Genomic DNA, 57671 nt, shown 5'->3' with positions numbered 1-57671 from the left:
ACATTGCACGGCCACGAACGGCGGCACCCGAACCTCCACCGAATGCCCCGGCGCACTCCCCGCCAACGCCCGCACAGTCCCCTTCACCGCCGCCCCCAACTCCCGCCGCCCCGGCTCCGGCAACGTCGAATCCCGCAACCACTCCCCCACGTCCAACACAGCCGCCCGCACCTGCGCGGGGTCAACCACATTCCGTCCAGCCATACCCGAGACGCTACCGACCTCGGACAACCAGAGCCACCAGCCAGATGTCCGAATTGCACTGTCAACAAGGCGATCGCGCAGTGCAGGGAACAATGCACGGAGGAAGCATGACCACCTACCAGATCGACGTGTCCCGAGATGACCGCTGGTGGATGATCCGAATCCCACAGCTGGACGGTGTCAACGGCAACATCGAAGGCCTCACCCAGGCACGTCGCTACGCCGACATCATCAAGGAAGCAACCGACTACATCTGCACAGTCGCCGACGTGGCTCCCTCGACTATCGAACTCGCAATCACGGCCCATGTAGGCGGTACAGATGTGACGGCCGCCGCGGAAGAAGTCTCACAAGCGCGCGCCGAGGCTGCCCGCCAGGAAGCGCACGCCATGAAGGTCGCGACGGCGACTGCTCGACGACTGGCCACTGACGGCGTACCGGTCCGCGACATCGGCGCTGTACTCGGCGTGACGTTCCAGCGAGCATCACAGCTGGCCAATTCCTGACCCGGTCCTTCCCCTGGCTCGACCACCGATCTATCGCCCCACCGCGCCGGTGGGTGGGGCGCGTCGTACATTCGTCCTATGAGTGTCAACGGTCCCCTCGAGCCGACCACGCTGCGTTTGCGCAGTGCTGACGGGCTGACTCTGGTTGCTGACAGCTTCGGCGCGGAAGACGGGCCGTTGGTCGTGATGCTGCACGGTGGCGGGCAGAACCGGTTCTCGTGGAAGCGGACGGGGCGGGCGCTTGCCGCGGCGGGGATGCGTGTTGTCACCGTCGACGCGCGTGGGCACGGTGACAGTGATTGGTCACCGCAGGCGGATTACTCCAGGTCGGTGATGATCGCCGACCTGCACACCGTGCTCGAGCAGCTCGGCGCGACGCGGGAGGCGGGCGCGGTGGTCGTGGGGGCCAGTATGGGTGGGATCACCGGACTGCTCGCCACGACGAAGCCGGGTGGCAGCGCGATCCGCGCGCTCGTCCTGGTCGACATCGTGCCCCGCTCGGAATCCGCGGGCGTGGAGCGCGTCATGGACTTCCTCGGCAGGCACCGCGACGGCTTCGACACCCTCGGCCAGGTGGCCGACGCAGTCGCCGCCTACCTGCCGCACCGCCCGCGCCCCGACAGTGCCGACGGCCTACTGCGCAGCCTTCGTCAGCGTGACGGCCGCTGGTACTGGCACTGGGACCCCGACCTGATCAGCGACGTCAACGACGACCCGGAAGCCCGCATCGTCGAGATGGAAGCCGCCGCCGAGGCGCTCACCATCCCGGTCCTGCTGATCCGCGGCGGCAAGTCCGACGTGGTCAGCGACGAGGGCGCCGCGGCATTCCTGGCGCTCACGCCGCACGCCCGCCTGGCCGAGATCAGCACCGCGGCCCACACCGCCGCGGGCGACGACAACGACGCCTTCACCGAGGCCGTCGCCGATTTCGTCGCCACGGCCTGACCCCCCCCTGATTACTGCCGTAGCCCGTCGACCCATCGAGCGGCGGTGTACCTGATCTGGACCAAGGCCACCAACTGATCCGAAGAACCTGTCGGTCCCACTCCCTAGAATTCACGGCAGTATCCATGATCGCCACATTCCGGGGGATTGCTCAGTGAACTCGACAGGCCGCAGGCGCCCGTTCGCCAGTCCAGAGCCAACGATCGTCGCGATCTCACGGATCGCGGACCGCGTACTGACTGGTGAGATCGTGCTGCCGAGATACCAGCGCGCCTTCGTCTGGTCACCACATCAGATTCTCGATCTGCTGGACTCGGTCCTGCGTAACTACCCCATCGGCAGCATGCTGCTGTGGGAGACCACCGAACAAATCGCGAGCGAACAGACCGTCGCAGGCCTGGCGGTGGACCCACCGCCTCGCGACCAATCGGTCAGATACATCCTCGACGGCCAGCAGAGACTCGCGAGCATAATCGGCGCGCTGCACGGCGGTACCGGCCTCTGGGACATCGCCTATGACCTGGCAGAGGAACGCTTCTTTCAGCGCACCCCGGACAGCCCGACCGGGCCGCACATCGTCTCCATGCGACAGGTGAGCGCGGCCGGATCCCTCTTCCGGCAGGTGGCCGACTTGTCCCCGGAATTGCGCGAACGTGCCACCGACCTATACGAACAGTTCGCCAATTACCTTGTCCCAGTAGTGACCTTGAAGCACATGTCGGCAGAGGAGTCCTCGCGCGTCTTCGTCCGGATCAACAGCATGGGCACACCGATGAACATCGTCGACGTGGCGCGCGCGGGAACATGGAGTCCGGACTTCGATCTGAAGGAAGAGATCGAATCACTCCTGCGGGTGCTCGACGCGAAGCTCTACGGCCGGGTTGACACCAAGACCATGCTGCGAACGATCGCGGTCGCCGCTGGGTTCGGGTTCTCCGCCAAGGACATCAACCGGCTGCGCGAACTCGACAAAGATCGATTGCGGGCTGCGGTAGACGATGCGGCAAAGGCGGCAGCGCGGGCAGTGGACTTCCTCAGCACACAGATCCGCACGCCGAGAGCCGACGCACTGCCCTACTACAACCAGTTCGCAGTGCTCGTCGAAGTGTTCCGGCAGCTACCGAAACCTTCATCCGGGCAGTTCGATGCTTTGCGTCGGTGGTTCTGGCTCACCGCGAGCGGTGAGTACTTCAAGGGCTGGAGTGACACCCAGATGGTTCCCGACCTGCAAGCCATCACCGCGTTCGCCAGCGGAGAAACCCAGGAATTCGAGACCGGGGCGGCGCTACCCCGCAGCGCCCTGTGGCGACGAAGCGCCTTTTCCAAGCGGAACGCGCCGAGCAAGCTTCTCGCCCTGCTCCTCGCCTACGAGGAGCCCCGGGACCTACTCACCGGGCTACGTATCGACGTAGGCCGGTCGCTATCGTGGCAGAACGACAAAGAGTTCCATCATTTCTTCCCGAAGGCGTTTCTACGGTCGCGAGGAGTAAGTGGTGCGAGGGCGAACGTCTGCGGCAACCTGGTCATGTTGACCTCCCATAGCAATATCTGGGTGACCGACCGAGCACCATCACAGTATCTGCGGGACCTGGCCGACACCGAAGGCGAGGAAGCGCTTCGTGAGCGGTTGCGCACCTGCCTGGTAGAGGAGGACGCCTACCAGGCGGCGTTGCGGGATGACTACGACACCTTTCTGCGCGTGCGATCGGAGACGTTGCACCGGCGGTTGATGGAGTTGATCGGCCAAGCGGCCGGCTCGAGCAATTCTGCCGCGAAGCGGGCGGCGCAATCCATGGCCGATGACAATGCGCTCGAGGAGGACGCGGACCCCGATTCGCTCATCGACGAACCGGTTGACCGTGATTCGGCGGACTGACGGGCGACGGCCGCTACAGCTGGCCGGAGAACGCCGCATCGAGAAGCGCGGTGCGCAGGGTCGCCACTTGTGCTGCTTGCGCTGCGCCGGCCTCGGTAGCCCGTCGAATCAACGTGAGCTGCCTTGCGATACGCCGTTGTTCGGGGAGGTCCGGAAGTGGAACCGGCGTAGCCAGCAGCCGATCGACGTTGACACGTTGACGCCGTGATCCCATGCCTGTGCCCTTGTCCTTGAGCGCATCGTGCAGCCCGGACCAACGCGCTAGGTGAGTGACGTAGTCGATGTCAGCGACCGACTCGTCAATATCGAACGTCGGGAACTCGTGCGAAACGTGAATACCTTCAAATTCGGAGGGTACAACGGCGAGCGAGCCCTCCCAACCAAAAAGCTTGCTGTAGATGAACTGGCCGGTGTGCAATCGGTTGTACCGAGGATATTTGGTTTCGCTCCCCGAGATGATCGGACGATGAAAAAGACCGCGTCCACGGTTGAAAATTCCTGCTGTGCAGTATTTCTCATCCGGTTCCACATTCACAAAGTCGCTAGTTGCGACCAGCACCTCGGAAAGCGGTAACCGGACTCCAACTGGCCGAAATAGAGACTCCATGCACAGATCGGCGATTCGCTTTGAATGTTCTCGAAGAACGCCGAAACGGGCCATCCGAGACATTGCCGCATCAAGCTTGTCCGCAACACGCCGCTGTTCCTCGACATCAGGAAGAGGCACTTTCACACTTAACAGCCGGTGCGGGCTAACCCGTTCTCTGCGAGCACCGATACCTTTTGATTCGCCCTGCAGAATCTTCCAGAACGACGGCCACGAACAGAGGTGTTCGAGATATCGAGGTTCAGCTCCTTCCTTCACTACCTCAAACGTCGGGAACTCAGCTGATGCGCAATACCCGTGAAGCTCTTCGGGCACGAAGGCGATTGCGCCCTCGAATGCCTTTAGCCTACTCATAACAAGGTTTCCTGCACGTAGGCGATTCAGAACCCTATATGAGGTTTCATTTCCGGAGATTACGTCACGAGGGAATACGCCGTTACCGAACCCCCTGACCCCTGCAATGCGGTATTCATCCTCGGCCACCACATCCACCTGTTCTAACGCAAGCGAAAGTCCAAATGCCAGCGGCCGCATCGGGTAGTTAGTCAATGCTCGCGCCAAACTCGTCCCGCAACTCCTGTAGCAGTCCCATGATCTCGCTCTCCGTCTCAAGTAGCTCGTCCGCTAGGTCTGCCGGGGACCGGTGAGTCAGACTTTCCCCGACATGTGGATTCGGGAGGCTGAGATTGAACCAGGCTTCCTCGATCGCCGAGGCCGCTACCCGCCACGAATTCCCGCCTTCCACACGCCCCTCGCGTTTCACACCACCCCACCACTCCACGCACGGTTCGAACTCCTCGACCCGCATCGCTTTCGTTTTGGAATAGCCCTTACGGCCGTCCGGCGGCGCGATCTCGTAGAACCAGACCTCTTCAGTTGGCTGCCCCTTTTCGAAGAACAGCAGGTTCGACGGGATTTGCGTGTACGGCGCGAACACACCCTGGGGTAGCCGGACGACGGTGTGCAGATTGCACTCTTGCATCAGCTTCTTCTTGATGCGGGCACCGATGCTGTTCTCGCCGTTGGCGAAAAGGCTGCCGTTCGGCAGGACGATGGCGCAGCGTCCACCCTTTTTAAGCTGGTCGATAATCGCGTACAGGAACAGCCACGATGTTTCCTGGGTCTGGTACCCCTTTGAGAATTTCTCGACTACTGAACGTTCTTCCTCGCCTCCAAAGGGCGGGTTGGTCAATACCACGTCAACCCGATCCGCAGCTGTGGCATCCCGCATCTGCAGCAGAGCGTTCTCTCGGACCAAGCGAGGCGCGCCAATTCCGTGCAGGAGCAAGTTCATACTTGCCAGCAGGTATGGCAGCGACTTCTTCTCGATGCCGCGAATGTCGTTGTGCAAGCGCCTGCGCTGGGTGTCGGTTTCCACCCGCCGCACCAGATCCTCGTACCCCTGAACCAAGAAGCCGCCGGTTCCGCATGCCGGGTCAAGGATCGACTCCCCTAGTTCGAGAAAGGACTGCTGCACCATGAAACGGTTTACCGGGCGCGGGGTATAAAATTCGCCGGAATCGCCTGCGGCGTCACGCATTTCCTTCAGAATCGACTCGTACAGAAAGGCCATCGTGTGGATGTCATCGGATGATTCGAAGTGGATCTCGTCCACGAGATTCACCAAATCTCGCAGTAACGTCCCCGATTGCATACGGTTGATGACGTCTTTGAAGATGGTCGAGAGAACGTTGCGCGGATCGTCCGCGTCGCCGTCGGCTCCCTTTAGCGCAGCCAGATGCGGGATCAGTTCGTCGTTGACGAATTCTTTCAGCTCTGCCCCACTGAAATCTGGATTCGCCGCCCAATCTTGCCACCGGTACGGCGTTTCGATAGCTAGGCGGTAGTCGGGGTCGAGCAACGCACCCACCTGTTCGACCCGCTGGTCGAATGCCTTGAGGAACAGCAGCCAGGAGAGCTGCGGGAGGCGGTCGAGATCGCCGTTGAGGCCAGCGTCCTTGCGCATGGTGTCGCGCGCCGACTTGATGACCGACGCTAGCCGTGCTCGTGATGTAGTGGCCATGACCGCCTTTTTCCTGGGGGACGCCATCTCAGCCCTTCTTGTTCTGTTCGGTTTCGCCATTGTCGGTTGCCTCGCGCCAGAATTCGCCAACCAAGTCGAACGCGGCGTCGAGTCGAGCGGGCGTTTCAGTGAGGCCCGTCGCCAATTCGGGGTAGGTATGCGCCCAGCCCGGCGGTGGTTCGGGCAGTCTCGTCGGCACTGTATGCGTTGCCCGAACGGCGAACACGTGCCGCACCGTGTCGACTACGGATTTGTCTGGGACCAAACCACTTTCGATGAGGAGTACTACGTCCACCAGATCCTTGACCCTGGTGTTCGGCCGGTCACCGTAGTCACGGGTGAAGGCGTGCAGCTTCTCGGCGAAATGCTGGCGGCGGTCGACCGCTTCGATGTCGCGAGGTGGAGTTCCCGCGAAGCTCAGCGTATTCGGCAGCGGAAGCCGCTCGGTCAGGGCGATTTCCTCACCACGCGCGACGACATCGATCCGTACAGTCGCGAAGATCCTACCCGCTAGGTTGGCCTCGACAGAGAACCGCCAGCCTCCTCGACCAGCGATGTCAGCCTTCAGGTCGATCGCCGGCGAAACCGCGAAGACAAAGCCGTCGGAGTCCTCGTCCAGCGCAAGTGCGTCGATGAGCAGGTCACGTACCGCTGGCCCGTCGAGTTCCGGTTCGTTGTCCGGGCGCGCGGCCAGGTCCATGTCTTTGGTCATCCGCGCTCGGCCGCGTAGCCGGAATTCCATGACCGCCCCACCCTTGAGTACCCAGCCTGCCGTCGGGTCGGCGGCGAGTCTGGTCGCGACTCGATCGAAGACTACGAGGCGACGCCGCCGGGCCAGATCTGTCGCGGTATCGGCTGCCTGCTGTTTGAGTCGAACCTCGAGAGCCCGACGGAGCGCGGTCGCGTCTCGATAGCGGTCAGTCAACGCACCTCCCGGAGTGCACGATCGATACCGAGCTCGGCGCGCGCGCCGAGTAGTTGTGCCCCATGCAGGAGCCGCCGCCGCGTGACCAGACCACGCTCCAGCGCGTCGGCGACGGCAGAGTCCAGCACCTCTTGGTCGTTCTGCGCGGCCGCCGCCTCGATGATCGCTCGGGCTGGCGTCGTCACACGGTAGCCGTCGCGAACCTCGATCTCATCATTGGCGAGTTCGGCCCGGTGCAGAATCACTGCTTCGTCCTTCTGACGAAAGCCAGGCGGAACGGTGAGGTGGATCTGCGAGGGGTTGGCAGTGCCGAGGTCGTGGACCGATAGGGCGGTGGTGTGGGAAACGACAGCGCGCCGCTTACTCCACAAGTACCAGCGGACCAGGTGGTCGTCCTCGCCAGCGGGAAGCGATTCGAACTCACGGAAACGGTAGATAGCACGGTCGACAACCGTCCAGTTGCCATGCGTGGCATGGTAGCGCTGGGTCTGATACGAGTATCCGGCCGCCAACGCCTGAGCCGCGGTGAAGTAGCCCCGCTGCCCGCTGGCTGTCTGCCAGAGGGCGGCCCTGGTGTCGGTACGGTCCCTCAGCACCGACCCACCCTACCAGAGACATATACCTAAAAGTCAACTTTAGTTATAAGAGTTCCGTAGACGCTGAACTAAAGTTCTATTTTAGTTACGAGGCTTCCAGGAGCCGCTTACTCAGCTCGTCAATGGCTTCATGTAGGGCCTTGGCTCCCCCAAAGTGGCCAGTCAGCTCAACCACTGAACCCATCTCGGTGAACGGGCGAACTCCCAGAGTCTCCGGTTTGAGCTGTGCGGAGCCGTGCTCGGCGAACTTCAGCAGCATCTCCTCGAGCACTGCTCGGGCCTGCGGCTGGAACGACTTCAGGAAGTCTCGGTGCTCGTGCAGGAACCGGTTCAGCCGTTCCTCCCGACTCACCAGCGGCAGCCCCCAGGCGACATTGAGCAGCAGGTCGATCGAATCGACATCCGGACTACCGAACTCTTCTGGAAGTTCCTCTGCCGCAACATCAGCAGCGCGCAGGAGCTCCATGAGCGCGCGTCGACTCCTGGCGACCGCCCACTGGGAGCGCAGCTGGTCCGGTGCCAGCTCGAGTTCGACGACACGGTCGCGTACCCACTGCTGGACGGTCACCAGCCGCATTGTCCGACCGTCCGTGTCGAGTTGATAGCGGCGCTCGCCCCACTTGTACACGTACACGCCGTTCACCACGTAACGACGACCCCGGGCCCGGATGAGGTCCACCGCATCCGGGTCTTCTACCCGGTTATTGGCATTCGGCTCATCGAATGCATCACCCGTGCGGTCGTATGCGGGCGCAGGCTCTGCCATCTGTGCCGAATCGAGCTCACCGCCATCGATTGTTTCTTGTGCACTCCCGACCACATGCCCAAGATCATCCGCGATTTCTCGCACTACACGGAGGGGAGGACCGTCGAACCCTGGGTCGTTGAAGAGCCGCGTGGCCTCGACGAAGTCGATGATGTCGAAGGACCCCTTTCCGATCTCTGGGCACAATCGGGTGCCTCGGCCAATCGTCTGTTTGAACTCGGCCATCGAGAGAATCCGCCGGAACAGCACGATATTCCGCACGACGGGCAGGTCGATACCGGTATTGAGCAGCTTCGACGTCACCGCGATCACCGGCTCATCGGAGTCATCCTTGCGGAAGTCATCGAGTAGAGCCCGTCCATGCGAGCCATCCGCGTCGGTGATTCGCACGACATAGTCGTGGTGCGCACCTACTTCCGCCGATGCCAGGTTGAACAGCGCGTTGCGCATCCGCGCGGCGTGGTCGTTGTCCTGGCAGAAAATGATCGTCTTGCCGTGCTTGCCTTGCTCCGCAGTGCTGCGGAGATAGTCGACGATGTATTGCGCGGCAGCCTCGGTGCGCTCCTCGATGACGATGGTCCGCTCGAAGTCCTTCGGGCCATAGACCCCCTCCGGAATCTCGTACCCGTACTTGTCCCGCTGGCCCGGCTCGGTCTGATAGCCCTCCATGTCGACGTTGAAGCGGACGCGGCGCACCCGGTAGGGCGCGAGAAACCCATCCTCGATGCCGTCGGCAAGCGAGTAGGTGTAGACCGGCTCACCGAAGTAGTCGACGGTGTCAGCCTCTTTCCTACTGATCGGAGTCGCGGTCAGCCCGATCTGAGTCGCGGGCGAGAAGTGTTCGAGCACACGACGCCATTGCGAATCGTCCCGGGCACTGCCCCGATGGCATTCGTCGACGATGATCAGGTCGAAGTAGTCGCGCTCGTATCGACGGAAGAGTTCTTCTTCATTGCCCTTTTCCAGTGCCTGGTAGAGGGCGAAGTAGATCTTCCGGCCCCGAACAGGCTCACCGCTGATCTTGTGGACATCATCCTCACCGAAGACGGGCAGAAAGTACTTGTCTTTGGGATCGTCGACCAGCATCGAACGGTCCGACAAATACAGCACTCTCGCCTTACGACCCGAGACCCACTGCGATCCGTGCAGTTTGGCCACCGTTTGCAGGGCAACCATCGTCTTGCCGGTACCGGTCGCAAGCACAAGCAAGATCCGCTTCTGCCCACCGGCGATAGCCGCGAGAGTACTGGCGACCGCGACGCGCTGGTAGTAGCGAACGCGCTTGATGGTGTTGTCCGAGTTTCGCAGCGTGTGATCGTACGGTGCGGCCAGCAGCTCCCGCCCGATATCGGAATCGGCCTTCTGATCGGCCAGGTACCGGTTCCACAGCTCCTCCGGACCCGGGAAACGGTCTATTTCCCGGATTGCCGGGGCAGCACCGCTGTAGTCGATCTCGACGATCTGCCGACCGTTTGTGGCGTACGCGAAAGACAACCCGAGCTTCGCGGCGTACCGACGAGCTTGCTCGACGCCAGCATCGACATCGACGCGGTAGCGCTTGGCTTCGACAACTCCAATGGGCACATCTGGCGCGTACTCCAGAACATAGTCCGCAACCAGCGGATCGCCAGGAATGTGCCGCTTCGGTGTCGCGGTCAACCTTCCGTCGTTGATGCGGAACTGCGGGCGAATCTGCTCGTTGGCCCACCCCGCCTTGGTCAGGGCAGGTATCACCAGTACCCGGCATGTCTCGTCTTCGGTCATCCCCTGCGCAGCAGCCACAGTAGAACAGTAGGCCCGACTGCTGCAGCTGTCATTGCCGCGACTGTGGGAAAGACGCAAATCCCTTCGCTGTCAACCCTATTGACTTGAACTGAGGTCGCCGGCCACCGGTTCGCCATGCGCTCTCGACTAGCGCCGCAACCCGTCGACCCACCGGGCCGCAGCGGGCGCGAGGGCTCCCCCGGCGTTGATTGCGAGGTGCAGGAGGGCGGGTGCGGTGGCACTGCCCGCCCGGCGGCGGAGTTCGGTGAAGACGAGCCCGGCGAGGGTGGTGGCCAGGACCGTCGGGAGTACCGGATCGCCTGCGGCTCTTGCCGGTTGGATGTGCCAGAGGCCGAAGTCGACGGCGCTGATCACCGGGGCGCCGACGCTCTCGGCCAGTACCGGGTCGAGGGTGGCCCGGAAGATCGCTTCTTCGGCTAGGACAGTGCCTACGGGGATGTGCAGGGCAATCCATTCGAGAGTTGACGTTTCTGGTGCGCGGACGGCGATTTCGAGCGGGAGCCGCCGCAGCGACGGAACCGCCAGGGCGACGGCGTAGCCGGTGAACACGATCGCCGCGCTACCCAGCCCCCACCGGAACCCGCTGGCCGACAACCAGTTCGGCCGGCCTCCGAAGAGCTTCGTGTATCCCGTCGCGAAGGCGATGTTCGCCGCGGTGCGCCCGCGAAGGGGAAGATCGAGGGCGGGGAGGACCCGGTTGTTCCACAGCAGCGGAAGAATCAGCGCCGCAGCACTTTCGAGCCGTCTCACTTCACCTCACGCTCGTAGATTTCCGCCGATTCCAATGCGGCACGGATACTTTCGACAACGTCACCGTTCACCCCATCAGGCGCGGCGACGGCCAACCACCCGTCGAGCACCAAACTCCCGTACCGATGCCCGTGCCCGTCCACAACCCCTTGCGCATTGGTGAGATCGGCCGTGACCTGCCAAAACGTCACGAAAGGCGCCCACCGCATCTGGGTCGACACATCGGAACCACGTGGCTCGCTCAACCAATCCGGCTGAGTGAAGATCAGATCGGCCGACCACCACACGATCGGGTCAGAGGGATGTTGCAGGTAGGCGATGCGCGGTGCGCGCCACGGCTCCGAACCGGCGAAATCCGTTGCGTCATCGGCGAATCGAACGACGAGCCCGTCCGCGTACACCGGCGCCACCTCGGGTGACCCCGGATCGCGGCGATCGACGAACTGGCTCCACAACCGATTCGAATTCGGCGGCCCGACCCACAACGCGCCATCGACCTCCTCGCGAAGATCGGCCAGCCCGTCGAACGCCTCCTCCGACCCCTGCGAACCCAGACTCTCCCCATAGACGAACAACTTCGGCCGATGCCCTTCCGGCTGGGCAGACCACCGCTCGTACACCGCCTCGAACAGCTCCCGGCTGGCCGCCGCGGCCTTTTCCCGGTCCGACAGGAACGAGAGCACGCTGGGCAGATACGAGAACTGGGTCGCCACGATCGCCGTATCACCGCCGTAGAGGTACTCCACGGCCCCCGCCGCCATCCCGTTGACCCAGCCGGTGCCGGTGGTCGTGACCACCACCATCGCCGCACGTTCGAAGGCTTTGGTCCGCTCGAGTTCGGCGACAGCCAACTGCGCCGCGGTCTGGTCCCGCGGCACCGACTCCAACCCCACATACGCCCGAATAGGTTCGCGCGCGGTCTTTCCCGTCACCTCGGTGATCGCGGCGGCACTCGGACCGTTGGACACGAACCACCGCCCCTCGAACCCCAATGTCTGCCACGGCGCGAGCGACCCTGTACTCCCCGAACGCTCCGGCGCGATGGGCGCCACCGCGTACGGCGTGGCCCGATCGTTGCGCACGCTGAACGCCGAGTTGGCCACCGCGAAGAACGCCTGCGAGGCGACACCATTGAAGATCGTCACCGTGAGCACGACCAGGACGAGCAACCCGGCGGCCGGCGCCACTTCTCGCGGCACCCGCACCCACCGATTGAGCTGACGAGCCAGCCCGAGCACCATCACCCGCACGGTCCGATACGCGGCCACCACAGCCACCCCGACGGCCACGCTGAGCAGCCCGGTGCGCAGATACGCGGGCGTGGTGGTGCCCGCCATCCCCATCAGCGAGGTGATCTCGCGCTGCCAGCGTGCCGACTGCACCAGCATCACCGCCGCGACCAGCGCACACCCCACCAGCACGGTCGCTTTGATCGCATACCGCAGCCGATCCGACGGGCTGGGAATCGGTAGACGTGCCCGCACCCACCGCCGGAACACCCATTCGAGCACACACCCGAGCCCGTACCCGATCGCGGCGTTGATCCCGCTGATCAGGCCCTGGAAAAGCCAGTCACGCGGCACCAGCGACGGCGTCACCGAGAGCCCGAAGAACAGCGTCGCCAGCACCAATCCGACATAGTTCAGATCGACGGCGTCCTCCACGCGCCGCGCGACAACGCCGCCGCGCGCACGCAGCATCGCGGAAGTCGAAGCGCGCTCGGTCACCGCCCCAGTATGGCGGCCGGTACCGACAATCAACCGGATTTGTGACTGCGGAGCCGCTCACAAACTACGTACCGCACTCGAGTAGTTGTACGCGCGATCGCGCAGCGCCAGATCAGCACACTGAGAACCATGAGCACAAACACCAAGCCGAAGAACACCTCGGCCTACATGGCCCAGGCCGCGATCGCGTTCGCCGTCAGCCTGTTCGGGACCGGCGCCGGCATCGCCTACCTGCCGTTGGACGGCTGGCAGCGCGCGTTCCTGGCGATGTCGGGCCTGTTCCTGGTGACCAGCTGCTTCACCCTCGCCAAGGTCGTGCGCGACCAGCAGGAGACTCAGTCACTGATCGGGCGGATCGACGAGGCACGGCTGGAACAGCTGATCGCCGAACACAATCCGTTCAAATCGGTGTCGTGAGCCGAACCGCCGGGTGCCGATCGAGGGGTTCGGCGCCCGGCGGTTCGTCACTTCAGCTGATGCTCGGTAGCCATGGATTCCTCGAGGAACACGCGAATCCGATCCGCCAATTCCGGTGTGTAGTCCGGTGGTTGGGCCACCGCCGCCCACGCGTCGGGCACCAGGTTGCCGTAGTTGTGACCGTGCCCGTCCGAAACCGTCTGCGCGCGGGGCAGATCCGCCGCCACCTGCCAGAACGTGACGATCGGGTACCACGACATCGCCGGCGACACATCGGGTCCGCGCTTCTCCCGCAACCAATCCGGGCTCGAGAACAGCAGATCCGGCGACCACCACACCACCGGGTCGGAGGCGTGCTGCAGGTAGACGATGCGCGGGTCGTTCCAGGCGGGCGTCGGCTCGGCGAGCTGATCGGCATTCGCCGCGAACCGCACCGACATTCCGTCGGCGTAGATCGGGGTGATCTCCTCGGTGCCCGGGTCACGCCTGGTCACGAATTCCGACCACAGCCGGTTGGAGTTGGGCGGGCCGACCCAGAGCACGCCGTCGGTGCGGTTACGGATATCCGCCAGACCGGAGAACGCGCCCTCCGACCCTTGCGAACCGAGGCTCTCGCCGTAGACGAGCAGCTTGGGCCTGGCGTCTTCGGGCAGCGCCGACCAGCGGTCGTACACCTTGTCGAACAGCGTGCGCCCCATGGTCATCGACTTGTCCCGGTCGGACAGGAACGACAGCGCGCTGGGTAGATACGAGTACTGCGTGGCCACCAGCGCGGTGTCGCCGCCGAACATCAACTCGACCGCCTCGGCACTGGTCGTATCGACCCAGCCGGTGCCGGTGGTACTGATCACCACGAGCACTTCGCGCTCGAAAGCTTTGGTGCGCTCGAGTTCGGCGATGGCCACATCGGTCTGCGCCTCGGCTCCGTCCCCTGATTCCAGCCCCGCGTAGACCCGAATCGGTTCGCGCGCGGGCTTTCCGGTGACCTGGCCGATCGCCAGGGCGGTCGGCGCGTTCGCCACGAACCACCGCCCCTCCGAACCAAGGGTGTCCCACTTGGCCAAAGAGTCAGGGCTGCCGGAACGTTCGGGCAGCGTCGGCTGCACCGCATTCGGCGAGGTGTGGCTGTTGCGCGCGCTGAACGCCGAATTGGCCACGGCGAAAAAGCCTTTCGCCAGCACGCCGTTGAACAACATCGCCGCGGCCACCACCACGACGATCACCCCGAGCGGCCGCGCGAACGCGGCCGGAATCCGCACCCACTGGTTCAGCGCGCGCGTCACCACGCGCACCAGCCGAACCACCAGCCGCGAGATCCAGATCAGCAGACCCACAACGACCGCGCCGACCAGCACCGTCCGCGGATAGCCGGCGTCCGACACCGGCTCCATCCCCATCAGATCGGTGATCTGCCGTTGCCACTGGGCGGACCTGATGCTCATCAGCACCGCGAAGACCAGACACGCCAGCACGATCGCGCTCTTCACCGCGACCAGCAACCAGCTCGGCCGCCGAGCCAACGCCGTGCGCACCTGCGCGGGCCAGTGGATCCGCGGCGCGATCCACTGGCGCCAGGCGAAGGCCAGCGCGCAGCCGAGCCCGTAGCCGATCGTCGCGTTGATTCCGCTGACCAGCCCCTGGAAGAACCAGTCACGCGGCAGCAGCGAGGGCGTCAGCGACAGTCCGAAGAACATCGTGGCCACGATCAATCCGGCGTAGTTGGGATGAAAAAACCTCTCCACCAGGTGAATTACCCTGATGAAGAGGTTATCGCGAACTGCCGGTGGAGAAGCCGAGCTCGTATCCTCAATGGTCACAAGCTCGACTCCTCTTTTTGATCAGGCTTTCGCCAGCTCGGGCGGCCTGCGTGGTGACGCTGCGCTACCGCCTCCGCCCGCTGACCGATCAGGCGATGTGCGCTCCGAACAGCTTAGGCAGCGTGCCCTCGAACGCCTCACGCAATTCGGCGAGCGTCACGGAGAACTGACCCTGCACCTCGACCGAATCCGAACCCTGGTCCACCACGCCGATGCGCACCCACGGCAGCTGCCGCGCGTCGCACATCTTGGTGAAGCGGGTCTCCTCCGAGCGCGGCACCGCGACGAGCACGCGCCCGGCCGACTCGGAGAACAGCTGCACGAACGGGTCGGACCCCTCGGGAAGCACGATGCGGCAACCGGTTTCGCCTGCCAGCGCCGCCTCGATCACGGTCTGCGCCAGGCCACCCTCCGACAGGTCGTGCGCGGCGGAGATCATGCCGTCGCGCGAACCCGAGGTGAGCACCTCCGAGAGCAGCTGCTCGCGGGCGAAGTCGACCCGCGGCGGCACGCCACCGAGGTGATCGTGGACGACCTGCGACCAGATCGAGCCGTCCAGCTCGTCGCGGGTCTCACCGAGCAGGATCAGCGACTCACCCGGCTCGAGGCCGAGGCCGGTCGGGATGCGGCGGTGCACATCGTCGATCACGCCGAGCACGCCGACCACCGGGGTGGGCAGGATGGCGTCCTTGCCGGTCTGGTTGTAGAAGCTCACATTGCCGCCGGTCACCGGAATGCCAAGGGCCGCACAACCATCCGCGAGACCGCGCACGGCCTGCTGGAACTGCCACATCACGCCCGGATCCTCCGGCGAACCGAAGTTCAGGCAGTTGGTGACGGCCTTGGGGGTGGCCCCGGTGGTGGCGACATTGCGGAACGCCTCGGCCAGCGCCAGCTGCGCGCCGGTGTACGGGTCGAGCTTGGTGTAGCGGCCCGACGCGTCGGTGGCCAGCGCGATACCGCGGCCAGAGGACTCGTCGATGCGCACGACGCCCGCGTCGGCGTGCTCGGCCAGCACGGTGTTGCCGCGCACGTAGCGGTCGTACTGCTCGGTGATCCAGCGGCGGCTGCACAGCTGCGGGCTCGAGATCATCGTGAGCAGGGTCTCGCGCAGCTCGTCGCCGGTTTTCGGCCGGGTCAGGGTGGCGGTGGTGTCGGCGATCAGCGCGTCCTGGGTGTCGGGACGCTGCACCGGGCGCTCGTAGACCGGGCCCTCGTGGGCGACGGTGCGCGGCGGCACGTCCACCACGGTCTCGCCGTGCCAGGTGATGACGAGGTGGTCGCCGTCGGTGACCTCACCGATGTCGGTGGCCAGCACGTCCCACTTCTTGCAGACGGCCATGAACGCGTCCACGTTCTCCGGCGTCACGACCGCGCACATGCGCTCCTGCGACTCACTCGACAGGATCTCGGCGGGGGTCATGTGCTTGGCGCGCAGCGGGACCCTGGTCAGGTCGATGTGCATGCCGCCGTCGCCCGCCGCGGCGAGTTCGGAGGTGGCGCAGGACAGTCCGGCGCCGCCGAGGTCCTGGATGCCGACGACCAGCCCGGCCGCGTACAGGTCGAGGCAGCACTCGATGAGCACCTTCTCGGTGAACGGGTCGCCCACCTGCACGGCGGGCAGCTTCTTGCGGCCGGTGCCGGACTCGTCACCGGAGAAGGAGTCCGAGGCGAGCACGGACACCCCGCCGATGCCGTCGAGGCCGGTGCGCGCGCCGAACAGGATGATCTTGTTGCCCGCGCCGGAGGCGAAGGCCAGGTGCAGGTCTTCCACGCGCATCACGCCCGCGCACAGCGCGTTCACGAGGGGGTTGCCCTGGTAGGAGGCATCGAACACGGTCTCGCCGCCGACATTGGGCAGGCCGAGGGAGTTGCCGTAACCGCCGACGCCGCGCACCACACCGTCGACCACGCGACGAGTGTCGGGGGCGTCGGCCGCGCCGAAGCGCAGCTGGTCCATCACCGCGATCGGGCGCGCGCCCATGGCCATGATGTCGCGCACGATGCCGCCGACACCGGTGGCCGCGCCCTGGTAGGGCTCCACGTAGGACGGGTGGTTGTGGCTTTCCACCTTGAAGGTGACGGCCCAGCCGTCGCCGATGTCGACCACGCCGGCGTTCTCGCCGATCCCGGCCAGCATGGAGGCCTTCATCTCGTCGGTGGTGGTTTCACCGAAGTAGCGAAGGTGCACCTTGGAGGACTTGTAGGAGCAGTGCTCGCTCCACATCACCGAGTACATCGCCAGCTCGGCATCGGTGGGCCGACGGCCCAGAATCTCCTTGATGCGGGCGTACTCGTCGTCTTTGAGACCGAGTTCCTTGTACGGCTGCGGAGCATCCGGGGTGGCTGCGGCGGTAGCGACGGTGTCGACCTGCAGTGTCACGGGAGACCAGGGTCCTTTCGGCCGGGGGGAACTTGATCTGCAGAGTCTAATGGTTGCGGGGTAGCCGCCTGCCGCCCGTCCTGCCCTCACGCTGGGAAGGTGGCTGGATTCGGTCTGGTCACACTTGCGGTTGGGGCATTGGAGTACCCGTTACTCTGGCGCCGTGAACGAAAGTCCGGGGGTTACCGAGCAGGTCGAGCCGCCTGCTCCCGCGCAGGGTGCGGAACCGAGCTCTAGCCCTGTGGAACAGAATTCCGACCACCCGGACCGCCAACGACGCCGGCTGATCGCCGCCGTCGGATTGTTCGTGGTCTCCGCGGCCGTCGCGCTGCTCGCACACTGGTGGCACGGGTTCATCGACCTGCAGGTCTACCGCAACGGCGCGCGCGTGTGGCTCGACGGCGGCGACCTGTACGGCCCGATGCCGCCGGTGTACGGGCTCGGCCTGCCGTTCACCTATCCCCCGCTGGCCGCGATGTTCTTCGTGCCGCTGGCCTTGATGCCGCTGGTGGTGGCCGAGGTCGTGGTGCTGCTGACCTCGCTGGCGAGCCTGGGAATCGTGCTGTGGCTGGTGCTGGTTCGCGTGCGTCCCGAACTCGACCGGGTCTCGGTACTCACCGTGGTGATCGCCGGACTGGCCCTCGCCCAGTACCTCGAGCCGGTCCGCCAGACCTTCAACTTCGGTCAGATCAACCTGATCCTGATGGCCGCGGTCGCCATCGACATTCTCGCGCGCAAGCCGTTCTTGCCGCGCGGGATGCTGATCGGCATCACGGTGTCGATCAAGCTGATTCCGGCAGGCTACCTGCTGTATTTCCTGATCCGCCGGGACTGGAAGGCCGCGGCCACCATGGTCGCGTCGGCGGCTGGCGCGGTGGGCGCCGGCTTCCTGCTGTTCCCCAAGGACTCGGTCGAGTACTGGTTCCACACCGTGTCCGACACCGGCCGCATCGGCACGCCCTACTTCGCGGGCAACCAGTCGATCAAGGGCACCCTGTTCCGCCTCGGCATGGACGAATCGCTGGCGACGGGCCTGTGGATCGGCCTGTCGGCGTTGACGATCGCGCTGGCCTCGGTGTGGATGTATCGGCTGATCGGCGCGGGCAACGATGTCGGCGCGCTACTGGTGAACGCGGCCGCGGTGTTGTTGGTCTCGCCGGTGTCGTGGTCGCATCACTGGGTCTGGGTGGCCCCCGCACTGGTCGTCGCCGTCGTCCTGGCCGACCGCCGCCGCTCCCGCACCTTCACCACCCTCGTCGCCGTGTTCACGGTGATGTTCATCGTCGGCCCACAATGGGTCCTGCCACATTCAGGCGACAAGGAGCTCGCCTGGGCCTGGTGGCAGCAGATCATCGGCAGCAGCTACGTATGGACCACCTTCGCCGTGATCGCCTACGCGGCAATCACCTACCACCCCACCCGAATCCCCACCACAACACCCGAACCAGCGAAACCCTCACCACACCCCAGCCTGGACGATTGATCACCAGGCCGTCAGGGATTTTCGCACTCGGGCGATGTCTCCCTGATGGCCTGGTGATCAACCGTCCAAGGCGAGGTCAGGCTTCGGGGGTGAGGAAGGCGGCTAGGGCGGAGGCGTAGGCGGGGACGTCGGCGGCGCCCATGAGTTCGCGGCAGGAGTGCATCGCGAGCTGGGGTGCGCCGACGTCGACGGTCGACATGCCGGTGCGGGCGGCCGTCATCGGGCCGATGGTCGAGCCGCACGGCAGGTCGGCGCGGTGGACATAGCGTTGCAGCGGCACGTCGGCCTGCGCACACGCGAGCGCGAACGCGCCGGCGCCCGCCGCGTCGGTGGCGTAGCGCAGGTTCTGATTCACCTTGAGGACCGGCCCACCGCCGACGTCGATGCGATGCGCGGGCTCGTGCCGGTCCGGGTAGTTCGGGTGCGTCGCGTGCGCCATATCGCCGGAGGCCACCACCGAACCGGCAAGCGCGGCAAGGTAATCCGCACGCCCACCACCTCGGGCCAGCACGATCCGCTCCAGCACCGCGGGCAGCAGATCTGATTGCGCCCCACGATCGGACTGACTCCCGACCTCCTCGTGGTCGAACATCACCAGCACCGCCGTCGCCGCCCCCGGCTCGTCGGCGGCCGCGAGGAACGCCTGCAACCCGGCGTAGCAGGTGCCCTGATTGTCGAGCCGCGGCGCACTCACCAGATCGAGATCGCGACCGACGATCGTGCTCGACGCGAGGTCGTGGGTCATCAGTTCCCAGCCGAGCACGTCGGCACCGTCGACCCCGGCCCGCTCGGCGACGAAGTCGAGGAACGACGCGGGTGCGTCGCCGATGCCCCAGATGGCGTTCACGTGCCGTTGCGGGTCGAGGGTGACCCCGCGCCGGTCCTCGGACAGGTGAATAGCCAGCTGCGGCACCCGCAGGATCGGCTCGTCGATGCGTACCAGCACATCGCGCATCCGCGCACCCTCGCGCACACTGAGCCGCCCCGACAGACCCAGCTCCCGGTCCAGCCAGGAGTTCAGCCAGGCCCCGCCGTAGGGCTCGAGCCCGACCAGCTGCCACCCGGCACCCGCCAGGTCCGGATGCTGCTTCACCCGCAGATTGGGGCTGTCGGTATGCGCGCCGACCACCCGGAACGGAGCAGCGGGCACCGCGTCGTAATCAGCCCACGCGATCAGCGAACCACCGCGCACCACATAGTGTTTCCCGCCCGCGTCGTCCCACGCCGACGCCTCGGTCAACGGCGTGAACCCGTTGCCGTCCAGCTCGGCCGCCACCGTCGCACACACATGGAAAGGCGAGGGTGACGCATCGATGAAGGCACACAATCCGCTGGCCGTGGCCGCTGTCAAGGAAACCGGCATCCTGCGATCCTAGGCACGACACCGCGCCCGGGCACCCCGCACCGGGAAGTACGGTGCCCGGATCAGTCGTCGCGTTCGGCGATCACCGCGAGCGCGGCCACCAGTTCGCCGTAGCGGCGAATCCCGAGGCGCGACCGTAACTCTTCCTCCGCGAGCTTCTCCTGCGCGCGGATCCTGGCGGCCAGCTTGGCACCGAGGCTGCTCAACCCGATCAGGATCCGGCGCCGATCGTCGGTGGCGGCGACCCGGAAGATCAGCCCGCGTTCGGCCAGGTTGTCCGCGTGCCGGGTGGCCGAGGACGGGGCAAGCCGCGCCTGCGCGGCCAGTTCCGACATCGTCATCCCGTCGTCGGTGGACAACTGCGACAGGATCGCCCAATGGTCGGCCGTGAGGTTGTCAGCCGACAGCGCCGATTCGAGCCGGCCTACCCAGTTGCGCTCCGCGGAGCGCAGCGCGCCGTGCAGCGTGGAATACCCACTTATGATGGCCACCGATTGCATTCCCACCTGCCGAAAAATTCATTCGAACAATCCTGTTCGTGCCAGGCGATAGAGTACAGAGTGCCTTTGTTCGGTCAGAGCCGGGATGAGACGATCGAGATTCTCTCGATTGTCCCCACGCAGGGCCCTGGTGGCATCATCGCGCCATCGTGTACCGCCGCCATTTCCCTCGCCGTCGACGAAATCAATAGCGGCACAGGAATTCTCGGCCGCGAAATCCACCTCACGACCATCGATGGCGGCCGCGAACCGGCCGAAGTCGCCGCCGAAGTAGCGGCCTTCCTGGCCACCGGAATGGTCGGTGCGATCACCGGTTGGCACACCTCGGCGGTGCGCCGAGCAGTTGCCGATGCCGTGGACGCTCGGGTCCCCTACCTCTACGCCACCGACCACGAGGGTCTTCCCGACGAACGCCCCGGTGTCATGCTGGTAGGCGAGCATCCCGACCACCAAACCGTCCCCGCCGCCGCCTGGATGGGCCGCGAACTAGGAGTGCGCCGCTGGGCGGTGATCGGCAACGACTACATCTGGCCCCGCCGGACAGCACTGACTCTTCGCCGATCCCTGCCCAACCCGTACGACATCATCGTCGAGCACTACGTCCCCCTCGGCACCACCGATTTCAGCGATTTCCTGGAGAACCCGGCGCTGCTGCTGGCCGACGCGGTCCTGATCCTCATGGTCGGCGCCGACACCGCCCGTTTCAATCGCCAGTTCGCCGCTACCGGCCTGCCCGCTGTCATGCCCCGCCTCAGCCCGGCGGTCGATGAGAACGTGCTACTCAGCGCGGGCCCGTCGGCGAACACCAACCTCTACGTGGCCTCGAGCTTCTTCATCGACAACCGCACCACCGAAGGCCGGGCGCGGCGCGCCCGCTACCACCGGCACCAGGGCCAATTCGCCCCGGCGCTGACCACTTTCAGCAACTCCACCTACGAGGCGATCCACCTGCTGAACACCCTGGCCGATACGACGGGCACCCTCGACGTGGCAACCATCACCGCCGCGGCGGAAACCGGTCTGGTGCTGGACGGACCGGCAACTCGCCGCGGTTTTCTGGGCAATCAAGCAGTAGGCCCCGCCCACCTGGCCATGGCGAACGGGGTCGACTTCGACATCCTGTGCCGCCTCCCCGCGAATCCTGGCCAGACCTAGGATCGTCGACCGTGACAACGCGGCCGCCGGTACGCCTTTTTGGAGTCAGCCCGTCCCCGGTGAGTTACCCATGTACTCACCGGGGATTCAGCAATCAGGCGCTGATCAAACTATCGATCACCGAGAAGAACATTCCGAGACCGTCATCGCTGGGTCCGGTCAATGCCTCGGTCGCGTGCTCGGGATGCGGCATCAAACCGACAACCCGCCCGTTGGCCGAGGAGATCCCGGCAATCCCGCGCTGCGATCCGTTCGGGTTGTCACCGGCGTACCGGAACACCACGCGGCCTTCGCCTTCGAGCTCGTCGAGCACCTTCTCCGAAGCCTGGTAACGCCCCTCGCCCGACTTCAGCGGAACGAGGATCTGCGCACCCGGCTCATACCGCGAACTCCACGCGGTGTCGGTCCCCTCGACCTTCAACCACTCGTCCCGGCAGATGAAGTGAAGTCCCTCGTTACGGGTCAGCGCACCCGGCAGCAACCCGGCCTCACACAAAACCTGGAATCCGTTGCAGATGCCGAGCACCGGCAGACCCTGCCCGGCGGCGCGAACAACCTCGCCCATCACCGGCGCGAATCGCGCGATCGCCCCACACCGCAGGTAATCCCCGTAGGAGAACCCGCCGGGCACGATCACGGCGTCGACACCCTTGATGTCGGCATCGGCATGCCACAGGCTCACAGCCTCGGCGCCGGCCAACCGAACCGCCCGAGCGGCGTCGACATCGTCGAGCGTCCCCGGAAAAGTAATTACGCCAATGCGCCCGCTCACGAGACCCGAACGACCTTCCAGTCCTCGATCACCGTGTTCGCCAGCAGCGCCTCGGCGATCTGCTCGAGCTGAGCGTCCGACACACTGTCGTCCACCTCGAGCTCGAATCGCTTGCCCTGCCGCACATCCGAGATTCCAGCGAATCCCAGACGCGGGAGCGCGCCGACCACGGCCTGTCCCTGGGGGTCCAGAATCTCGGCCTTCGGCATGACCTCGACCACGACTCGTGCCACGCGTTGCTCCTCAAGTGGTGTGTGGGTTACCCCAGAAATCCTAGTTGACAGGGCCGTCGCGCCCGCGTTCCGGGGTCGCGGCGGCTTAGCATCGGGTATGCGCATCGCCCACTTCGGTCATTCCTGCATCCTCGTGGAACTGCACGGCGTGAAAGTGCTGTTCGACCCCGGCACCTTCGCGCACGGCTTCGAGGGCATCACCGGCTTGGACGCGATCGCGGTGACCCACCAGCATCCCGACCACATCGATCCGAACCGGATCGGCGACCTCATCGAGAACAATCCCGGCGCCCGCCTGCTGTCGGATCCGCAGACCGCGCAGCAGCGCAGCGAGGGCTGGGAGCCGGTTTCGGCCGGCCAGGTGCTGGATATCGGCGAGTTACAGATCACCGGCGGCGGTGGCAGGCACGCGGTGATCCACCCGGAGATCCCGGTGATCGACAACACCGTGTTCCAGCTCGGCACCGAGGCCGACCCCGCCCAGCTGGTCCACCCCGGCGACTCGCTGTGGGTGCCGCCGGTCCCGGTCGGCGTGCTCGCCATCCCGGCCGTCGCCCCGTGGATGCGGATCTGGGACACCGTCGACTACCTGCGCGCGGTCAATCCACGCACCGCCGTCCCCATCCACTTCGGCATCATCGATCCCTCGGCCTACGGCACCTACTTCGGCAGGCTGACCGAGATGGCCCCGGCAGGCACCGAGTTCCGCGTACTCGAACCCGAGGACCAGGGCCAGTTCTGACGTCAGCGGTAGCCGGTCAGGAACAACGCTTCGGCCACTGCCATCTGCACAACTAGCGGAAACCACTCGATCAACTGGGCAAGGACAGCCGCCGTTTCCGGCAAGAAGGCTCGAAACTCCCGGGGAACACACCGAGGCCACCGCCGCGCACTGATCGCCAGTACGCGCGCGGCGGCGGCCTGGTCAGGCAGCTCTGGCTTCCGGGTAGGTCTCCCAGCGGTATACGTCGCTGCGGGCACCGTGGTACAGCGCGAGATCGACCGCGTCGAGCATCGCCTGGCGCGGACCCGACCGCTGTAACTGCGCCGCCGACACCGCCAACCGCAGCACGCCACCGCGCCGAGCGGTGCGCGCGGCACCCATCACCAGCGCCCGGCACCACCACGGTTCGGCCCGGAAGCCCTCACCGATCCCGTACACCCGAGCACGTTGGGCCACATCACGTTCCAGGTCGAGCATGCTGGTCAGCCCGAATGCCATCCGGAACCCCACCTCTGGCAGCGCTGCGAGCGCACCGGACGAGGCATCCCAGCGCGGCGCGGCGAACAGCCGGGTGCGCAGTTCCACCCGCTCCATCACCCGATCGGCGGCCTTGAGCCGCAACGTCGCCTCGTGTCGCGGCAGGTCGGCGAACTCCGCGCGGCGGGCCTTGGTGGCGGCCTGGTCGTATCCGTGCAGCACGATCGCGTCGCCTTCGAGGCGCCGCCCGCGCAGCCACGACTGCGTCGCCGGATCGTCGACCAGCCGGTACTTGCCCTTCAATCGCGGCGCGACCAGCAACGACAGCCGCACACCCCGCGCGTCCATCTCCCCGGCGAACTCGATCGCGGCGTCGCGCGTCGTATCCCGGATCCCCGACACCGAAACGATCAGCTCAGCGTTCATGCACACAACGGTGACAGCCGCAGATGACACCCGAGTGCTACACCGATGACGCCCGAACGAATTCCGGCGCACTCCTCACCGCTGCGGCCGGTGCGGCAATCACCACCCGAAATGGGCCCCGACCAGCTGATCGGAGCCCATGGCGGCACCGATCACGCGTCCGCGAGACCCACGCGGTCGAGGACCCACGCGTACTCGAAGCCGACTTCCTTCCACTTCTCGTAGCGCCCGCTCACACCGCCGTGGCCTGCGGTCATCTCCGTCTTGAGCAGCACCTCGTTGTCGCCGGTCTTGGTGGCGCGCAGTTTGGCCACCCACTTGGCCGGTTCCACGTAGAGCACGCGGGTGTCGTTGAGGCTGGTGATCGCCAGGATGGCCGGGTAGTTCTTGGCCTCGACGTTCTCGTAGGGCGAGTACGACTTCATGTACTCGTAGACGTCCTTGTCCCGCAGCGGGTTTCCCCATTCGTCCCATTCGATCACCGTCAGCGGCAGCGACGGGTCGAGGATGGAGGTCAGGGGGTCGACGAAGGGGACGTTGGCGATGATGCCGGTGAACAGTTCCGGGGCGAGGTTGGCGACCGCGCCCATCAGCAGGCCGCCCGCGCTGCCACCGTCGGCGATCAACCGGTCGGGCGCGGTGGCGCCGGTGTCGATGAGATGGCTTGCGCAGGAGACGAAGTCGGTGAAGGTGTTCTTCTTCAGCAGCGTCTTGCCGTGTTCGTACCAGAGTCTGCCCATCTCGCCGCCGCCGCGCACATGCGCCACCGCGAACACCATGCCGCGATCGAGCAGCGACAGCCGCGAGACCGAGAACGACGGGTCGATGCTGGCCTCGTAGGAGCCATATCCGTACAGCAGTGTGGGTTTCGGCCCGTCGGGCAGCCCGCTGCGCTTGATGATCGAGATCGGAATCCGGGTGCCGTCGGCGGCGGTGGCCCAATCACGATGCTGCTCATAGTCGCCTGCGTCGTAACCACCGAGCACCGGCTGTTCCTTGCGCAGCAGCAGCTCACCGGTGGCGGGTACGTAGTCGAACACCTGCATCGGCGTGATGAACGAGGTGACGCCGACTCGCAGCGTTGGCTGCTCCCACTCCGGGCTCGAACCCGCACCGGCGGAGAACAATTCGAGTCCGAAGTCGAGCTCGGTCAGTTCGCCGAAGCCCTCCGGCGTGAGCGGCCACACCGACAGGCGCGGCAGCGCGTCGCGCCGGTAGCCGAGCACCAGGTGGTTGGCGAAGGCGTCGATGTCCTCGAGCCGCACGTCCTCGCGATGCCCGATCAGCGTCGTCATGTCCGACGGGTCGGTGACGGGCGCGACGGCGAGCACGAAGTTCTCCGCCTTCACCCCGTCGATCACATCGTTGTGCAGGATCAGAAACTTGTCCTGGCCCGCGATCACCGCGTGCTCGGCCGAGTACTCCACACCTTCGCGGCGCGGCAACAGCACCCGGAACTCGCCCTCGGGGTTGTCCGATTCCAGGACCCAGCCCTCGGTGGTGATCTTGGAACCGAGCCAGACCATCAGGTACTTCTCGGAACGGGTCGCGCCGACGCTCACCCAGTAGCGATCGTCGGGCTCGTGGAACACCGTCACATCGGCGTCGGAACCGGTGCCGACGCGGTGGCGCCACACGGTGTCGGGGCGCCATGACTCGTCGACGGTCTGATAGAAGATGTGCGTACCGTCCAGTGACCAGGTGGCCCCAGGTGCCGCGCCCGCCACCTCGTCGGGCAGCAGCTCACCGGTGCGCAGGTCCTTGATCCGCAGTGTGTAGCGCTCGTCGCCGGAGCTGTCGACGGAGTAGGCGAGCAGGTTGCCGTCGTGGCTCAGTGAGAACGCGCCGAGGGCGAAGAAGTCCAGCCCCTCGGCGAGGATATTGCTGTCGAGCAGCACCTGCTCGCCCTCGATCGCTGCGTCGAATTGCGAGGTTGTCGAGGGCCCTGCGTGGTCACGCTCCGCTGCCGCCGCCGGGTCCGCCGACAACCCCGCGGAGCCCACCTCGAGCTGCGGCGGCGTCCACGCGTCGATTCCCTCGGCGTTCGCGTCGATGGGACAGCGGCAGTGCACGCCGTACTGTTTGCCCTCGAAACTGCGCGAGTAATACCAGTAGTCGCCCAGTCGCGTCGGCACCGAGAGATCGGTCTCCTGCGTCCTGGCCTTGATCTCGTCGAAGATCTTGTCCCGAAGGGGCTGCAGCTGGTCGGTCTGCGCCGCGGTGAAGGCGTTCTCCGCCTCCAGATACGCGATGACCTCGGGGTCTTCCTTGTCCCGTAGCCACTCGTAGTCGTCGACGAACGTGTCACCGTGGTGGACCCGCTCGAAGGGCGCCTTCTTCGCGATCGGCGCCGACACAGTCTCATTCTCGCCAGCCATCCGTCCACCGTAGCCGCCCCACTCCAACCGGGCCCGCCAACTCGGCCGTCTGCCGCTGGTGGCAGTGCGCTCATGCCGGCCGCTGAGTATTTCCGCGCATCTGCCGAAGGCCCTCCGGAGCCGCTCCTGGTTCCGGTCCCGACGTGCTCGGCCGGGTACAGCTGGGCCCGCTCGAGGCAACTATCTTGCGCGGCGGTGACGTCGCCGGAGTCCGGGAGTGGCTCGACGCACCGACCCCGACACGAAAGAGGGCGATCCTGCGTCGACGATCGGCGAGGTGGCCCGAACGCACCGCGACCCGGCTCTGCGGCCGTAGCAGCCGTCGAACCGGGTCGGGTGTGGAGGTTGTCAGGCCCCGAGGGCGGGTCCGATGACCGGCCACGAGGCGTGCAAGGCGTCCTCCCAGTAGGACCAGGAGTGGGTGCCCACCGGGTGGTAGTCGATCCTGGCGCCGATGCCCGCGCCGCGCAGGCGCTGGTCGAAGGCCACCATGCAGGTGTTGACGCCGAGTTCGATGGGTCCGCCGAGGAAGATGTTCTCGGCCAGCGTCGGCTTGAGTTCGGCCTCGTGCGGGCCGGGAATCCCGGTACCGGTCGACATGTACAGCGCCTTGCCGCGCAGCGCTTCGATCATCAGGGCCGGGTCGTGTGCGGCCCACTCGGGACTGCCGGGCGCGCCCCACATGTTGCCGGGGTTGCCGCCACGATTGACGATGGAGAACATCATCGCGCCCGCCGCCATCGCGATGTCCGGACAGGCACTGTAACCGGCTACGGCACGGTAGAGGCCGGGGTGGCGGGCGGCCAGGATGTAGGCCGCGTTGCCGCCCATGGACAGCCCGCCGATGCCGTTCACGCCGTTGCCGTTGAAGTGTCCGTCGATCAGGCCGGGCAGTTCCTGGGTGAGGAACGTTTCCCACTTGTACCGGCCGAAACGCGGATCATCGGCGGTCCAGTCGGTGTAGTAGCTGGCCTGGCCGCCCATCGGCAGCACCACGTTGACGTTCTTGCCGCGGAAGAAGGCTTCGGCGTCGGTGGCGTTGGTCCAGGTGCTCTGGCCGATGCCGGGGTCGAGCCCGTCGAGCAGGTAGTACGTGCCGCGCGAGCCACCGCCCGCCGGATGCAGCACCTGTAGATCGACATTACGGCCCATCGCGGGCGAGGTGACGGTGATAGCCGTCCGGTGCGGAGTCAGTTCGTTGACTCCGATGATCTGTGCGGCGGACGCCGTCGTGGGGTGAACCACCGCCGGTCCGATCACACCGAGAGCAATAGCCAGCACTACAGCAGCAACACCTGTACGACGCACGATCTACCCTCCATAACCGCATGCCAATGACAGTCCAAGGTAACCCACAGGTGAACGAACTGGAAGCATTTGGCGTTTCGGGCGTTTCTTCAGCAAACTCCCCGGTTTGCAATGACCGCTTCGCCCGAAATGCCGGTCAGCGGGTGAGCGCGCCCCGGATCGAACCGGCCAGGTAGTCGAGATCCGCCCGTGCGGGAGTTGTCGGCCGCGCGCGCAAGCCGAAGCCGTCACCGGGTGTCCGCGGGATCACGTGCAGGTGCACGTGGAAGACCTCCTGCCCGGCCGTAACCCCGTCGGCGAGAAAGAAATTCACCCCGTCGGCCGCCACTTCGCTGCTGCGGAGCGCGGCGGCGATCCGCTGCCCGACCTGAAAGAGCTTGCCGCCCAGCGCGGGATCGAGATCGGCCAGACTCGGTGCGGGCACCTTGGGCACTACCAGAACGTGCCCCGGCGTCACAGGACGAATGTCCATGAAAGCGAAGACTTCGTCGTCCTCGTAGACCTTCGAGGACGGGGCGGCCCCGGCGATGATGTCAGTGAAGATCGTGTACGGATTCACCCACGTACGGTAACCCCGGCGAAATCGTGCAATTCGACGAGTTCTAGTCAGAAAACTGATCAGAACGAGGCGGATTGCACGATTACGCCGGATCACTCGAGGAGAACTAGAGAATCGGCGACGGCGTGTAGCGCGCGGCGTCCGGATCGGACTCGACCAGCTTCTGCACCTGCGCGACCACCTCGGACACCTGATCCGAGGCCGCGCCGATGAACGCCGCCTTGTCGGCCAGCGCCGCGTCCAGCCCGGCCCGGTCCAGCGGCATCCGGTCGTCGGCGGCGAGGCGATCGAGCAGGTCGGGCTCGCGCCCCTGCTCACGCATCGCCAGCGCCACGGCCACCGCGTGCTCCTTGATGACCTCGTGCGCGGTCTCGCGGCCCACACCCGCGCGCACCGCCGCCATCAGGATGCGGGTGGTCGCCAGGAACGGCAGGTAGCGGTCGAGCTCACGCGAGACCACCGCCGGGTAGGCGCCGAACTCGGCGAGCACGGTCAGGAAGGTCTCCATCTGCCCGTCGATGGCGAAGAACGCGTCCGGCAGCGCGACGCGGCGCACCACCGAGCAGAACACGTCACCCTCGTTCCACTGCGCGCCCGCCAGCTCGGCCGCCATCGAGCCGTAGCCGCGCAGGATCACCTGCAAGCCGTTCACCCGCTCGCAGGATCGGGTGTTCATCTTGTGCGGCATCGCCGACGACCCGACCTGGCCCGGCTGGAAACCCTCGGTGACCAGCTCATGACCGGCCATCAGCCGAATCGTGTGCGCGAACGACGACGGCCCGGCACCCAGCTGCACCAGCGCCGACAGCACATCGTGATCCAGCGACCGCGGGTACACCTGACCCACGCTGGTGAACACCGTCGCGAAGCCGAGGTGGGTGGCGACCTGCCGTTCGAGGGCGGCGAGCTTGCCCGTGTCACCGTCGAGCAGGTCGAGCATGTCCTGGGCGGTGCCCATCGGGCCCTTGATCCCGCGCAGCGGGTAGCGGTCGATCAGGTCGCGCATCCGGGCGAGGGCCACCAGCATCTCGTCGGCGGCGGAGGCGAAGCGCTTGCCCAGCGTGGTGGCCTGCGCGGCGACATTGTGCGAACGCCCGGCCATCACCAGCGTCTGATACTCGGCGGCCCGCTCGGCCAGCCGCGCCGCGATGGCGATGCCGTGCTTGTAGACGTGTTCGAGGGAGAGCCGGATCTGCAGCTGCTCGACGTTCTCGGTGAGGTCGCGGCTGGTCATGCCCTTGTGCACGTGTTCGTGCCCGGCGAGGTCGTTGAATTCCTCGATGCGCGCCTTCACGTCGTGGCGGGTGACCCGCTCACGCTCGGCGATCGAGGCCAGGTCCACCTGGCCGATCACGCGTTCATAATCGTCGACAACCCCTGCGGGGACTTCGATTCCGAGTTCAGCCTGCGCGCGCAGCACCTCCAGCCACAGCCGGCGCTCGAGCACGATCTTGTTCTCGGGCGACCAGAGCGCGACGAGCTCCGGGCTGGCGTATCGGGTGGCGAGGACATTCGGGACGAGGCTCACGAGCACTCAGTCTAATTGCCGCACCCATTCGGCCTGCTGGGGCATCATGTTCGGGACCATGGGCGGGGCGACGATGTCGATCATTTCGAGCAGACCGGCCCTGGCGGGTCGGCGGGGCTCGGGGTGGCCTTCGATCAGCGCGGCGACCACCGCACCGTCGACGACGGCCACCAGCCTGCGTAACTGCTCGGGGCGCACCACCCGGTCGGAGCGGCGCAGCACGTCGGCGAGCAGTTCTTCGAGCTGCGTGCGTAGTCGGAGCTGGACCTCACGTAACTCGGGATGACGGGCCGACGCCACGGAACGCTCGTAGCGGGCGATGAGCTGGCCGCGGGCGTCCAGGTCGCCGTCGTCGGGGCCGACGAGCACGTCGAGGACGAGCTCGACCGTCGCGTCAGTGCCGCGCCTGCGATGGCTGACCTCGCCGACCCGGCGGCGCATCGCGTCGAGTTCGATCGCGCCGCTGAACTCCACGGCACGGGCGATCAGATCTTCCAGCGATTCGAAGTAGTAGGTGGTCGACGCGAGTGGAAGATCGGCTCGTGAGGCCACCGAACGATGTCGCACGGCGTCGAAGCCGCCTTCGAGCAACAGCTCAGCCGCCGCCGCCACCAGAGCCTGCCGACGTCGTTCGCCTTTCGGGGTCGTTGCGGTGGTCACCGTGCAGGAGTGCCAGTCATCATCAGTTCAACCGTGCGCAATCGTCATCGGGGAAACACTGGGAATTCGGGATAACTGAGTTTTACCGCATCCCGGCACAGATGTGTTCGTACTACGCAAAGTTGTTGTCGCACATCACTGTTGACAAGGGGCCGGATCAGCCCTTCAGGAACCGTCCGAGACGCTCCAGCGCTGCGGCGATGTCGTCGGTGGCGCCCGCGAAGGAGAAACGGACCGTGTGGTTTCCATTTGTGGTGTCGAAATCGAGCCCGGGTGCTAGTGCGACGCCGGTTTCGGTGAGCACCTCGGCGCACCAAGCCCGGGAATTGTCGGTCAAATGTCCAATATCGGCATAGGCGTAGAAGGCGCCGTCGGCCGGGGCGAGATCGGTGATTCCGATCGCGGGCAAACCCTCCAGCAGCAGCGACCGGTTGCGCGCGTACCGGCGCACATGCCCGTCCAGTTCATCCATGGCTTCCGGCCCGAAAGCGTGCACGGCCGCGTACTGGGAGATCGCGGGCGGGCACACCGTCATATTCGACGCCAGCCGTTGCAGCGCCGGGCGCAGGTCAGCCGGAGCCAGCATCCAGCCGAGCCGCCAGCCGGTCATCGAGAAGTATTTCGACACCGAACCGATCACCACCGATTCGCGGGAGAACTCCCACGCCGAGGACGTCGGCGTGCTCGCGCCCGCGTAGGTGATGCCGTGGTAGATCTCGTCGGAGATCAGCAGCGTGCCGTGCTGTTCACACCAGCGGGCCAGCGCGGCGAGTTCGGTGGGGTCGATCATGGTGCCCGTCGGGTTGGCCGGGCTGGCCACCACCAGACCCTTCGGCGGCTCCGGCAGCGCTTCGAGCATCGCCACGGTCGGCTGGAATCTGGTCTGCGGGCCGCAGTCCAGTTCGATGACCGCACAGCCGAGCGCGGACAGCGTGTTGCGGTAGGCGGGATAGCCGGGGCGCGCCACCACCACGGTGTCACCCGGGTCGAAGGCGGCCAGGAAGATGAGCGTGAACGCGCCCGACGACCCGGTCGTCACCACCACCTCGTCGGGGTGCACGTCGTAGCCGTAGGTCTCGCTGTGATGGCCCGCGATGGCCTCGCGCAGCGGCAGAATGCCGAATGTCTCGGTGTAGCCCAACAATTCGTGATCGATGGCGGCCCTGGTCGCCCGCAGCACCGGCGCAGGCGCCTGCGTAGACGGCTGCCCCGCCGCCAGCACCAACACATCCCCATGCGACCTGGCGCGTTCAGCAGCCGCTTTCCACACATCCATGACGTAGAAGGGTGCAATTGCCGACCGCCGCGATTCTCTGGACACCCCAGACACGGTAATCGACAGCCAGAACGCACCAGACATCCACGTCAGAACCGGGGCACCTGATCACCACCGCCGAGATGGACGGTCAATCTTGCCGCAGATATCAATCCTCGCCGATTCGAGCGACTGACTGCGGAAGAATACCTCGAATCCACTTATCTTCAAGTTTCCACAGGACGGCCATGGGCGATTTTCTCGAAACAAGCTCCCTAAGATTCTGATCTAGATCATCAGCTATCAGATAGCGATCACTTAGAGAAGCGATCATCATCTCCGAGAATCGTCGACACAGGGCGCACCATTCGATAAGAATAGCCTTTCTTAAATCGACCCCATACTCGTGATAGTACCAACGGACGTCACCGTCTTGACAATGCGGACACTTCCGTGGGCTGCTTAGATTTGGAAACCCAACCATCATCAGCGACTTCTTCTCGCACCCGTCATACCCCCACCACTCATAATTACTCATCGACCACCCACTCAGCCATCGCTCCCTACTCACCTCCTCCGATTCAATTCCCTGAAATCAGGAGGACCTCGAATGAACGGCTTGGTCATCGCAATCCCATCGAGATGGTGCGCCATATCAGAATCCATACTTATCCAGCTTCCGGGGACAGCAGCAACCGAGGAATCGGGTCGATGGTCCTTCGAACCGGACGGTCACAATTTCGACAAGTCAGCCAGCTCGGCATGGTAGGCGTTGGTGGTGTACTGCCCCATCGCAGTGAAGAACTCGATTCCCGCAGCTTTGAGAGACGAAATTAATTCCAACTCGGGCACTACCGCCGATCGCAGATCACCTCGACCAACATTGCATACAACTTTTACATCCATTCTGCCCACGCGAGCAAAGGTAACCTCGATCGGCTGGTCAGGGAAATATGTACGAGAATATCCGTGTTGCTTGAGATCGATTGCCATCGATGTCAGATATGCCCACAATTCATCGATACAATCCCAGGTGTCGCGATCGAGAATCTGGATCTCATTGATCCGCATATCAATAGCTCCCTGCAGTTCGACCGGGTGACCTCCCCCGAGTCGTGGACTCGGATTCGGACCAGGCCAGAAAAACTTCTCTTCCAAATCACGCAGAAATGTTTTTATGTGGATCATATCCATATACTAATCGTCGACCCCTGGATAGCCTGATGCGCCCTTAGCGGATGTCTCATAACGTAGCTCGCAACTTGCGGAGCTTCTTGTAGCGGGTATTCCGAAGAGCGAGCCTGTGCATGCGCATGATCCGTGCGATCGTCGCGACCGCTCCAGCATTGCCACACCATCGACACGCCAGTACGACGTGGGCACAACAAGTCGCTACATGGAAGGTTTCCTATTCGATCTACAGATCCATCAATTTCGAAAGCACGGCGTGGACTTGCGCGTGCAGGTGATCAGCCGTGAGATTATCGTCGTCATCCATGTCCTCGAGTGCGAAGAATATTCCTTCTAGGAGTACATCGAAGGGCTCACGCACCCGCTCTTTTGCGTTCATGGACCTACGGCGCGAAACATACCACCTACTCGCGAATTCTTCGAGACCAATGCTCGAGGATGTAAAAAGGTTCATCAATGAGAGACGCTCGCCGACGCCGGAATCCGATGGCACTTCGGCCGGTCGCCGCCATGCCCATTTGGCGCGATCCCACTTCTCATCTCTATTCATCACAAAGAATTTCCTCCCAACCCACGTCACTCGCTGCCGCTCAACCCCAGAGAAAACCTTTGCCGCCGGCAATATTCTGTGCAACCGCACCAGATAACCAAGAGCGACAAACGCTACGCGTCGAATCTCCTGATCATGCGACTCGGATGCTCGAACAATTACATCCGATACGCCCACGACATCATCCGAGTTGAAGTTCCCGCCTGAATCAGGCCGCGGACAGTCTTCGCATTGCGATCGGTCGGATCAGAATTCACCTTATCAGCTCAATAAATGTGCGGTCCGCATCGGACACTCGACTCATGTCCTCTATTAGGTCAGTCCGACTGGGGTCCACACGCGGTCGAGATGTTCGAAGAGTTTATGGAAGTCTGAAATTGCAGATTCGCAGAAATCAGGGTCGACTTCCGCTATTTTGAGCGGAAGCTTCATATAGCCGACATCAAGTCGAGGTACGAACTCATTCGGTACTCTAGATGGTTGAATCAGCCAGTTCCTACGTCGTGGACTGTTCTCCACACACCAATCGACAGCTCCTCGATATGACTCCACTCCGTCTACGATAAAATTAGGGGTCGCAGCCGCTTCTGTTCTATACCTCCACACCACAAATGGTGGCGTGCGACGTTTGTTGTAATCGTCATAACCTACATCTATCCGCGCCCATTCCACCTCCCCGAGCTTTGAGAGAATTCTCAACACCCGCATGGTTGGCGTCGAATCAGATGGGTAACTCTTCATCGCCAACTCATTCCTGGATTAAGGCTGCGCATGACGCTCTGGTAATCCCCGAGCGGAATGGGAGTCTGAGACAGGCGGGGGTCATAAGCATATCGTCCATCTGTATACACCTCATGGAACACATATCCTTCCAAAATCCTCCCCATATTTTCTGGCGTCTGCAAAGACGTCCCAGGAGCTGGCTCATACCGGATGATACTCCCCTCCCCATCCACTCGTCGCAACATCAAATCGGCGATTTCCGAGCAATCGACCATAGGGTCATAAGTTCTGGTCATGAAGTCGTCGAGTCGACTGTCAGTTGGATGGTCCGGGTTGGGTGACCGGAATCGGTACGCGCCATCCTCATCTCGACATGGTGTCAGTCCCAGAGGATCTGTCCATGCCGTGGAGTTGTGGGGGTAGGTATTCGGATTTGGCGATGGCACGAGGCCAAGGGGGTCTTGGGTGAGGTAGCGGCCGGTTTCGGGGTCGTAGTAGCGGTGGTGGTTGTAGTGGAGGCCGGTTTCGGGGTCGTGGTGTTGACCTTGAAAGCGGTGGGGCGTTTCGGAGCCGGTCCAGGTGGTTTGACCCCAGAGGGGCGCGGTGGCGGATGAGGTGATGTCGCCGGTTGTGGGGTCAGCGAGGTGGGTGGGGGCGCCTTGGAGGTTGGTGACGATTGCCCAGAATTGGTCGTCGACCGATTGGGTGAGGGGGATGTGGGTGGTGGGGTGGTTTGTCCAGGTGAGGGTTTCCACTTTTGCGTGGGCAAACGTGGATTGCTCGGTGAGATAGACCCCGTCCCAGGCGAATTCAGTGCGGGTGTCAGTCTCATGGCGGCTTTTGCTGGTGCGGCGGCCGAACGCGTCGTAGGTGTAGGACCAGGTCCCGTTTTCGGCGGTCGCGACTTCGATCAATTGATCGAATGCGTTGTAGCGGTAGTGCCAGATCGCGGGTTTGCGGGAGATCCGGGTTTTCTCTTTGCGGATCAGACGGCCCGCGGTGTCGTAGTGGTATCGGGTGCGGCCCGCGCGTATGAGGAGATTGTTGCGGTACTCGAAGCGTGGATCGGGATTGAGTTCGGGCGAGGAAGGATCGGGGCCGGGGTCGGGTGGTGCTGGCGATGTGGGGATGTCGACGGTGGTGAGGTTGGAAAGAGAGTCATAGGTGTACTGCTCGGCGAGTCCACCGCTGGGGTTGGTGATGTGGGTGATGCGGCCCATCGTGTCGAGGGTGTAGTCGCGGCGGCGAGTGTGGCGTGCATTGGTGGTGGTGTGGCTGGTGATGTAACCGTCACTGCGCCAGGTGTATTCATCACGTTCGAGGAGTTGGAGCGGTGTGCTGCTTCGGGGGTCGAGTCGGGCGAGTTCTCGACTTAGGGTGTGACCGGCCGGGCTGTAGGTGTTGTGCTGGCCGAGACCTTGTGTGTGCCAACTATTTTGGCGGCCGAGCAAATCGTGCGTGAAGTCGAACCGATGCCCGCCCGTGATCAAGGCCGCAACTTGCCCGGTCGGGTTGTATTCGTAGGTTGTCGAGGCCCCGGCCGGGGTGGTGTAGCCGATACGGCGGCCGTGGGAGTCGTGGTCGTAGGTGATGGCACGGCCATCCACCTGTTGGGCATGGAGTCGGCCAGCAGGGCTGTGAGTGAACTCCACCGTGTGGATGGTGTTGGTGTGCACTCCGTTTCGTGCGGAAGCGAGGTGCCCGGTCGGGGTGTAGGTGTGGGTGATCCATTCGCCGGTGTCGGTGCTGACCCCGACGAAGTGACCCAACAGGTCGTAAGTGTGGCGGCGTTGGACACCGGCCGGGGTCGTAATCACGGTTGGCCGGTTGAGCAGGTCGTAGTCGGCGTGAGTGACCGAGCCGTTGTAGTCGGTTTCGGTGCACACGTTGCCGGTGGTGTCGTATTCGTAGGTCCAGGTGTCGCCGAGCGGGTTGGTGACCGAGGTCAGGTGGCGTTCGGTGTCGTGGGTGTAGGAAGTGACGGCGCCGTCGGGGGTTTCGCGGGTGGCGACGAGGTCGAAGGTGTCGTAGGTGTAGCGGGTGATGCCACCGATTTGGTTGGTGTGGGTGAGCAGGTTGGCTTCACCGTCATACGTCCAGGACTGCGTGGCACCGTCGGGGTCGGTGCGGGACAACAGTTTTCCCTCGCCGGAATACCGATGAACGCTGGTGTTGCTGAGGGGGTCTGTGACCTTGACGGGTCGACCGAAGCTGTCGCGTTCGACCACGGTGACCGCGGTGTCGGGTTCGGTGATCCGGATGGGGAGCCCTGCGGGGTCGACGTCGATGTGGGTGGTGGCGCCGGTGGAGGTGGTGATCGAGGCCGGAGCCCCGCAGGGGTGGTAGGTGAAGATGGTGCTGACATCGTCGGCGTCGGTGACGCTGGTGAGGTTGGTGTTCTCGTCGTAGGTGCGTGTGGTGGTCGTGCCGTCGACGTCGGTGATCGTGGCCGGGCACTTCGGGGCTGCGTAGGTGAGGGTGATCGATTGTTGGTCGGGGCGGCGTAGCAGGATCAGGTCACCGTCAGAGTTGTAGACGTAGATCGTGGTGTTGGTGTGGGCGTCGACATGACGAACGGGTTGGCGGTACTCGTTGTAGTCGGTGATCGACGTGCCACCGCGCGGGTTGATCACGTTCCGCAAGCACAACTCGGTGTCGAACTCGAAAATCGTTGTCGCGCCGAGAGAGTTCGTGTGATGGGTGCGGGTGCGCCCGAATTCGGGCAGGTCTTCGTAGGCGAAGGTCGCGGACAGGATGTTGTCGGTGCCGACCTGTTTCACGACCCGACCGGCGAAGTCGTAGGTGTTGCGCATTTCGGTGCCCCGCGAATCACGCCACGACAGCATCCGGCCGGCGGAGTCGTACCGGTAGTGGGTGATTGCGCCGACACCGTTGGTGATCGAGGTGAGATTTCCTGCGGTGTACCCGAATTCACGCACCTTGGTCGCCGACGGGCTGGTCGTCGGGGCGCTTGGGCCGGAGGCAATTTCGGTGGAAGCGATCTCGACATCGGCAGCAGCCGCAGTGACGGTGAGGGCGATGACCCGGCCTGCGTCAGTGTCGATGTCGACCCGGTACCCGCCGGAATGGGTGACGTGAGTCGGAGCGCCCTCGGCGCTGTAGTGGAACCGGATGCGGTTGCGGTGACGGTCGGTGATCTCACTGATCGCGTAGTTGCCGAGTTGAACGTCCAAACCCGCCAAAGTCGGGTCGGGGGCGAACCCCCAGGTGAGACCACGATCAGGGTCATACACGTGGTAACCACCGGCCTCGGTCCGGACCATCGTCGCCCGAATCCCCTTGTGAACCGGTGTCACTGGAACATCGGGGGCGGTGTGGGGGAACTGCCACAGCTCACCGTCGGGCCCGACGAACTTCACCCCGACCTGGTCGACATCAACACGCATATCCAACGTCGCCGCCCACGACGGGCCGAACCACCGTCCGAACCGATACGACGAACGATGCCGACGCGTCAACACCAACGCCAACACACCAGGAAGATCGATATCAGTTTCCGGGAGCAAGAACTCACCGGTCGCGGCATCGACCGGGTCACCACAATCGGTGGTTTGCTTCTCCGTCTTGTTCAGGTTCGGCTTGTCCGCGCCGTCCTGGTTGGTGAGCTTGGATTTATCGGTATTCGCGACCTGAGTTTGGTCGTCTTTGGACCACGGATCGGTCTTCTTCGGTGATCCTGTATCCCCACCATCGGGTGTCTTCGACGGGGTCTCTGGGGTACTCGCCGGGTTTGTCGGCGTATCGGTCTTCGTCGTCGACGGTGTGGTCGGGGTATCGGCCTTGGTCGTGTTCGACGGAGACGTCGAGGTATCAGCGTTCTTGCCCGACTTCGACGGGGTCTTCTTGAACGCCTTCGCGATATCGCCGAACGAGTTCTTCAATTGTTTGAGCAGAGGCTTCAGCTTTGCCATCGTCTTGGCCAGCTTCGAAAACAACTTCGAAATCGTCGCTACTGTTTTGGCGATGTAGGCGGTTGCTTGCACCGCGACGAGCGGGGTCGCCAACCCCACCGAGAACACCAGCTCCGCCGCCCAGACCGCGAGACGGCCCACGGTTTGGGCGACCAGGTCACGCACGGTTTCACGGACCGCGGCCACGACCCCACCAGCGAGCCGGATAGCCGACGCTGCCGCCGTGGCGGCGGTGTTGGCGGCCGTGAGCAGGTTGGTGGTGTTGGATGCCGCGTTCTTGTACGCGGTCGCGGTCTGACCGGTCCAGTCCGTGACATCAGTGGTGACGGCCTTGTTCTGGGCGGCACCGACTTCACCGATACGGGCCGCGACGTTGTCCCAGGTTTTGGCGTAAGCCTCGATCTGGGCGGGATCACCCGCGATCCAGTCCAGGGCGTCTTGGAGGGGTTGGCAGTGTTCGATGAGCCAGCCGACGCCGTAACCGGCGAGAGTCCCAAGGGGGTCGACGACCAGGGAGACCGCTTCGGCAGCCAGACCGACCACACCGAGACCGACTTCGATCCACGATCCACCGGAGATAGCGTCGGAGAGATCGGTCACGGAGCTGACCAAGCTGATCCCGGTCGACCATTCGGTGGTGTCTTCTTTCGCCGCGATCAGCGGGTTCGCGGCCATTACAGCCCGGATTCCTGGGTCTTGATCGCAGCGGCGTTCGTGGTGTCACGCGTGGTGAACGCATCCGCTACCGCGGTCAGATTCGAACTGGTGTCACCGAACGCGTCGATCGCGGCCTGGATCGCCTCGATCCCATCGGTCTCGACCGAGTCCACGAACAACGGCCCGAGGAACGCACACAGGTTTCCGAACGCGTCCGACGGCGCGGAGACTGCCTGAGCTGCTTCGAGGGCCTCGGTCAACCCGGAGCCAGCCGAGGAGACATTCGTGGCGTGGGATTTGATCGTGTCCGGGGAGACATTCAGTTCCCCACCAGCGCTGGCCATCGTGTTGCCCACCCCTCGTACCTTGATGCCACCCCAGTCAGCGGACACTCCCCGCCCGTGACCTACGGTGTCGAACCTGATCGAACAGGCCGACCCGACGGGTGACGACCTTCGGCACGCAGTGCCAACGGCCGAGCCTAGCGGACACGAGACGGCTGCTGGCAGTGGTGAAATCGGATAGTGTCCCGTGGAGTGGTGGACTTCGGATCAACCGCCAAACTGCGTAGTGATCAACGAGTCATGTTGAATGCTAGCCGATTTCGACACTCTCCGCGAGCGCCGGCACCGCTTCGGCAGCGTGTTGTTTGGCCACGATCACCGCTCGCAGCTCGTCCATGCTGACATCGGACACGTAGCGGCGGGTGACCTGCCATTCGTCGTGTTGCTCGATCACGACCGCGGTCGCCAACCGCAGAAACGCCGCCGAGTTCGGGAAGATCTCGACCACGTCGGCGCGGCGTTTGATTTCCTTGTTCAACCGTTCGATCGGGTTGTTCGACCAGATCTTGGACCAATGCGCCCGCGGGAACGCCGCGAAGGCCAACACGTCGTGTCTAGCGGCGGTCAGCATCGCCGCCGCCTTCGGAAACGACCCAGACAAGGTCTCGACGACCTGGTCGTACTGGGTAGCGACCTCGTCGGGATCGGTATGGACGAAGATCGTCTTGACCGCCGCCATCACCGCCGGCACGTGCTTCGAACCCACCGCACCCTGCAGATTCCGCATGAAATGCACCCGACACCGCTGCCACGCCGCACCGGTGAACTGTTGAGCGACAGCGGCTTTCAAGCCTGAGTGCGCGTCAGAGATCACCAGATGCACCCCCGACAAGCCACGATTACGCAGGCTGACCAGGAACTCGCGCCAGAACTCGAACGATTCGCTGTCACCGACGGCGGTGCCGAGGACTTCCCGGCCGCCGTCGATCGAGACCCCGGTCGCGACGACCAACGCTTGGGACACGACGTGGGCGCCGACGCGGACCTTGCAGTAGGTGGCATCGAGGAACACATACGGGAAGATGGTGTGGGTCAGAGTGCGGTCGCGGAACCGGGCGATCTCTGCGTCGAGCCCGGCGCAGATCCTCGAGACCTCCGATTTCGAGATCCCGGACTCGACGCCGAGCGCGGCGACGAGGTCATCGACGTTGCGGGTGGAAACGCCATGGACGTAGGCCTCCATGATCACCGCGTGCAACGCTTGATCGATGCGGCGGCGGCGTTGCAACAGCGAGGGGAAGAACGACCCCGCCCGCAGTTTCGGGATCTTCAACTCGACGTCGCCGCTGGTCGTGGCCACGGTTTTGGTGCGGTGCCCGTTACGGTGGGTGGTGCGGTCGGTGCTGCGTTCGTAGCGGGCCGCGCCGAGGGTTTCGGTGGCTTCGGCCTCGATCAACGCTTGCAAACCAGCGCGGATCAGTTCAGCGAACACGGTGCCGATTTCGGCGCCCTTGAGCTGATCAAGTTGGGTCAGCAGTGCAGAATGGTCGTGGGTCATCGCGTAGTCCTTCGTGGGTCTGTGGGTGAGTCACTGTGGTAGGTAACTCGTTCACCACTACGCGATGGCCCGCCTTCAGGTCGGGAGCGACACGCCCGAAACCTGTTGCGGGGCTACTGATCCGATTCCCACCACTCCAGGGGACTCTCCCTGAAATCGATGGAACCAGGACGTGCTTCGGCGCGTCTAAGGGCGCGAAGGAGTGTCATGGCTTGTTCGGATACCGAATACGAACGCACACATGACTGGGCAGTCGCCAGATCGGGCGGAAAACTCGGAAGTCCCTGGCCAGGGCGGAAACTCGCTAGTTGCCCACAGGGTCAACAGTGTGTACCGTCACACGGACAAGAACGGCCGCCCGGCGAGCTGGAACTCACCGAACGGCCTGGGTACGAAACAGTCAGAGCCTGTTCGCACCGTGGGATGAAATCCTACATGCAACGGCTCGGCGCACCTTGCGTCGGGCTTTCGTCGTTTCATGGGTGAAGTCTGCCCGGACGACGGGCTACCTGTGTCGTGTCCTGGGCCTGGCCGCTCCTGTCGGTCGTTATCGGAGAGCCCGACCGAGGGGCAGACAACCCTGACACCCAGCCTCCTGCGAAAACCTTCGTCGTACGCCTCGCACGTACGCACCTGGTCGGTTCGGGAGTGCACACCTTCGCCCAGGTCCAACATGCCACACGCCGAAACAGGCGTGGGGCCACTTGTGTTGGCCGAGGACGCAAATCGGGGTTCGGTGCGGGGAAGCGGGCAGGGATGGTTACGACACCGGCACCCTTGGGTGCTCCTCATGGTCCAACGCAGTGCGGGCGAAGCCCGGTCGATTGGATCGCCCCACTACCCGCAGGGTCGCCGTCACTCGTCCGAACAAGCGATAGGCTCCGCATAATCGCTCCGACAGCAACTCGGCAGCGACGAACGAGATGTCTCGACGCCCGGTGGGCGCGGCCGGAATGAAGCGGAAGGGGTGGTCGTGGGGACTGGCAAAGGTGCGGTAAATACCGAGCCCACCACCAAACGCCGACCGGTCAGCGTGAATGGTCGTATCCTGCAAGCGAATTGGCGTGAGCAGTCGCCGCCGAAAGCCGGCGCGCGCGATCGGATGGCCGAGTGGGCCGCACGGTATCCGATGGTCGGGGAGATCGCGGGCGAGCTGCGTAGTGGTGAGGTGCGCAAGGTCTTCTGGCGCCGCCCCAAGGCACAGGCGGAGAGTCTGTGGGCGCGAAGGCCGAGCCGCGAGCGGGTGCTTCAGGTGCTGGTCGAGCGGCGCGTGCTCATCGCCGGAATGGCCGCGGTGGTGGTGATCGTCGCTGCCGACGGGCAGTTCGGCGGCGCCGTCGACGGGCCCCCACTCGCACCGGGCGAGGCGCTGCACGTGGCCATCGCCTATCCCCCACAACTCTTACCCAACCCCCAATCGGCGACCCGCATGCTCGCCGCGATCGACGCGGGTGAGAAGCGCCGCGAGGCACACGTGGTCGCCGCGGCGGCCCGCGCCACCCTCGAACGCGCGAAAGCGGAAGCGGCAGCGGCGGTTTCCGGTGAATGGCAGGACTGGATGGGCCAGCGCGCCCCCGTGGTCCCCGGTGTGATGGTGCCCGGCTCGACCCCGTCCCTCGGCGGGTTCAGCCTGCCCGCGAAGGGCGCGTTCACCTCCGGTTTCGGCTCCCGCTGGGGCACCTTGCACCGCGGCATCGATATCGCGGGCCCCATCGGCAGCCCCATCTACGCCGTCGCCGACGGCACCGTAGTGGAAGCGGGCCCGGCGCAGGGTTTCGGCCTGTGGGTCCGCATCCGCCACGACGACGGCACCATCAGCATCTACGGCCACATGTACGACTTCTTCGTCTCCCAGGGCGAGCGCGTCCCCGCCGGCATGCAGATCGCCCGCATCGGCAACCGCGGCGATTCCACCGGCCCACACCTACACTTCGAAATCGTGCAAAACGGTCAACATGTGGATCCGCAGGCCTGGCTCGCGATGCACGGCCTGCGTCTCGATTGACCTCACACCGGGACCACTGAGATACACCTCATCGACACAGACGCGCAGCGATCCGCAGCCGGAAGTACTCCCAGCCGACACAGACGCACAGCGATCCTCAGCCGCACATGGCCGGAGCATGTAGAGGTACACCTGGCCACCGCTTCGCTCGATGGTGATCGGCGGTGCGCACCGCTGATCACCATCGTGCGAAATTACCCCGCGACGCTATTGCGTTCCGGAACAACAACTTCGGTTGCGCCGATATCGGTGCGGAAATGGCTGCCGGTGAGTTTGATTCCCGCGAGCCGCGCATAGGCCCGCTCCCGCGCCTGCGCGAGATCCGCACCGACACCGACCACGTTCAGCACTCGTCCGCCCGCCGACACCAGCGCCTTGTCCGCGCGCTGATCCGTACCGGCGTGCAGCACCAGCGTTTCGCCCTCCAGCGCGCCGTCGTCGGCGCCGGTGATCACATCGCCGGTGCGCGGGCGGGCCGGGTAGTTCTCGGCGGCGAGCACGACGGTGATCGCGGCACCGTCCTTCCAGCGCGGGGCGTCGACCTCGGCGAGGCGACCGGTCGCGGTGGCGTGCAGGAGTTCGGCGAACGGGCTGTCCAGCAGCGCGAGCACGGCCTGGGTCTCGGGATCGCCGAAGCGGCAATTGAATTCGATCACAGCGGGGCCGTTCGTGCCGATCGCCAGACCCGCGTACAGCAGGCCGGAGAACGAGCTGCCACGCGCGACGAGCTCGGCGGCGACCGGCTTCACCACGTCTTCGACGATCTCGTTCAGCGTCTCAGCGGGCAGCCATGGTAGCGGCGTGTAGGCGCCCATGCCACCGGTGTTCGGGCCGGAATCGCCATTGCCGACCCGCTTGTGATCCTGCGCGGGCAGCAGCGGGATCACGGTCTCGCCGTCGACCAGACAGAACAGCGACACCTCCGGCCCGTCGAGGAACGACTCGAGCAGCACCGGATGTCCCTGCTCGAGCAGTTCGGCACCGTGATCGCGGGCCGCGCGCCGGTCGGCGGTCACCACCACACCCTTGCCCGCGGCGAGCCCGTCGTCCTTGACCACCCAGGTCGGGCCGAAGCGATCGAGCGCCGCGTCCAGCTCGGCCGGGCTGTCGACGATCTCGCTGTGCGCGGTCCGCACGCCGGCTACCGCCATCACATCTTTGGCGAACGCCTTCGACCCTTCGATCCGTGCCGCGTCGGCCGACGGGCCGAACACGGGGAACCCGGCCGCGCGCACGGCGTCGGCGACACCGAGCACCAACGGCACCTCGGGACCGATCACCACCAGGTCGGCGGCCACCTCGCCGGCCAGCGCGGCGACGTCTTCGGTGGAGCAGGGATCGACCGGGCGGATCTCGGCGTGCTGGCCGATGCCTGGGTTGCCGGGGGCAGCGATCACCGCCGTCACGGACGGATCCCGGCGCAGCGCCAGGACGAGGGCATGTTCACGGGCTCCGGAACCGATGACGAGTACGCGCACGCATGCAAGATTAGTCGCGCGCTACGCAGGCGCTTCGCACGCCCCATATCGACCTGTGATCCCGGGACCGTGAGAAAGTTCCACGCCCGACCTGCAGACCCGCGCACGTCACGCACAACGAGTTCGCTGCACGCCGCTGGTCGCGAGGTGGCGATCCGGCCCGCACGATCTCAGAAATCGGCGGCGAGGCCTGGTCGGCACTTCGACCGATCAGCGACCGGTGAGCGGGCATCCGGCGGACCTCGCGGGGCGGGTTCGATTGCGCCACAATGGAACCAGGTGCGGCACAGCAGCCGCCGCCGAAACGGGGAGCACACCATGGGCCTGCTCGACGGGATGATGGGCAATGCCGGTCGCATAGATCCGGCCGCCGCCCAGCAGGAGTACGCGAAGCTGTTCGGGCAGGGCGAGCAGGTGTATGCCGCGTTCATCCTGGTCCGCGACGCGATGCTGTTCACCAACCGCCGCCTGATCATGGTCGACAAACAGGGTGTCACCGGCCGCAAGGTGAGCTACCACAGCATCCCCTACCGCTCGATCAGCCACTTCGCCGTCGAAACCGCTGGCACCTTCGACCTCGATGCCGAGCTCTACATCTGGATCGGCAGCGGCGACGAGCCGGTCAAGCAGCGTTTCAACCGTCAGGTCGACATCTACGAGGTGCAGGGCATCCTGTCGCATTTCGTGTCGATCTAGCTACGCTCACCGGTATGGCATCCGTCTTCAGCGCGATCATCGCAGGTCAGATCCCCGGCCGTTTCGTCTGGGAAGACGACGAGTTCGTCGCCTTCCTCACCATCGCCCCCGTCACCCAGGGTCACACCCTCGTGGTGCCGCGCGCCGAGATCGACCAGTGGCAAGACGTGGATCCCGCCGTGATCACCAGAATGATGGGCCTTGCCCAGAAGATCGGCCAGGCCGTCCGCGCCGCCTTCGACGCCCCCCGCGCGGGCCTGCTCATCGCCGGCCTCGAGGTTCCCCACCTGCACACCCATGTCTTCCCCGCCTACACCATGGGCGACTTCGACATCTCGGGCGCGAACACCGACCCCACCCCCGAATCCCTCGACGAAGCCCAGGGAAAGATCAAGGCCGCCCTGCGCGACCTCGGCCACGGAGCGAACGTCCCAGCCTGATTTTGCCCTTGATGGAACCGAACCGACCATTCGCGCGTCTAAGACATCGAGTGGTTGTTGTGCGCGAAAGAGGAGAGACGATGCGACTGGTTGGCTTTGCCGCCGGGGTGTGCGCTGTAGTGGCGCTCGCCGGATGTTCCAAAGCGGTCGACGGGCAGCCCGAGGCCAGTGGGGCTCCGCTGACCAAGGAGCAGTTGTTCGATCCGTGCACGGTGTCGGACAGTGTGCTGCAGGCGGCGGGTCTCGACCCGGCGTCGAAGGACGATAATCCGTTCTCAGTGGATCGAGCGGAGTGGAAGGGGTGCGGTTGGCGGGGTGATGAACACTTCATCTACCTCAAGTCCACCACTTACACGCTAGAAGAAATTCGCTCGAATGACTATCTCCACGATTTCCAGGACATCACGGTCGGCGACAGAAAAGCAGTACAATACCTCCTAGGAACCCGGACCCCTCCGAATCAGTGCGAAATCGCCTTTGACACCAGCAAAGGCAGGGTAGCGGTAACGGCAACAAAGTTCATCGATAACACATCTTCGACGGACCCGTGCGCGTTGGTCAACAAAGCAGCACCGAACTTCCTCGAAATCCTTCCTAAATAGCATATGCGGAAAACGACGGAGATCTGAACTATGGCGCCGAACGAGATGGCAACGAATTTTCAAACGCTGGGCGGTGAGGCCGCAGCGGGCAGGCTCATCATTGAATCCGGTGCAGCAGATAACTGCGCGAGATGGTGTGATGAATACATCAAAGACCTCCAACTCCTGTCCGGACGTACTCAGCAGATGGTCTACATCGATTCGTTCGGCGATCTTGATTCCGCCAAAGCCCTCGGCAAGAAGTTTGCCAACTTAGCAGAAGGTGGGGCAGGTACCGGCTCGTACGCCGATGCCGCTACCCAACACATCGAGATTCTCAGGGCAATGGCCGATATGTACCGCAAAGCCAGCGCGGCATACAAGAACTGCGACGAAGCCACCCAGTTGGCCATCAAACAGCAGACCAACAAGCTCGACTGATTCCAGGGGGGATCCATGACATTCACAGATTTCATGAGCGGACTCGGCAGCAAAGTCGCCGGCGGCGGAGGGGAGATCCTCGGACACCGTTTCGGCTCGTTGTTCGAGTCCACAATCAGTCCCGCCCAGTCCGAACTGGACGCGCAGGCGGATGGCAACAAAGAACGCACTAAAATCTACGGCGACAACCAATCGCTGGCATCCGGATTTACGGGCGAATACGCCGAACAAGTCGTGCCCCCGGTCATGGAACAATTCTTCGACATGGATCACTCCCGCATCATGAAATTCGTCGAATCTATTAGAGAAGAACAGCTGAGCACAAGCATTCAGGGTTGGACGAAGCTCGCGGAAGACACCAACACTAAAGCAACCGCTTTCCACGACAATATCCAGAAGGAAATGGAGCGTGGCTGGTCTGGCAACGCCGCGAATCAAGCCCTTGCCAGCACCAAGGCCTACCTCGCCGACGTCCACAAGGTGGATCAAGCTGCCCGGTTGATCGCCAACAAGATGGACGAGGCGCGTTCCGGCCTTCAGCAGGTGAAGTACTCGGTACCGCACGAGTCCGAGAAACAGAGCACCACCACGGCGGGAATCGTCGTTTCCGCGCTCTCCAACGTGGCCCTACCCGGGCTCGGCACCGCGACCAACTTCGTCATGGACAGCACCAGCGCAGGCCGCGCCGACGCCGCCGAAGCAGCCGCCCGCCAAGTGATGACGACCGTCTACAAGCCGGTCGCCGAACAGTCGGACACGCAGGTCCCGAAGGTCCCGACGCCAGCGAAACCCCAGTCCGACAAGCCAACCGGCGAAACCACCGAGTACAAGCCGAACGGCACCACCGAAAAACCCACCGGCAACACAACCACCAAGCCGAGCACCGAGGACTCCAAACCCACCACCACGGAGCCGGAAACCCCCACTACCACCGACCCCGGTGACGACGACACCACTGGCGACGACACCACCGCCGCTACGACAACCCCGGAAACCCCCACTACCACTACCCCGGCAGGCACCACCCCGGGCACGACCCCGGCGGGCACGTCCCCCGGCGGACTCGGCTCCGGCGGCGGAGCAGGCGCGGGCGCTGGTGCCGGAGCAGGTGCGGGCACTCCCGGCGCGGCAGTCCCCGGGACCGCCGGTCAGAAGCAGGGCGCAGGTGCCGGAGCGGGCGCGGGAGCAGGCACATCGTCAGGCCGCGCGGGCACATCCGGCATGGGCGGGATGGGCGCACCCGGTGCGCGCGGCGGCGGCAAGGACGACGAGAACGAGCACCAGGCCCCCGACTACTTGCGCGGCATCCACGAAGAACTGCTCGGCCCCGACCGCCTGCACGTCCCGCCGGTGATCGGCGGCGACGCATGACCGACACCTGGGAGCTGACCCCGTTCGAATTCTGGGTCGCCTGGGAAACGCTCGGCCGCGACCGCATGCCCTGGCCCCTCACCTTCACCGCGGGTGTCGAAACCCAGGTCGAATTCGACCTCGAATGCCGTCGCGCCGCGGATACGCTGATCGCCAAAATGGGCACCGACGAATCCCTCTACCACGCCCTACACGCTCTCGCGCACCCCGAAATCCGCATCGAACTGTTCGGCCACCGACTGGACGGCCGCACCCGCATGGTCCGCGCTTGCGCCACCACCGAGGCAGGCAACGGGGTGGTCGCCGCCCAACTCCCCGGCCCCGAATACGGCCAGGGCGGCAACATCCTGATCTCCCTGCGCCCCGCCCACGCCATCACCACCCGCCTGCTGGCCATCCTCCCGAAAACCCCCGCGGGCACCACCGGCGGCTTCAACGTCCACCGCGACGACTTCGCCACCACCCCCGACCCCTACGCCCGCCACCGCACCCCCGCCGAACAAGCCCTCAAATTCCTCAAACGCCCCTTCACCACCTACGCCGAATTCCGCGTAGCCACCGGCCCAGCCCTCGACGGCTGGCAAGAAGGCGGCACCACCCTCCAACTGGTCGACTACACCAACGACGGCCGCTACCTCATCCAAGAAGGCGAACGAGTAGAAGTAACCCCCACCACCCCCGACCGAATAGAAGCCCAGCTCCAACGCCTGATCGACCAGGCCACAGCCACCGCCCGCCAATCAGCCTGGTAGACAACATGTTCGGGCGATACACAGCGAATTCTTGGCCAGTCCGACCGAGCGTAGGAATCCTGCACAGCAGCGGCATAGCTGCACAGGATTCCTACGCCATCGTCAGGTAAGTTGCCCGCACCAAGCCTGATCCTGCGTTACCGACACGTCACCCCGTACGTATATCGCGCTGGCGCAGCTGGGGTAGCACGCGGGCGACAGGCGCGAAGTTGTCGTCAGTGTGCAGGACGGTCAGGTCGTGGTGGACAGCAGTAGCGCACACGACCAGGTCGGCTACGCCTGCCGAGCGATGCCGGCCCCGCTGAGTCAGCTTGTACTGCGCAGTATCGACCCATCTCCAGGCGTTCGTGGGGACGCCCGCGGGTTGGCAGACCGCATCGATATCGGCGGCAAGATCATCGCGGTCGGCTGGACTTGTCGCCGAGAACAAGAACTCTGTCCGCGTGGCTTCGCAGATCCGGAGCGCACCGGCATCAATTTCGGGGCGCCATCTCGCGAACGTATCTTTCTCACGGAACAGGCGCCACAGCGCAGACGTATCCAGCAGGTACCCGATCACGATAGTGTCCCGTGGAGTGGTGGACTTCGGATCAACCGCCAAACTGCGTAGTGATCAACGAGTCATGTTGAATGCTAGCCGATTTCGACACTCTCCGCGAGCGCCGGCACCGCTTCGGCAGCGTGTTGTTTGGCCACGATCACCGCTCGCAGCTCGTCCATGCTGACATCGGACACGTAGCGGCGGGTGACCTGCCATTCGTCGTGTTGCTCGATCACGACCGCGGTCGCCAACCGCAGAAACGCCGCCGAGTTCGGGAAGATCTCGACCACGTCGGCGCGGCGTTTGATTTCCTTGTTCAACCGTTCGATCGGGTTGTTCGACCAGATCTTGGACCAATGCGCCCGCGGGAACGCGGCGAAGGCCAACACGTCGTGTCTAGCGGCGGTCAGCATCGCCGCCGCCTTCGGAAACGACCCAGACAAGGTCTCGACGACCTGGTCGTACTGGGTAGCGACCTCGTCGGGATCGGTATGGACGAAGATCGTCTTGACCGCCGCCATCACCGCCGGCACGTGCTTCGAACCCACCGCACCCTGCAGATTCCGCATGAAATGCACCCGACACCGCTGCCACGCCGCACCGGTGAACTGTTGAGCGACAGCGGCTTTCAAGCCTGAGTGCGCGTCAGAGATCACCAGATGCACCCCCGACAAGCCACGATTACGCAGGCTGACCAGGAACTCGCGCCAGAACTCGAACGATTCGCTGTCACCGACGGCGGTGCCGAGGACTTCCCGGCCGCCGTCGATCGAGACCCCGGTCGCGACGACCAACGCTTGGGACACGACGTGGGCGCCGACGCGGACCTTGCAGTAGGTGGCATCGAGGAACACATACGGGAAGATGGTGTGGGTCAGAGTGCGGTCGCGGAACCGGGCGATCTCTGCGTCGAGCCCGGCGCAGATCCTCGAGACCTCCGATTTCGAGATCCCGGACTCGACGCCGAGCGCGGCGACGAGGTCATCGACGTTGCGGGTGGAAACGCCATGGACGTAGGCCTCCATGATCACCGCGTGCAACGCTTGATCGATGCGGCGGCGGCGTTGCAACAGCGAGGGGAAGAACGACCCCGCCCGCAGTTTCGGGATCTTCAACTCGACGTCGCCGCTGGTCGTGGCCACGGTTTTGGTGCGGTGCCCGTTACGGTGGGTGGTGCGGTCGGTGCTGCGTTCGTAGCGGGCAGCGCCGAGGGTTTCGGTGGCTTCGGCCTCGATCAACGCTTGCAAACCAGCGCGGATCAGTTCAGCGAACACGGTGCCGATTTCGGCGCCCTTGAGCTGATCAAGTTGGGTCAGCAGTGCAGAATGGTCGTGGGTCATCGCGTAGTCCTTCGTGGGTCTGTGGGTGAGTCACTGTGGTAGGTAACTCGTTCACCACTACGCGATGGCCCGCCTTCAGGTCGGGAGCGACACGCCCGAAACCTGTTGCGGGGCTACTGATCCGATTCCCACCACTCCAGGGGACTCTCCCCCGATCACCGCGAGAAGGCTTGCCTGCGTACTGCTTTCGCTGCCTCACTCGCAGCGGCGGCGTCATCGAAATCGCCGCGCTGCCCGCGCTCGAACAACCGTTGCGCGGCCTCCACGCGTCGGACCCGCTCCACATAGTCCCGCAGAGCAGCGTTAACGGTGTCCTTCTTGGTGGTCGAGCCCATCAACCTCATCGCCTCTGCGAGAGCTTCGTCGTCCAGATCGATCTGAGTTACCGACATGACACACCACCTTGTATCGAATGTATGCATATTGAGTATGTCACCAACATTCAACCTGCTCGAGGGCGGCGCGACTGCAGTGGGTCCCCAGGAAATCGCCAGCAGTTCTTCATGTTCGCGGGGCCTGCACTGGGCAGGATGTGGTCATCCACCGATCGATGACGCCCCCACCAACGGAATCCGGCTCCGGCGAACGGGACACGACCCGGGGCCCGCTGCGGGTCCCCGTCGTCGATGACGAGGACAACATCGCCGACCTGGTGAGCACCGGCCACCGATCCAGCCACAGAAAGAAGTCGATGGGAAGAATTTCACGAAGAAGCGCCTTGCGCGGCGGTGCGGCCGCGCTGGCTGCGGCCGCTGGAACGAGCGTGGCGATCGCAGCCACGCGGAAAGAGGAACACGGCTCCACGGGTGGTCGGCCCGCCCGCATCGACATCCACCACCACTGCGCCGCGCCGAAATGGGTTGACTGGGCGGAAAGCAAAGGGCTGCTGGTCCGCGATCAACTGCCGTACTGGGTGCCGTGGGATCTGAATGCCGCTCTGTCGATGATGGACAGCGCCGAGATCGAAACCGCGGTGATCGCACCCGCGCTCCCCGTCCCCAGGTATAACAGCGCCGAACAGCACAAGGAGGGACTTGTCGTCGCCTATGAGGCAATGGCCGAACTGGTTGCCGCTCATCCCGATCGATTCGCGTTCTTCGCGACACTGCCACTGGAGAATCTGGAACTAGCAAACTGGTCGTGCGACTACGGATTCGAGGCCGGAGCGGTTGGCGCGTTCACCATGACGCACGACCCGCAGGGTCGCTATCTGGGGGACCCGGCGTTCGATGATTTGTTCGCCAATCTCAACGAGCGCCACGCGGTGCTCAATCTGCACCCGACCCACCTACCGGGTCTCGCCCCAGGGAAAACGGCTATTCCCGGCATCGACAACATCATCTGCGACTACCCACTCGACACCACCCGTGCTGCGGTCAACATGATTCTGCACAGCACCTTGGACCGGTACCCCAATCTGTCGGTCATCCTGCCGCACGGTGGTGGCTTCCTGCCATACATCGCCGCCCGCATCGAAGTCGCCGGCCCCTTCTTCAGTCCCGGCATCGACGCGGATCGCGCGCGCGACTATCTGCGGCGCTTCTACTACGATTCCGCCGCGCCGATGTCGCCGGGCTCCACCCCCACGCTGCTGGCCACGGTGGATCCCACGCACATCATCTACGGCAGCGACTGGCCGCTGACCCCAACCGATCTCGTCCTGCGTGCCGCGGCCCAGCTCGACAGCGATCCTGCGCTCGACGAGTCGCTGCGGAGCGGCGTCAACCGCGACAACGCGGCAAACCTGCTGACGATGCTGAGGCAACGGTGAGCCGAGCCAGCCGCTAGGTCTCGCGGACTTGTTCGTCACCGGCCGCACAGCCGATCTCGTACTCAACGACCTTCTCACCTCGGCCGACGAGGGCGCGGTGCTCGTTCCAGTTGTCGACCGCGACGACCTCCGGATCGCCCAGAAGATCATCGAGCAGTATCGCGGCCTCCGGCTCGACCTGGCCGACGCGGTCAATGTCGTACTCGCCGAGCGCTACCTCACCAACGACATGCTGACGTTGGATGAGAAGGAGTTTCGCGCCGTTCGGCCATTGACGCCCGCTCATCCGTCGTTTCGGCTCCTGCTCCAGGGCGACTGAACCGCCGACAACGATCGGCGATACAAGACTGGTCTGGGTCATCGGTTCCACCGCCCGCTAACCGCGGCCGGGTAGTGAGCCGATCACCGTTCGCGGATACCCGCTGTCGATGGTCTACGCCGAGAAGCTTGTTACGGCCGTCCAACGAGGAACGGCGAGCACCCGATGGCGCGACTTCGGCTTCGTTGTGGTCTGAGCAGGGTGCTCACGAAACACAAAAAAGGACCTGACCTGCTTTCACAGGTCAGGTCCTTTGCGAGCCCCCTGTCAGGATTGAACTGACGACCTTCGCTTTACAAGAGCGGTGCTCTACCACTGAGCTAAGGAGGCGGGTACTGCGGCGACCATCATAGCCGCGAACACCTACCGCGCGACACCGGAATGTCGCGCGGTAGGTGTGGGAGGTCAGGACTGGGCGCGGGCTGCGTCGTCGGCGGCCATGGCGTCACGCAGGCTCTTGGGCCGCATGTCGGTCCAGTTCTTCTCGACGTACTCGACGCACGCTGCCCGGCTTTCTTCGCCGAACACGACACGCCAGCCCGCCGGGACCTCCGCGAACGCGGGCCACAGGGAGTGCTGCTCTTCATCGTTGACCAGAACGAAGAAGCGGCCGTCCTCGTCGTCGAAGGGGTTGGTGCTCATTTCACCTCACTGGATACTGGCGCTGTGTACAGGATCACTGCGCGGCCGCGAAGCCACGAGCGTTGTGTCGACCCTAGCAAGGCATACGTTACTGGTAGGGAGTTACCCGATGCTGCCTCGCCTCCTCGATCAGGCAGCGAAGAAATCGAGCAGGATCTTGTTGACCGCCTCTGGACGCTCCAGGTAGCCGTAGTGACCCGTGTCCGGGACCTCCTGGTAGCGGGCGCCGGGAATGGCCTCGGCCACCTCGCGCGACAGGTACGGCGGAATCATCCGATCATCGGCGAACCCAATTGCCAAGCACGGCACCGTAATCGAACGATAGGCGGCGACACGATCGAACTCGTGATCCATGGCCCGCTGCGCCCGGATGCCGGGTGAGGGGGTCCCCACGGTGAACTCGAACAGGTCGAGCCAGTCGCGCGCCGTATTGGTGTCGGCCATCGTCGCCGGCGACAGATTCATCACCGCGCTCAACGCCGCCTCGAACTTCGCCGGCAGCTGCACCGCCGAGGCATCGAGGTCCTGCTCACCGATCGACAGCGTCTTCTGGAACTGATCCAGCCTGCCGTGACCGGCCATGAACACGGCCTTGCGAACCAGATCGGGCCGGGCCAGCGCCAGCTCCTGAGCCACCCGCGCACCCATCGACGTCCCCGCGATCAGCGCGGGGCCCTCGCCGAGGAACTCGATCAGCGCGGCGGTGTCGGCGACCAGCTCCTCGATCCGCATTCCGCCCGCGGCCTCGAAAGACGGCGCGATTCCACGATTGTCGAACACGCAGACCCGATAACCGGCCGCGACCAGCGCGGGAACCTGGTGTAACTCCCACACGCGCCCCGGCGAACCGGTTCCCATGATCAAAACCACCAGCGGACCGCCGCCCTTGACGTCGGTGCCCTTGGTACGGTCGCCCTTGACCTGATAATTCAGTGCGATGCCGTTCACCGTGGCCAGTGGCATGAAACAAACCTCTCTGCGGGGTTGAGCGTGTACGACACAACGGTAACGGGACCGCCACGACACGGCACCGGGGCGGGGTGTTGCGCGTCGCTACTTCATCGGCCGTGCGCCGGCGCCCGATAGTATTGATCACTCGCAGGTAGAGCGCAGGGAAACCGGGAGGACGAACCCATTATGGCCGCGAAGAGCACCGCCAACGACATCGCCGACGACGAGCTCGAGCCGCTTGCCGACGAAACCGCCCGCCAGGCGCAGAAGGTCGTTGCGGCACACGCCGAAGACGCCGACGAGTGCCGCATGCTGCTGTCCATGCTCGGCATCGCTCCCGCCTGACACAGCGCACCCCTGCGACGCATAAGGATGCGTGAGTGGACCAAATGATCGACCAACCGTCCAACGACCGTCCGTCCGAAAACAGCGAAACCCTCGCGCCGACCGGCTCGGGTTCGGGATTCGTTGTCGTCGCCAACCGGCTGCCGGTCGACCTCGAACGCCTGCCCGACGGCACGACCAGGTGGAAGCGCAGCCCCGGTGGGCTGGTGACCGCGCTGGAACCGGTGCTGCGCAGCAACAAGGGCGCCTGGGTCGGCTGGGCCGGTGTGCCCGATGTCGAGGTCGAACCGATCATCGAAGACGGGCTCGAGCTGTATCCGGTGCCGCTCACGGCGCAGGAGGTGCAGGACTACTACGAGGGGTTCTCCAACGGCACGCTGTGGCCGCTGTATCACGACGTGATCGTGCGCCCGGTGTACGACCGGGCCTGGTGGGCCGCCTATGTCGAGGTCAACCGGCGTTTCGCCGAGGAGACCGCGAAGGTGGCCGCCGAGGGCGCGACGGTCTGGGTGCAGGACTACCAGCTACAGCTGGTGCCCAAGATGCTGCGCATGCTTCGTCCCGATCTGACCATCGGTTTCTTCCTGCACATCCCGTTCCCGCCGGTCGAGCTGTTCATGCAGATGCCGTGGCGCACCGAGATCGTCGAGGGCCTGCTCGGCGCCGACCTGATCGGATTCCACCTGCCCGGCGGCGCGCAGAACTTCCTCTACCTGGCCCGCAGACTGGCCGGTCAGCCCACCTCGCGTGGCACGATCGGGGTTCGCTCGAAGCTGGGTGTCGTGCAGGTCGGTTTCCGCACGGTGCGCGTCGGCGCGTTCCCCATCTCGATCGATTCCGCTGAACTCGACGAGTCGTCCCGCCGTCGTTCGGTGCGCGAGCGGGCCGCTAAAATCCGTGCTGAGCTGGGCAATCCCAAGAACATCATGCTCGGCGTCGACCGCCTCGACTACACCAAGGGCATCGACATCCGGCTCAACGCGCTGCAAGAACTACTCGAAGAGGGCCGCATCGACCCGACCGAGACAGTGATGGTGCAGCTGGCCACCCCCAGCCGCGAACGCGTGCAGAGCTACATCAAGATGCGCGGCGACATCGAACGTCAGGTGGGCCGGATCAACGGCGAATTCGCCCGCGTGGGCTACCCGGTCGTGCACTACCTGCACCGCCCGATCCCCCGCGACGAACTCATCGCCTTCTTCATCGCCGCCGACGCCATGCTGGTCACGCCCCTGCGCGACGGCATGAACCTGGTCGCGAAGGAGTACGTGGCCTGCCACAGCGACCTCAACGGCGCCCTGGTGCTGAGCGAGTTCACCGGTGCCGCGGCCGAGTTGCGCCAGTCCTACCTGTGCAACCCGCACGACCTGGACAGCGTGAAGGACGCGATCATCGGCGCACTCGACGACGATCGCGACACCAAGCGCCGCCGGATGCGGTCGCTGCGCCGTCAGGTGCTCACCCACGATGTCGAACGCTGGGCGCGCGCCTTCCTCGACGCGCTGTCACACGGCAATATCGCCGGTTCGGCCCTGATGAGCGACGAGCAGACCTTCCCCGCCGACCAGCGCTGAGGCGTACCTCCGTGCGCAGCTGAGCAACCGTGCCGCTGGGCACACAGCAACCTCACAGCGTCGGTCCAGCCACTTCCCAGCCCGGTGGAGGAGCATGGGGGCCATGAGTGGTGATGTGCCTGAAGCGCGGGTGCTTGTCGTCGACGATGAACCGATGATCGTCGAACTGCTGGCGGTGAGCTTGCGCTACCAGGGGTTCGAGGTGGCGACGGCCGCCGACGGCGCCCAGGCACTGGATCGGGCACGCACGTTCCGCCCGCAGGCGCTGATCGTCGACGTGATGATGCCCGGCATGGACGGCTTCGGCCTGCTGCCCCGGTTGCGCGCCGACGGGATCGACGCGCCGGTGCTGTTCCTGACCGCGCGTGATGACATGGACGACAAGATCACCGGGCTCACCCTCGGCGCCGACGACTACGTCACCAAGCCGTTCAGCCTGGAGGAAGTGGTGGCGCGGCTGCGGGTGATCCTGCGTCGCGCCGGCCACGCCGAGTCGGCGAAGGCGAGCACCCGGTTGCGCTTCGCCGACATCGAACTCGACGACGACACGCACGAGGTGTGGAAGGCGGGCGAACCGGTTGCGTTGTCGCCCACCGAGTTCACGCTGCTGCGCTATTTCATGGTGAACGCGGGCAGCGTGCTGAGCAAACCGCGCATCCTCGATCACGTCTGGCGCTACGACTTCGGTGGCGAGGTGGGCGTGGTGGAGACCTACGTGTCATATCTGCGCAAGAAGGTCGACACCGGTGAGCAGCCGTTGATCCACACGCTACGTGGTGTCGGCTATGTAATGCGTGAGCAGACGCGGTGAGCAGGCTCCCCCTGCGGGTGACGTTGGTGCTGGTGCTGGTCGCGTTGGCCGGATTCGGTTTGGTGGCTTCGAGTTTCGTGGTCACCAAGGCGATGGAGAGCTCGCTGCAGAACCGCACCGATCAGCAGTTGCGGGACGCGGCGATGGAATGGAAGCTCAGGGTCGGGCTGCCAACGCCGAATCTGCCCCCGCCGTCCTCGGAGTCGGGGCAGCCACCCGGGCGCTACTTCGTGACGGCCGAGACCACGGACGGCACCCGAAAAGTGCGTCTCGACAACGTCTTCGGCACCGATGCCGAGCCCGATCTCCCCACTCCCGCTGCACTGCAACCGGTTACGGTCGGCTCGCTGGACGGCTCGGGAGACAAGTGGCGGGTGGTGACCGTCGATGGCAACCGGGCGACGGCGACGGTCGCGTGGCCGCTGGCCGAGAACATCGAGACGGTACGCAATCTCGTCGTTCTGCAAGTGATCGTCGGCGCGATAGTGCTGATCGCGTTGGCCATCGCGGCCTATTTCGTGGTGCGCGGCAGCCTGCGCCCACTCCACCGGGTGGAAGCGACAGCGGCGG

52 protein-coding genes and 1 tRNA gene (2 of these 53 only partly in view) are annotated in these 57671 nt (G+C 64.6%); 19 read left to right on the top strand and 34 right to left on the bottom strand.

The genetic code is table 11. The features are described 5' to 3' along the window. On the bottom strand, positions 1–204 hold the start of the coding sequence (locus ACTWPB_RS02955; protein ID WP_446224198.1) for a sterol carrier family protein. The gene continues 210 nt to the left of window position 1, outside the view; 204 of the gene's 414 nt are visible here — the first part of the coding sequence; the start codon lies at positions 202–204; its stop codon lies beyond the left edge, outside the window. Positions 205–311: 107 nt separating this feature from the next. Here ACTWPB_RS02955 and ACTWPB_RS02950 point away from each other — a divergent pair, with 107 nt between their 5' ends. The 3 genes from ACTWPB_RS02950 (at position 312) to ACTWPB_RS02940 (ending at position 3531) form a co-directional block, all read left to right on the top strand. Continuing rightward, positions 312–710, top strand: coding sequence for a HicB family toxin-antitoxin system (locus ACTWPB_RS02950; RefSeq protein ID WP_446224197.1), 399 nt, complete (start codon positions 312–314; stop codon positions 708–710). A 78-nt stretch (positions 711–788) separates the two neighbouring features. Beyond that, positions 789–1655, top strand: coding sequence for an alpha/beta fold hydrolase (locus ACTWPB_RS02945; RefSeq protein WP_446224196.1), 867 nt, complete (start codon positions 789–791; stop codon positions 1653–1655). A 154-nt stretch (positions 1656–1809) separates the two neighbouring features. Next, positions 1810–3531, top strand: a complete 1722-nt coding sequence (locus ACTWPB_RS02940; protein ID WP_446224195.1) for a GmrSD restriction endonuclease domain-containing protein — start codon at positions 1810–1812, stop codon at positions 3529–3531. Between the two features lie 13 nt (positions 3532–3544). Here ACTWPB_RS02940 and ACTWPB_RS02935 read toward each other — a convergent pair whose 3' ends face one another. The 7 genes from ACTWPB_RS02935 to ACTWPB_RS02905 form a co-directional block, all read right to left on the bottom strand. Further along, on the bottom strand, positions 3545–4672 hold the full coding sequence (locus tag ACTWPB_RS02935) for a restriction endonuclease subunit S (protein ID WP_446224194.1): 1128 nt from the start codon (positions 4670–4672) through the stop codon (positions 3545–3547). Between the two features lie 7 nt (positions 4673–4679). Then, positions 4680–6161, bottom strand: coding sequence for an N-6 DNA methylase (locus ACTWPB_RS02930; RefSeq protein WP_446224193.1), 1482 nt, complete (start codon positions 6159–6161; stop codon positions 4680–4682). Positions 6162–6189: 28 nt separating this feature from the next. Next, positions 6190–7086, bottom strand: coding sequence for a nucleotidyl transferase AbiEii/AbiGii toxin family protein (locus tag ACTWPB_RS02925; protein WP_446224192.1), 897 nt, complete (start codon positions 7084–7086; stop codon positions 6190–6192). Further along, positions 7083–7682, bottom strand: coding sequence for a type IV toxin-antitoxin system AbiEi family antitoxin domain-containing protein (locus ACTWPB_RS02920; protein WP_446224191.1), 600 nt, complete (start codon positions 7680–7682; stop codon positions 7083–7085). Before ACTWPB_RS02920 ends, ACTWPB_RS02925 begins: the two co-directional genes overlap by 4 nt. Before the next feature lie 85 nt (positions 7683–7767). Further along, positions 7768–10230, bottom strand: a complete 2463-nt coding sequence (gene hsdR / locus ACTWPB_RS02915) for an EcoAI/FtnUII family type I restriction enzme subunit R (protein ID WP_446224190.1) — start codon at positions 10228–10230, stop codon at positions 7768–7770. A gap of 129 nt (positions 10231–10359) precedes the next feature. Then, positions 10360–10983 (bottom strand): CPBP family intramembrane glutamic endopeptidase, encoded by a 624-nt coding sequence (locus ACTWPB_RS02910; protein ID WP_446224189.1) that lies wholly within the window; start codon positions 10981–10983, stop codon positions 10360–10362. Further along, positions 10980–12710, bottom strand: a complete 1731-nt coding sequence (locus ACTWPB_RS02905) for an alpha/beta hydrolase (protein ID WP_446224188.1) — start codon at positions 12708–12710, stop codon at positions 10980–10982. Before ACTWPB_RS02905 ends, ACTWPB_RS02910 begins: the two co-directional genes overlap by 4 nt. Before the next feature lie 129 nt (positions 12711–12839). Here ACTWPB_RS02905 and ACTWPB_RS02900 point away from each other — a divergent pair, with 129 nt between their 5' ends. Further along, entirely contained in the window at positions 12840–13127 is a 288-nt protein-coding gene (locus ACTWPB_RS02900; RefSeq protein ID WP_056818759.1) for a YiaA/YiaB family inner membrane protein, read from the top strand. A gap of 47 nt (positions 13128–13174) precedes the next feature. On the opposite strand, the gene ACTWPB_RS02895 is transcribed toward ACTWPB_RS02900, so the two are convergent. Continuing rightward, positions 13175–14869 carry an alpha/beta hydrolase gene (locus ACTWPB_RS02895; RefSeq protein ID WP_446224187.1) on the bottom strand — a complete coding sequence of 565 codons (1695 nt, stop codon included), beginning with the start codon at positions 14867–14869 and terminating at the stop codon, positions 13175–13177. A gap of 163 nt (positions 14870–15032) precedes the next feature. Beyond that, on the bottom strand, positions 15033–17327 hold the full coding sequence (gene purL, locus ACTWPB_RS02890; RefSeq protein ID WP_446224186.1) for a phosphoribosylformylglycinamidine synthase subunit PurL: 2295 nt from the start codon (positions 17325–17327) through the stop codon (positions 15033–15035). Between the two features lie 163 nt (positions 17328–17490). On the opposite strand from purL, the gene ACTWPB_RS02885 reads away from it, so the two are divergent. Next, the gene (locus ACTWPB_RS02885; protein WP_446224185.1) at positions 17491–18810 is read left to right on the top strand and encodes a glycosyltransferase 87 family protein; all 1320 of its coding nucleotides are present in this window, start codon (positions 17491–17493) and stop codon (positions 18808–18810) included. A 76-nt stretch (positions 18811–18886) separates the two neighbouring features. Here ACTWPB_RS02885 and ACTWPB_RS02880 read toward each other — a convergent pair whose 3' ends face one another. Further along, positions 18887–20173 carry a M18 family aminopeptidase gene (locus ACTWPB_RS02880; RefSeq protein ID WP_446224184.1) on the bottom strand — a complete coding sequence of 429 codons (1287 nt, stop codon included), beginning with the start codon at positions 20171–20173 and terminating at the stop codon, positions 18887–18889. Between the two features lie 62 nt (positions 20174–20235). Further along, positions 20236–20673 carry a MarR family winged helix-turn-helix transcriptional regulator gene (locus ACTWPB_RS02875; protein ID WP_446226218.1) on the bottom strand — a complete coding sequence of 146 codons (438 nt, stop codon included), beginning with the start codon at positions 20671–20673 and terminating at the stop codon, positions 20236–20238. Positions 20674–20733: 60 nt separating this feature from the next. Here ACTWPB_RS02875 and ACTWPB_RS02870 point away from each other — a divergent pair, with 60 nt between their 5' ends. Further along, a complete protein-coding gene (locus ACTWPB_RS02870; RefSeq protein WP_446224183.1) occupies positions 20734–21828 on the top strand; it encodes a substrate-binding domain-containing protein in 1095 nt (364 codons plus the stop codon). A gap of 94 nt (positions 21829–21922) precedes the next feature. Here ACTWPB_RS02870 and purQ read toward each other — a convergent pair whose 3' ends face one another. Together purQ and purS are read right to left on the bottom strand one after the other, a co-directional pair. Next, positions 21923–22600 carry a phosphoribosylformylglycinamidine synthase subunit PurQ gene (gene purQ, locus ACTWPB_RS02865; RefSeq protein ID WP_446224182.1) on the bottom strand — a complete coding sequence of 226 codons (678 nt, stop codon included), beginning with the start codon at positions 22598–22600 and terminating at the stop codon, positions 21923–21925. Then, the gene (gene purS / locus ACTWPB_RS02860; protein ID WP_056818769.1) at positions 22597–22833 is read right to left on the bottom strand and encodes a phosphoribosylformylglycinamidine synthase subunit PurS; all 237 of its coding nucleotides are present in this window, start codon (positions 22831–22833) and stop codon (positions 22597–22599) included. The genes purQ and purS overlap by 4 nt, the downstream gene beginning before the upstream one ends. Positions 22834–22930: 97 nt before the next feature. On the opposite strand from purS, the gene ACTWPB_RS02855 reads away from it, so the two are divergent. Beyond that, on the top strand, positions 22931–23575 hold the full coding sequence (locus ACTWPB_RS02855; RefSeq protein WP_446224181.1) for an MBL fold metallo-hydrolase: 645 nt from the start codon (positions 22931–22933) through the stop codon (positions 23573–23575). A 183-nt stretch (positions 23576–23758) separates the two neighbouring features. Here ACTWPB_RS02855 and ACTWPB_RS02850 read toward each other — a convergent pair whose 3' ends face one another. From ACTWPB_RS02850 to ACTWPB_RS02795, 12 genes are all read right to left on the bottom strand, one after another. Further along, positions 23759–24460, bottom strand: a complete 702-nt coding sequence (locus tag ACTWPB_RS02850; RefSeq protein WP_446224180.1) for a DUF2334 domain-containing protein — start codon at positions 24458–24460, stop codon at positions 23759–23761. A gap of 152 nt (positions 24461–24612) precedes the next feature. Beyond that, entirely contained in the window at positions 24613–26838 is a 2226-nt protein-coding gene (locus ACTWPB_RS02845; protein WP_446224179.1) for a S9 family peptidase, read from the bottom strand. 348 nt (positions 26839–27186) lie between these two features. Beyond that, positions 27187–28146: an alpha/beta hydrolase gene (locus tag ACTWPB_RS02840; RefSeq protein WP_446224178.1), complete on the bottom strand. Its 960-nt coding sequence runs from the start codon at positions 28144–28146 to the stop codon at positions 27187–27189. Between the two features lie 136 nt (positions 28147–28282). Next, positions 28283–28705, bottom strand: a complete 423-nt coding sequence (locus ACTWPB_RS02835; protein WP_446224177.1) for an HIT family protein — start codon at positions 28703–28705, stop codon at positions 28283–28285. A 106-nt stretch (positions 28706–28811) separates the two neighbouring features. Continuing rightward, a complete protein-coding gene (gene purB, locus ACTWPB_RS02830; RefSeq protein ID WP_446224176.1) occupies positions 28812–30233 on the bottom strand; it encodes an adenylosuccinate lyase in 1422 nt (473 codons plus the stop codon). 6 nt (positions 30234–30239) lie between these two features. Continuing rightward, the gene (locus ACTWPB_RS02825) at positions 30240–30893 is read right to left on the bottom strand and encodes a TetR/AcrR family transcriptional regulator (protein ID WP_446224175.1); all 654 of its coding nucleotides are present in this window, start codon (positions 30891–30893) and stop codon (positions 30240–30242) included. A gap of 157 nt (positions 30894–31050) precedes the next feature. Beyond that, positions 31051–32214 (bottom strand): pyridoxal phosphate-dependent aminotransferase, encoded by a 1164-nt coding sequence (locus ACTWPB_RS02820; RefSeq protein WP_446224174.1) that lies wholly within the window; start codon positions 32212–32214, stop codon positions 31051–31053. A gap of 666 nt (positions 32215–32880) precedes the next feature. Further along, entirely contained in the window at positions 32881–33342 is a 462-nt protein-coding gene (locus tag ACTWPB_RS02815; protein ID WP_446224173.1) for a hypothetical protein, read from the bottom strand. 223 nt (positions 33343–33565) lie between these two features. After that, positions 33566–34066, bottom strand: coding sequence for a hypothetical protein (locus tag ACTWPB_RS02810; RefSeq protein WP_446224172.1), 501 nt, complete (start codon positions 34064–34066; stop codon positions 33566–33568). Between the two features lie 560 nt (positions 34067–34626). Next, complete coding sequence (locus ACTWPB_RS02805; protein WP_446224171.1) at positions 34627–39219, bottom strand: RHS repeat-associated core domain-containing protein; 4593 nt, start codon at positions 39217–39219, stop codon at positions 34627–34629. Continuing rightward, positions 39219–39557 (bottom strand): type VII secretion target, encoded by a 339-nt coding sequence (locus ACTWPB_RS02800; protein ID WP_446224170.1) that lies wholly within the window; start codon positions 39555–39557, stop codon positions 39219–39221. Before ACTWPB_RS02800 ends, ACTWPB_RS02805 begins: the two co-directional genes overlap by 1 nt. 238 nt (positions 39558–39795) lie before the next feature. After that, positions 39796–41043, bottom strand: coding sequence for an IS256 family transposase (locus ACTWPB_RS02795; RefSeq protein WP_446222569.1), 1248 nt, complete (start codon positions 41041–41043; stop codon positions 39796–39798). 973 nt (positions 41044–42016) lie between these two features. On the opposite strand from ACTWPB_RS02795, the gene ACTWPB_RS02790 reads away from it, so the two are divergent. Further along, entirely contained in the window at positions 42017–43048 is a 1032-nt protein-coding gene (locus ACTWPB_RS02790) for a M23 family metallopeptidase (RefSeq protein ID WP_446224169.1), read from the top strand. Positions 43049–43242: 194 nt separating this feature from the next. Here the strand turns inward: ACTWPB_RS02790 and purD are convergent, their stop codons facing one another. Beyond that, positions 43243–44526, bottom strand: a complete 1284-nt coding sequence (purD, locus tag ACTWPB_RS02785; RefSeq protein WP_446224168.1) for a phosphoribosylamine--glycine ligase — start codon at positions 44524–44526, stop codon at positions 43243–43245. A gap of 318 nt (positions 44527–44844) precedes the next feature. Here purD and ACTWPB_RS02780 point away from each other — a divergent pair, with 318 nt between their 5' ends. From ACTWPB_RS02780 to ACTWPB_RS02755, 6 genes are all read left to right on the top strand, one after another. After that, positions 44845–45222, top strand: coding sequence for a PH domain-containing protein (locus ACTWPB_RS02780; protein WP_378966914.1), 378 nt, complete (start codon positions 44845–44847; stop codon positions 45220–45222). Between the two features lie 14 nt (positions 45223–45236). Next, on the top strand, positions 45237–45662 hold the full coding sequence (locus ACTWPB_RS02775; RefSeq protein WP_446224167.1) for an HIT family protein: 426 nt from the start codon (positions 45237–45239) through the stop codon (positions 45660–45662). Positions 45663–45742: 80 nt separating this feature from the next. Next, a complete protein-coding gene (locus tag ACTWPB_RS02770) occupies positions 45743–46264 on the top strand; it encodes a DUF3558 domain-containing protein (RefSeq protein ID WP_446224166.1) in 522 nt (173 codons plus the stop codon). Between the two features lie 30 nt (positions 46265–46294). Continuing rightward, positions 46295–46684 carry a hypothetical protein gene (locus ACTWPB_RS02765; protein WP_446224165.1) on the top strand — a complete coding sequence of 130 codons (390 nt, stop codon included), beginning with the start codon at positions 46295–46297 and terminating at the stop codon, positions 46682–46684. 15 nt (positions 46685–46699) lie between these two features. Next, positions 46700–48055, top strand: a complete 1356-nt coding sequence (locus ACTWPB_RS02760) for a hypothetical protein (protein ID WP_446224164.1) — start codon at positions 46700–46702, stop codon at positions 48053–48055. Continuing rightward, positions 48052–48807 (top strand): ESX secretion-associated protein EspG, encoded by a 756-nt coding sequence (locus tag ACTWPB_RS02755; protein ID WP_446224163.1) that lies wholly within the window; start codon positions 48052–48054, stop codon positions 48805–48807. The genes ACTWPB_RS02760 and ACTWPB_RS02755 overlap by 4 nt, the downstream gene beginning before the upstream one ends. A gap of 148 nt (positions 48808–48955) precedes the next feature. On the opposite strand, the gene ACTWPB_RS02750 is transcribed toward ACTWPB_RS02755, so the two are convergent. The 3 genes from ACTWPB_RS02750 to ACTWPB_RS02740 all read right to left on the bottom strand — a co-directional run bounded on the left by ACTWPB_RS02750 (position 48956) and on the right by ACTWPB_RS02740 (position 51080). Continuing rightward, on the bottom strand, positions 48956–49366 hold the full coding sequence (locus tag ACTWPB_RS02750) for a PIN domain-containing protein (RefSeq protein ID WP_446224162.1): 411 nt from the start codon (positions 49364–49366) through the stop codon (positions 48956–48958). A gap of 74 nt (positions 49367–49440) precedes the next feature. Continuing rightward, entirely contained in the window at positions 49441–50688 is a 1248-nt protein-coding gene (locus ACTWPB_RS02745; RefSeq protein ID WP_446222569.1) for an IS256 family transposase, read from the bottom strand. A gap of 155 nt (positions 50689–50843) precedes the next feature. Continuing rightward, positions 50844–51080, bottom strand: coding sequence for a type II toxin-antitoxin system VapB family antitoxin (locus ACTWPB_RS02740; RefSeq protein WP_446224161.1), 237 nt, complete (start codon positions 51078–51080; stop codon positions 50844–50846). 158 nt (positions 51081–51238) lie between these two features. On the opposite strand from ACTWPB_RS02740, the gene ACTWPB_RS02735 reads away from it, so the two are divergent. Further along, positions 51239–52459, top strand: coding sequence for an amidohydrolase family protein (locus ACTWPB_RS02735; protein ID WP_446224160.1), 1221 nt, complete (start codon positions 51239–51241; stop codon positions 52457–52459). A gap of 13 nt (positions 52460–52472) precedes the next feature. On the opposite strand, the gene ACTWPB_RS02730 is transcribed toward ACTWPB_RS02735, so the two are convergent. The 4 genes from ACTWPB_RS02730 to ACTWPB_RS02715 form a co-directional block, all read right to left on the bottom strand. Next, on the bottom strand, positions 52473–52820 hold the full coding sequence (locus ACTWPB_RS02730; protein ID WP_446224159.1) for a hypothetical protein: 348 nt from the start codon (positions 52818–52820) through the stop codon (positions 52473–52475). Between the two features lie 216 nt (positions 52821–53036). Beyond that, positions 53037–53108, bottom strand: a tRNA-Thr gene (locus ACTWPB_RS02725). 75 nt (positions 53109–53183) lie between these two features. After that, positions 53184–53420, bottom strand: a complete 237-nt coding sequence (locus tag ACTWPB_RS02720; RefSeq protein ID WP_022565839.1) for an MbtH family protein — start codon at positions 53418–53420, stop codon at positions 53184–53186. 129 nt (positions 53421–53549) lie between these two features. After that, positions 53550–54383, bottom strand: a complete 834-nt coding sequence (locus ACTWPB_RS02715) for an alpha/beta fold hydrolase (protein WP_446224158.1) — start codon at positions 54381–54383, stop codon at positions 53550–53552. Positions 54384–54557: 174 nt separating this feature from the next. Here ACTWPB_RS02715 and ACTWPB_RS02710 point away from each other — a divergent pair, with 174 nt between their 5' ends. The 4 genes from ACTWPB_RS02710 to ACTWPB_RS02695 all read left to right on the top strand — a co-directional run. Then, positions 54558–54716 (top strand): hypothetical protein, encoded by a 159-nt coding sequence (locus tag ACTWPB_RS02710; protein ID WP_165610244.1) that lies wholly within the window; start codon positions 54558–54560, stop codon positions 54714–54716. Positions 54717–54760: 44 nt separating this feature from the next. Next, entirely contained in the window at positions 54761–56290 is a 1530-nt protein-coding gene (locus tag ACTWPB_RS02705; protein ID WP_446226217.1) for an alpha,alpha-trehalose-phosphate synthase (UDP-forming), read from the top strand. 103 nt (positions 56291–56393) lie between these two features. Then, complete coding sequence (locus ACTWPB_RS02700; RefSeq protein WP_446224157.1) at positions 56394–57101, top strand: response regulator transcription factor; 708 nt, start codon at positions 56394–56396, stop codon at positions 57099–57101. Further along, positions 57098–57671, top strand: partial view of a sensor histidine kinase gene (locus ACTWPB_RS02695; RefSeq protein ID WP_446224156.1) — the start only. Its footprint extends 842 nt past the window's final position; 574 of the gene's 1416 nt are visible here — the first part of the coding sequence; it begins with the start codon at positions 57098–57100; the stop codon falls past the right edge of the window. Before ACTWPB_RS02700 ends, ACTWPB_RS02695 begins: the two co-directional genes overlap by 4 nt.

It is taken from the genome of Nocardia sp. IBHARD005 (genome assembly GCF_052814245.1).
The sequence above is the reverse complement of the archived record's forward strand: the minus strand, read 5'-3'. Positions and strand labels throughout refer to the sequence as shown.

Excerpts from the sequence above, each read along its gene's own strand:
- ACTWPB_RS02765 (WP_446224165.1), top strand. The coding sequence starts at position 46,295 with ATGGCGCCGAACGAGATGGCAACGAATTTTCAAACGCTGGGCGGTGAG.
- ACTWPB_RS02900 (WP_056818759.1), top strand. The coding sequence starts at position 12,840 with ATGAGCACAAACACCAAGCCGAAGAACACCTCGGCCTACATGGCCCAG.
- ACTWPB_RS02710 (WP_165610244.1), top strand. The coding sequence starts at position 54,558 with ATGGCCGCGAAGAGCACCGCCAACGACATCGCCGACGACGAGCTCGAG.
- ACTWPB_RS02805 (WP_446224171.1), bottom strand. The coding sequence starts at position 39,219 with ATGGCCGCGAACCCGCTGATCGCGGCGAAAGAAGACACCACCGAATGG.
- ACTWPB_RS02815 (WP_446224173.1), bottom strand. The coding sequence starts at position 33,342 with ATGGATATGATCCACATAAAAACATTTCTGCGTGATTTGGAAGAGAAG.
- ACTWPB_RS02735 (WP_446224160.1), top strand. The coding sequence starts at position 51,239 with ATGACGCCCCCACCAACGGAATCCGGCTCCGGCGAACGGGACACGACC.
- ACTWPB_RS02850 (WP_446224180.1), bottom strand. The coding sequence starts at position 24,460 with ATGAACGCTGAGCTGATCGTTTCGGTGTCGGGGATCCGGGATACGACG.
- ACTWPB_RS02720 (WP_022565839.1), bottom strand. The coding sequence starts at position 53,420 with ATGAGCACCAACCCCTTCGACGACGAGGACGGCCGCTTCTTCGTTCTG.
- ACTWPB_RS02845 (WP_446224179.1), bottom strand. The coding sequence starts at position 26,838 with ATGGCTGGCGAGAATGAGACTGTGTCGGCGCCGATCGCGAAGAAGGCG.
- ACTWPB_RS02715 (WP_446224158.1), bottom strand. The coding sequence starts at position 54,383 with ATGCCACTGGCCACGGTGAACGGCATCGCACTGAATTATCAGGTCAAG.
- ACTWPB_RS02875 (WP_446226218.1), bottom strand. The coding sequence starts at position 20,673 with ATGCAATCGGTGGCCATCATAAGTGGGTATTCCACGCTGCACGGCGCG.
- ACTWPB_RS02775 (WP_446224167.1), top strand. The coding sequence starts at position 45,237 with ATGGCATCCGTCTTCAGCGCGATCATCGCAGGTCAGATCCCCGGCCGT.
- ACTWPB_RS02730 (WP_446224159.1), bottom strand. The coding sequence starts at position 52,820 with ATGACCCAGACCAGTCTTGTATCGCCGATCGTTGTCGGCGGTTCAGTC.
- ACTWPB_RS02855 (WP_446224181.1), top strand. The coding sequence starts at position 22,931 with ATGCGCATCGCCCACTTCGGTCATTCCTGCATCCTCGTGGAACTGCAC.
- ACTWPB_RS02770 (WP_446224166.1), top strand. The coding sequence starts at position 45,743 with ATGCGACTGGTTGGCTTTGCCGCCGGGGTGTGCGCTGTAGTGGCGCTC.
- ACTWPB_RS02760 (WP_446224164.1), top strand. The coding sequence starts at position 46,700 with ATGACATTCACAGATTTCATGAGCGGACTCGGCAGCAAAGTCGCCGGC.
- ACTWPB_RS02950 (WP_446224197.1), top strand. The coding sequence starts at position 312 with ATGACCACCTACCAGATCGACGTGTCCCGAGATGACCGCTGGTGGATG.
- ACTWPB_RS02935 (WP_446224194.1), bottom strand. The coding sequence starts at position 4,672 with ATGCGGCCGCTGGCATTTGGACTTTCGCTTGCGTTAGAACAGGTGGAT.
- ACTWPB_RS02745 (WP_446222569.1), bottom strand. The coding sequence starts at position 50,688 with ATGACCCACGACCATTCTGCACTGCTGACCCAACTTGATCAGCTCAAG.
- ACTWPB_RS02755 (WP_446224163.1), top strand. The coding sequence starts at position 48,052 with ATGACCGACACCTGGGAGCTGACCCCGTTCGAATTCTGGGTCGCCTGG.
- ACTWPB_RS02930 (WP_446224193.1), bottom strand. The coding sequence starts at position 6,161 with ATGGCCACTACATCACGAGCACGGCTAGCGTCGGTCATCAAGTCGGCG.
- ACTWPB_RS02740 (WP_446224161.1), bottom strand. The coding sequence starts at position 51,080 with ATGTCGGTAACTCAGATCGATCTGGACGACGAAGCTCTCGCAGAGGCG.
- ACTWPB_RS02700 (WP_446224157.1), top strand. The coding sequence starts at position 56,394 with ATGAGTGGTGATGTGCCTGAAGCGCGGGTGCTTGTCGTCGACGATGAA.
- ACTWPB_RS02945 (WP_446224196.1), top strand. The coding sequence starts at position 789 with ATGAGTGTCAACGGTCCCCTCGAGCCGACCACGCTGCGTTTGCGCAGT.
- ACTWPB_RS02705 (WP_446226217.1), top strand. The coding sequence starts at position 54,761 with ATGATCGACCAACCGTCCAACGACCGTCCGTCCGAAAACAGCGAAACC.
- ACTWPB_RS02780 (WP_378966914.1), top strand. The coding sequence starts at position 44,845 with ATGGGCCTGCTCGACGGGATGATGGGCAATGCCGGTCGCATAGATCCG.
- ACTWPB_RS02795 (WP_446222569.1), bottom strand. The coding sequence starts at position 41,043 with ATGACCCACGACCATTCTGCACTGCTGACCCAACTTGATCAGCTCAAG.
- ACTWPB_RS02880 (WP_446224184.1), bottom strand. The coding sequence starts at position 20,173 with ATGCCGGTTTCCTTGACAGCGGCCACGGCCAGCGGATTGTGTGCCTTC.